Source organism: Streptomyces sp. NPDC057939 (genome assembly GCF_042887545.1).
Classification (GTDB): Bacteria; Actinomycetota; Actinomycetes; order Streptomycetales; family Streptomycetaceae; genus Streptomyces.
Genome location: NZ_JBHVPG010000045.1, coordinates 1 through 57671, shown reverse-complemented (window position 1 = coordinate 57671; position 57671 = coordinate 1). Strand labels below are relative to the sequence as shown.

The following is a 57671-nucleotide window of genomic DNA, read 5'->3' as shown; positions in this document are numbered from 1 at the left end:
GACCAGCGGGCGATGAGCTCGCTCGGCACGGCCTCGGTGCCGACCACGAGGACGGCGCCCTCGGGGAGCTCGCAGTCCTGCGGCATCGCCGACACCAGTGAGGGCGGCAGGATCATGTGGGTGGCCCGGTGCTCCGCGATGTACTCGGTGAGCGCGGGACCCGCGACGCGGCGTTCGGTGGGGACGACGATGATCCGTCCACCGACGCACAGCGACATGATCAGGTCCCAGACCGTCACGTCGAAGCCGACGGAGGCGAACTGCACGACCCGGCTGTCGGCGGTGATGCCGATCCGCTCGGTGGCGGTGGCGATGAGGCTGCCGACGCCGTCGTGGGGCACGACGACGCCCTTGGGGCGGCCGGTGGAGCCGGAGGTGTAGATGACGTACGCGGCGCGGTCGAGCGGGACGTCCAGGCCGAGCGGGGCCGGGTCCTGCGCGGCGAGCGCGGCGGCCGTTTCCGGGTCGTCGAGCCGGAGCGGGTCCAGTCCCGGGAGTTCGGGCAGGCCCGCGGCCTGTTCGCGCGCGGTGACGACGGAACGGGCCCCGGCGTCCTGGAGCATGTAGGCGAGGCGGTCCTGCGGGTGGTCGGAGTCCAGCGGCAGGTAGGCCGCGCCGGCCTTCATCACGGCGAGCAGGGCGGTGACGAGCTCGGGCGAGCGGGGCAGGGCCACGCCGACGACGTCCTCGGCGCCCACGCCGCGGGCGGCGAGCAGGCGGGCGAGCCGGTTGGCGGCGGCGTCCAGTTCGGCGTAGGTCAGCTCGCGGTCCTCGCAGACCAGGGCGACGGCCTGCGGTCTGCGGCGGACCTGTGCCTCGAAGGCGGCGGGCCAGGACAGTTCGGGGGACTCGCTCGGGGAGACCCCGAAGTCCTCCAGCAGCAGCGCGCGTTCGGCGGGGGTGGTGAGTTCGAGGTGGCCGATGGGCCGGGCGGCGTCCTCGGCGAAGGCGTCGAGGAGGGTGCCGAAGCGCTCCTGGTGGGCGACGAGTTCCTCTTCCGAGCACTGGTCGGCGTCGGCGTCGAAGAGGACGCGGACGGCGCCGCGGACGGACTCGCCGACGCTGACCGCGAGGTCGCTGACCGCGCCGAGCCACTGGGGGCGCAGGTCGGACTGGTGGTCGCGGAAGCGCAGCCAGTCGGTGCCCGGCAGGATGTTGATGGTGGGGCCGACGAGCTCGGGCACGCCCTCGACGAGGCCGAGCTCCTTGGCCAGGTCCTCGGCGCGGTAGCGGCCGTGGGTGACGGCCTCGCCGATCCGCTCGTCGGTCTGGGCCAGCAGTTCGGCGACGGTGGTCCCGGGGCGTACGGACAGCCGCAGCGGCACGATGTTGGAGACCATGCCCGGGACGCCCAGGACGGAGCGGTCCTGTCGGCTGGTGACGGGCAGGCCGAGGACGAGGTCCTGCTCGCCGGTGGTGCGGTGCAGGTAGGCGGCCACGGCGGCGACCAGCAGGCGGGACACCCGCACTCCGGAGACCTGGGCGGCGGCCTTGAGGCGGTCGGTGGCCGCCACGGAAAGTTCGGTGGTGCGCCGGTAGCGACGCGTGATGATCTTCTGGCCGGGCTCGACGAGGCGGACGGGCCGGGGCCGGTCGGCGAAGCGTTCCAACCAGTACGACCGGTCGGCGGTGTACGCCTCGGAGGCCCGGTAGGCGCGCTCGGAGGCCGCGAGACGGTTCACGTCCCAGGCGACGGGGGCGACGGGTCGGGCGCCGGTGTAGAGCTCACCGGCCCGGCGGGAGAGCAGGCCGATGCTCAGGCCGTCGATGACGAGGTGGTGGTAGCACTGGAACCACAGCACCCGGTCGTCGGCGAGGCGGAGCAGGACGTGGGAGAACAGCGGACCGGCCGCGAGGTCCAGGGGGCGGGCGCGGTGGGCGCGCATCCATTCCCAGGCGGCGTCCTCGGGGTCGGCTTCCGCGCGCAGGTCGACGACGGGGATGTCGACGGGGAAGCGGTGCGGGAGCTGGTGGGGGATGCCGTCCGCGTCCGTCCCGAAGACGACGTGGAGGCAGTCCGCCTCCTCGACCACCTGCCGCACGGAGGCGGCCAGGTGGTCGAGGTCGACGTCGCCGCGCAGTTCCAGGGTGAACGAGACGTTGAAGGCCGAGCTGTCGGGCTCGATCTGCTGGGCGAGCCAAATTCCTGACTGCCCACCGGTGACAGGAGTCCCGGTCGCGGGAATCCGGTCGGACGCGGCATCAAACATCGTTCAGAGGGCCTTTCCCTGGTCGCGCGTCGGTGGTGTTACTTGATGGCTTCGAGCTTCGCCACGACCTGGTCGATGGCGTACGGGATGCTCAGCACGGTGTTGAAGGAGAGCGCGGCACCGACGTCCGGGCCCTCGTAGGGCAGGAAGATGTCCCGCTTCTCCTGGTTGACCTTGGTCTTCGTGTACAGCGGGTCGGCCTTCAGCTGCGCCTCGGTCTCGGCGGTGCCGAGCCACACGGTGCGGTCGGCCTCCATGACGTCGAAGCGCTCGAAGCTGAGGTCGGCGATGACGTCGTTGCCCAGCGTGGTGCGGTAGAGGTCCGTGGTGGTGAAGCCCATCTCGGTCAGGAAGGCGACCTTCGGGTCCTTCGGCGAGAACGCGGAGAACTTGCCGGGCTCGTAGGGCTCGCCGGCCGCGACCGTCTTGCCCTTCCACTCCGGGTGCTTGTCACGGACGGCCTTGAAGCGGGCGTCGATGCCGGAGATGAGCTTGTCGGTCTCGGCGTCCTTGCCCAGCGCCTTGCCGATCTGCTTCGTCATGACCTGCCACGACGCCTGGTAGTCCTCGGCGCCCTTGGGCTGCGCGACGACCTTGGCGATCTTCGACAGGGTGTCGTACTGCTCCTTCTTCATGCCCGAGTACTGGGCGATGATCAGGTCCGGCTTGAGGGCCGCGATCTTCTCCATGTTGTACTCGTCGCGCTCACCGACGAGCTGCGGCGGCGTGGAGCCCCACTGGTCCTTCACCCACGGCCACTTGCCGAACGGCTCTTCCTTGAACCAGGCGACGGCGCCGACCGGCTTCACGCCGAGGGCGAGCACGGCGTCCTGGTCCGACAGACCGAGGGTGATGACCTTCTTCGGCTCGGCCTCGATGGTCGTGCTGCCGTACTTGTGGTCGACCGTGACCGGGAAGGCCCCGGACTTCGCGGTCGCCTCGCCGGACGGCTTCGACTCGGTCTTCTCGGCGCCACCACCGCACGCGCTCAGGACGAGGGCGGCGGCGGCGGCAACGGCCACGCGGGGGAAGTTTCTGACGATTCTCGTCAGCGCGGGGCTGGTCCCAACGGACACGGGTTTTCCTTTCACGGGGTTTGCACGATGCATGCCTCGCCCGCCCGGCCGGACGGCGTGGCCAGGCGGGAGGGGAGTGGTGGGGAGGGTCGGTCGGGATCCCTAGCGGGACGTACCGACCCCGTCGACGACGCGCTCGGCCTCACCGACGGCGGCCTTCGGGGTGCGCTCGATCACCGAGTCCAGGATCTCGCCGACCCGGATCGCGGTGTTCGACAGCAGGGACGAGGTGATGCCGTGCGTGTGCTCGGTACCGCCCTGCAGGTAGATGCCGCAGCGGAGCGCGGGGTCCGTCGTGATGCGGTAGTCGCGCTCGACGCTGACGCGGCCCTCGTCGTCGCGGTGGCAGTAGCCCTCGACGTCGCCGAGGAGCCCCAGGGCGTCGGCGGGGCGGTAGCCCGTCGCGTAGACCACGACGTCGGCCTCCAGCGGGGTCTTCTCGCCGGAGACGAGCGACTCGACGGTGGTGAGCACCTTGTCCTCGGTCTCGACGACGTCCGAGAGGCGGGACACGTTGAGGAAGCGCAGGCGCTCCTCGCCCAGCACCTTCTCCTGGTACGACTGGCGGTACAGGTCGTCGATCAGGTCGATGTCCACCACGGAGTAGTTCGTGTTGCCGTGGTAGTCCATCAGCTTGTTCTTGATCTCGCCCGGGGCGGTGAAGTACTCGTCCACGGCGGCGGGGTCGAAGATGCGGTTGGCGAACTTGCTGTCGTCGGCGGGGCTGTAGCCGTAGCGGGCGAACACCGCGCAGACCTCGGCCTCGGGGAACCGGCGGTGCAGGAAGGCCACGTTCTCGGCGGCGCTCTGACCGGCGCCGACCACGACGAACCGGGTCGGGTCGGTGCCGTCCAGTTCGTCGACGCGGCGCAGCAGGTCCGAGTTGTGCCAGACGCGGTCGGTACGGTCGACGCCCTCCGGCATGTACGGGCGCAGGCCGGTGCCGATGACGAGGTTGCGGGCGCGGTGGGTGACGAGCTCGTCCCCCGAACGGGCCGTCACGTCGACGTACTCGATGACGCCGTCACGCACGACCGGCTGCACGGCGACCACTTCGTGCCCGTAGGACACCATGTCGTCGACCTTCTCCGCCGCCCACTCGAAGTAGTCGTGGAACTCGACCCGCAGCGGGAAGAGGTTCTTGTGGTTGACGAAGTCGATCAGGCGGCCCCGGCTCTGCAGGTAGCAGAGGAAGCTGTATTCGCTCGACGGGTTCCGGAGCGTCACCAGGTCCTTGAGGAAGGAGACCTGCATGGTCGCGTCCTCGAACAGCATTCCCCGGTGCCAGCCGAAACGCGGCTGCTGCTCGAAGAAGTGAGCAGTGACCGCCTCCTGCCGCCCGACGCGTGCGTTGTGCTCGGTGAGAGCAATCGCCATGGCCACATTGGACGGGCCGAAGCCGATGCCTATGAGGTCGTGGATCACCGGTGCGTCAGCAGGAAGAGCCTGTGACATGTCACTCCGATCGTGCGGGACAGCCGCCCGTGAGGCGTCGATGAAGAATGTGGAGCAGGGCACGCCGACGAGCGACGGCCGAGCGAACTTAGGTAAAGCTAACCTGATCTCGCCACCCTGTCGACCAGACAAACCGGACAAATAGCGGATTGCAGCCCCAAACGACGCCTAAAATCAGGCACGTTGCATCCTTAGGTAAGGCTTGCTTTACTTCTTTGAGATCTATCGCTCTTCAGAGGAGGAACCTCCATGCGGGTCGTCATGTTCGGTTATCAGACCTGGGGCCATCGCACCCTTCAAGCGCTCCTGGACTCCGAGCACGATGTGGTGATGGTCGTCACCCACCCCAAGAGCGAGCACGCCTACGAGAAGATCTGGAGCGACTCGGTCGCGGACCTGGCCGAGGAGCACGGCGTCCCCGTGGTCATCCGCAACCGCCCCGACGACGAAGAGCTGTTCGCGCGGCTCAAGGAGGCCGACGCCGACATCATCGTCGCCAACAACTGGCGCACGTACATACCGTCGCGCATCTACGACCTCCCCCGGCACGGCACGCTCAACGTGCACGACTCGCTGCTGCCGAAGTACGCCGGCTTCTCCCCCCTGATCTGGGCGCTCATCAACGGCGAGACCGAAGTGGGCGTCACCGCGCACATGATGGACGAGGTCCTGGACGCCGGGGACATCGTGCTCCAGCAGTCCGTCGCCGTCGGCCCCACCGACACGGCCACCGACCTGTTCCACAAGACCGTCGACCTCATCGCCCCGGTCACCGTCGGCGCGCTGGACCGCATCGCCGCCGGCGAGACCGAGTTCACGAAGCAGGACCGGTCGCAGGCGAGCTTCTTCCACAAGCGCGCCGAGGAGGACATCCGGATCGACTGGAGTTGGCCGGCCGAGGTCCTGGAGCGCCTCGTCCGCGCCCAGTCGGCCCCCTACCCGAGCGCCTTCACCTTCCACAAGGGCAAGCGCCTGGAGATCGTCTCCGCGGTCGTCTCCGAGGGCCTCTACGGCGGCACCCCCGGCCGCGTCTTCTACCGCGAGGGCGAGGGCGTGGCGATCGTCGCCGGTGCCGACGCCCGCACCGGCCGCAACCACGGCCTGGCCATCACCCGCGTACGCACCGAGGACGGCCGGGAACTGCCCGCCACCGAGTACTTCACCTCCATGGGCGGGTACCTCACCAGCCGTCCCTGACGGCCCTCCCGAAGCCGGCGGACCCGCTCCGTCGGCCCTTTGTCGTGTCGGTCGCCCGCCCATGGCCCCGGGCAGACCGGCCGTCGCCGCCGCCGTACGGAACACACCGTTCCGTACGGCGGCGGCGTCATGTGGGGGACGTGCGGCGGCGTCCCACGGGGTGTCACGCGCGGGCCGACGCGCCGCACCCACCGCGTCCAAGCCCTGTCGGGAGTCGTCGCGGTGTGATCCTGGACCCTGCCCGACGGGCGCCCGCGCACGCCGGTGCCCGCACCCCGCCTCCCCCCGAGGAGACCCGTGTCGAACCGGCCCGACCAGCCGAACCAGCCCGTGCTCGAAGCCGCCGCCCAGGCCTTCGCCGACGCCACCGCCAAGCCGCCGTTCCTGTACCGGATCCCCGTCCCGGAGGGCCGCGCGGCCGTCGACGACGTCCAGAGCGGCGAGGGCGTCACCCTGCCCGACGTCGACGAGGAATGGGTCACCGTCCGGGGCGGACCCACCGGCGAGGTCCGGGCCAGGATCGTCCGCCCGCGCTCGGCGACGGGGCCCCTCCCCGTCGTCCTCTACATCCACGGCGCCGGCTGGGTCTTCGGCAACGCCCACACCCACGACCGGCTCGTCCGCGAACTGGCCGTCGGCACCGGGGCGGCCGTCGTCTTCCCCGAGTACGACCTCTCCCCCGAGGCCCGCTACCCCGTGGCCATCGAGCAGAACTACGCCGTCGCCCGGTGGGTGGTCGCCGAAGGGGGCGCCAAGGGCCTCGACGGAACCCGCGTCGCCGTCGCCGGCGACTCCGTCGGCGGCAACATGAGCGCCGCCCTCACCCTGATGGCCAAGGAGCGCGGCGACGTCCGCATCGCCCACCAGGTCCTCTTCTACCCGGTGACGGACGCCGCCTTCGACACCGAGTCCTACCACCTCTTCGCCGAGGGCTACTTCCTGCGCCGCGATGCCATGCGCTGGTTCTGGGACCAGTACACGACCGACCCGGCGGAACGCGCCCTGAGCACCGCCTCCCCGCTGCGCGCCGGCGCCGACGAGCTGACCGGCCTGCCGCCCGCCCTGGTGATCACCGCCGAGGCCGACGTCCTGCGCGACGAGGGCGAGGCCTACGCCGCCCGGCTCCGCGCCGCGGGCGTCCCGGTCACCGCGCTGCGCGTCCAGGGGGTCATCCACGACTTCGTCATGCTGAACGCGCTCCGCGGCACCCGGGGCGCCGAGCTCGCCATCGGCCTCGCCGTCGACACCCTGCGCAAGGCCCTGGCCCAGGGCCCGTCGTAGGCCCGGCCCCCTCCGGAGCCCCGGGTGCGTCCGTCGCCGCGCCCGGGGCGGGGCACCGCCCGCCGACCGCGGGGCGGGGCAATTTACTTGCCCTTTACCATCGGTTCGCGGATACTGTCCGTTACCACAACCGTCCGGGCCGATCGAGGCCCGTCGAGTAGCGAATGGAGCGCAGGACCCGCAATGGGTGAACCTCCCAGTCCAAGCCGTGCCACGCCCAGCCCGCAGCAGCAGAGTCGGGAAGCGGGGGTGGCACGGTGACCGAAGTCCTGCTGCTCCTCCTCGCCCTGGCACTGACCCTGGCGTGCGCGGTGTTCGTAGCCGCCGAATTCTCCCTCACCACCGTCGAACGCAGCGAGCTCGAACGCGCCGTCGCGGCGGGTGAGCGCGGCGCCGAGAGCGCCCTGAAGGCCGCCAAGCGGCTCACCTTCCAGCTCTCCGGCGCCCAGCTGGGCATCACGGTGACCTCGCTGGTCATCGGCATGCTCGCCGAGCCGTCCGTGTCCGCCATGCTGCGCGGCCCGCTGGAGGCCGTCGGCGTGCCCGCCGGCGCCGTCCCGACCACCGCGACCCTGCTGGGCGTCGCCCTGTCGACCGTCGTCCTGATGGTGATCGGCGAGCTGGTCCCGAAGAACTGGGCGATCTCCCGGCCGCTGGCCGTGGCCAAGGTCGTCGCGGGCCCGCAGCGCGGCTTCACCGCCGCCTTCGCACCGCTGATCCGCCACCTGAACAACACCGCGAACCGGCTCGTACGCCGCTTCGGGCTGGAGCCGGCCGAGGAACTGGCCTCCGCGCGGACGCCGGAGGAGCTGGTGGCGCTCGCCCGGCACTCCGCCCGCGAGGGCGCGATCGAGGCGGACTCGGCCGAGCTGTTCGTGCGCACCCTGCACCTGGCCGAGCTGACCTCCGAGAACGTCATGACCCCGCGCATCGACGTCCAGGCGCTGGAGCTCCATGCCACGGCGGCCGACGCCGCGAACCTGACGCTCGCCACCGGCCTGTCCCGCTTCCCCGTCTACCGCGACTCCCTGGACGAGGTCGTCGGCACCGTCCACATCCGCGACGTCCTCGACCTGGACGAGGACAAGCGGCCGCTGACCCCGGTGTCGGACCTGATGACCTCGGCGCTCCTCGTACCGCACTCCCTGCCCGTGGACACCCTGCTCGGACGCCTGCGCAAGGCCCGCACCATGGCCGTGGTGATCGACGAGTACGGCGGCACCGCCGGCGTCGTCACGGTCGAGGACATCGTCGAGGAGGTCGTGGGCGAGGTCCGCGACGAGCACGACCCCGTCGAGGTCCCCGACCTCATCGAGGGCCCCGAGCACGCGGGCCGCAAGGTGTGGGAGGCCGACGGCAGCGTCCGCGTCGACGAACTGGAGGAGATCGGCTTCGCCGTCCCCGAAGGCCCGTACGAGACGCTGGCCGGACTCGTCGCCACCCGCCTGACCCGGATCCCCGTAGAGGGCGACACCGTCACCGTCGACGGCTGGGAACTCACCGTCCTCGACATAGACCACCACCGCGCCGACCGGGTCACGGTCACCGCGCCCGCCGCATCCGATGAGGAAGCCGACTCCGGGGAGGAGAACCGATGACCGCGGTCCAGCTGCTGATCGGCGCGCTGACGCTGCTCACCAACGCCTTCTTCGTCGGTGCCGAGTTCGCCCTGATCTCGGTGCGCCGCAGCCAGATCGAACCGGCCGCCCTCAAGGGCAGCAGGCGCGCCCGCACCACGCTGTGGGCGCTGGAGCACCTCTCCGCGATGATGGCCACCGCCCAGCTCGGCATCACCGTGTCCTCCCTGGTCCTCGGAGCGGTCGCCGAACCGGCCATCGCGCACCTCCTCGAACCGCCCTTCGCGGCCGTCGGGGTCCCCGACGCGCTCGTCCACCCGATCGCGTTCGTCATCGCGCTGGCCGCGGCGACCTACCTGCACATGCTGATCGGCGAGATGGTCCCGAAGAACATCGCGCTCGCCGCGCCCGCGCCGACCGCCCTGCTGCTGGCGCCGCCGCTGGTGGCCCTCACCCAGGCGCTGCGCCCGTTCGTGTTCGGCATCAACGCCTTCGCGAACACGCTGCTGCGGCTGCTGAAGGTCGAGCCGAAGGACGAGGTGGGCGCGGTCTTCACGGACGAGGAGCTCGCCCGCCTGGTCAAGGACTCCAGCGCCGCCGGGCTCCTCGGCCCCGAGGACGGCGAGCGGCTCCGGGACGCCCTCGAACTCGGCAAGCGACCCGTCGGCGAGATCACGATCCCGCGCGCCGAGTTCGTCAGCGTCCCCTTCGGGACGACCCCGCGCGGCCTGGAACGCACCGCGGCGGACCACGGCTTCTCCCGGCTGGTCGTCGCCGGCCCGGAGGGCGAGATCATGGGCTTCCTGCACATCAAGGACGCCCTGGGCGTCGCCGACCGGACCGCCCCGTTCCCGCGATCGGCGCTGCACACCGTCACCCGGGTCGGCAGCGGCACCCCGCTGGACGACACGATGAACGCCATGCGCGCCGCCGGCACCCACCTGGCCGCCGTCACCGACGACGACGGGGCGGTCATCGGCTTCGTCACGATGGAGGACGTGCTGGAGGAACTCGTCGGCGAGGCCGCCTGACCCGGGCCCTGATCGGACCCTGATCGGATCCTGATCGGCCCCCGAGGCTCAGGGTTCGATCAGGCCGACGCGGATCGCGTAGCGGGTGAGTTCCAGGCGGTCGCGCATGCCGAGCTTCTGGAGCAGGTTCGCCCGGTGGCGTTCCACCGTCTTGGCGCTGATGACGAGCAGGTCGCCGATCTCCTTCGAGGAGTGCCCCTCGGCGACCAGCTTGAGGATCTCCTCCTCCCGCTCGGTGATCGCCCGGGCGGGCAGCGGGTGCCCCTGACGGGCCCGGTCCAGGTAGTTGCGGATCAAGGTGGTCTCGGCGCCGGGGTAGATGAACGGCTCGTCCCGGATGGCGGCCCGGCAGGCCTCGACGAGGTCCCGGTCGGCGACGGACTTCGGGACGTAGCCGGCCGCCCCGGCCTTGAGGGCCTCGAAGAAGTACTGCTCGTTGTCGTACATGGTCAGGATGAGGATGCGCAGCCCCGGCCGGAGTCGGGAGAGCTCGCGGGCGGCCTGGAGCCCGGTCATCCGCGGCATGGCGACGTCCAGGACGGCGAGGTCCACGTCCTGCGAGCGGGCCAGGGCGACGGCCTCGGCGCCGTCCCCTGCCTCGGCGACCACCGTGAGATCGGGTTCGGAGTCGAGGATGAGGCGGACGCCGCGCCGGACGAGGGCGTGGTCGTCGGCCAGCAGGACCCGGGTCGGGGCCGGTCGCGGTGCGGTCATCGGTGGGTCTCCTCGGTCCCGCTGCCCGCGGGTACGTCCAGCCGTACGTCGGTGCCGCCGTGCGGCGCCGGGTCGAGCGCGAGACCGGCCCCGATGAGCAGGGCCCGTTCCCGCATGCCCTGGATGCCGGCGCCCTCGGCGGCCATCCGGAGGCCCGCGCCGTTGTCGCGGACCAGGAGCCGGACGGCTCCGGCCGGTCGGTGGGACAGCCGTACCTCCACCTCGGTCGCCCGCGCGTGGCGGGCCGCGTTGGTGAGGGCCTCCTGCGCGACCCGGTAGACGACCAGTTCGCAGGCCTCGTCCAGGGTCGGCAGGCCGGGCGCGATGTGGTGCCGCACGATCAGCGAGGGAGTGGTGAACTCGGCGGCGAGGGCCCGCAGGGCGCTGTGCAGGCCGAGTTCCTCAAGGACCCCGGGCCGTAGCCGGCGGGCGATGCGCCGGATCTCGTCGAGGCTCGCACGGGTGGTCTCCTGGACCTGGTGGAGGTCCTCGCGCAGCGGGCCGGGGGCCCGGTCGGCGGTGTGCTTGAGCTGGAGGAGGACCGCGGTGAGGGTCTGGCCGACCTCGTCGTGGAGTTCCTGGGCGATGCGGCGCCGTTCGGCCTCCTGGGCGGAGAGCGCGCGGGCGCTGCTGGTGGCGCGTTCCGCTTCGAGGCGGGCCAGCATGGCGTTGAACGAGGTGGTGAGTTCGGCCATCTCCCCCGGCCCCTCGACCGGGGCGCGGCTGCCGGGGCGCAGCAGGTCGACGGAGGCCATGGCGCGGGCGAGCCGGGCCAGCGGGGCGAGGGCGACGCGCAGGAGGACGGCGTTGGCGACGAGCATGGCGGCGAGCCCGAGACCGAGGACGATCGCCTCGCCCAGCAGGACGGGGGTGGAGACGGTGACCGGGCCGAGGAGGAGCAGGACGGCCACCGCGAAGACGGCCGCGTTGAGGACGAAGATGCGCCAGTACAAGGACACGACCGCGCTCTCCCCTCGTTCCGCCTGCCGGACCCCTCGACGCTACCCCGGCCGTCGCCGTCCGCGCCGCACCACACCCGCCGTGACCTGCTGCGGGGCCTGACCTGCGGCCCAGCCTGACCGGGTGCGGGGCCGTTGTCCATCCGTGGTGACACCCATGGCGGCCGTGGGGCCGACCACGGCCACCACCGAGGGTTCCAGGTGGAGGGTTCCGTCAGACCCCGGGGGCGGGCGGGAGGCTCGCGTTCGTCGGCAGGTGGCTGGGTCTGGCCGGTATCGGCGGGGCGGGCAGCGGCGGGAGCGCCGGCGCGTACAGCCAGGCCGCGAACAGGTCGTCGACGGGCCCGTCCGCGTAGCGGGCGACGTGGGCGGCGAACGCCGCGGTGGTCACCACGCCGTGGCGGTGGGCGGCCGTCCAGTCGCGAAGCATGCGGAAGAAGGCGGTGTCGCCGAGGGCGCAGCGGACCGCGTGGACGGTGAGTCCGCCGCGCTCGTAGAGCCGGTCGTCGAACATCAGCTTGCGACCGGGGTCGGCGAGCTTGAGGTCCTGGGCCCGCCCGGCGAGGACCCGGTGGGCGACGGCCGCGCGTTCGTGGGCGGTGTGACCGCCGGAGCGTTCCGACCACAGCCATTCCGCGTACTTGGCGAGGCCCTCGTTCAACCAGATGTGCCGCCAGTCGGCGATGGTCACGCTGTTCCCGAACCACTGGTGGGCGAGTTCGTGGGCGATGAGCCGCTCCGAACCGCGCACGCCGTCCACGTGGTTGGCGCCGAACAGGGACAGCCCCTGCGCCTCGACCGGAACGTCCAGTTCCTCGTCGGCGACGACCACCGCGTACTCGCCGAACGGGTAGGGCCCGAACAGTTCCTCGAAGAGCCGCATCATCGCGGGCTGGCGGGCGAAGTCCCGGGAGAACCGGGCCAGCAGGTGCGCCGGGACGTACGCGCTCTGCGGGACGCCGTCGAGGCCGGGGTCGCCGAGGAGCACCGTCTGGTAGAGGCCGATGGACAGGCCGACGAGGTAGCTGGAGGTGGGGGCGGACTGCTCGTACACCCAGGTGGTGGTGCTGGCCCTGGTCGTACGGGTCAGCAGCCGGCCGCCGGCCACGACCGTGTAGGCGGAGGGCGTGTTGACGGACAGGTGGTACGAGGCCTTGTCCGCCGGCCGGTCGTTGCACGGGTACCAGGACGGAGCCCCGACGGGCTGGCTGGCCACCAGCGCCCCGTCCGTCAGTTCCTCCCAGCCGAGGCCGCCCCAGGGGCTGCGCACGGGCTTGGGGTTGCCCGCCCACTGCACCTCCACGGTGAAGGCGGAGCCGGCGGGCAGCGGCTTGGCGGGCCGCAGGCGTAGCTTGCCGTTGCGGTGGGTCCAGTGCGGGGCCCGGCCGTTCACCTGGATCCGGCCGACCTTGAAGTCGGCGAGGTCCAGGGCGAACTCGGTGAGCGGCGCCCGCCCGGCGATCGCGCTGATCCTGGCGGTGCCTGCCAGTCGGTTGGGACCGGGCCGGTATTCCAGAGCGAGTTCGTACCGGTGCACGCGGTAACGGGGATCGCCGTTGGCCGGAAAGTACGGGTCGGTTGCCGCTGTCCTCTGGCCGTTCACTGACGCTTCCGCTCCCTGCGCTGTGCTCGTGCGACGTGCTCGTACGACGTGCTCGTGTGCCGTGCCGGAGCCCGCCGGGCCCGGCCGGCGCACGGGCCGCCGTACGGACTCAGGACCGCCACGCCTCGATCGGATTGCCCAGCCAGCGGGTGTCGGCGGGGACGGATTCCCCGGCCATCACGAGGGAGGCGGGTCCCAGGGTGCTACGGGCTCCGACCGTGCTCCCGGGCAGGACGATTCCGCCCGGGCCCAGGGTGGCGCCCTCGCGGAGGACCACAGTATCCGTCCTCAAGATCCGGTCGTGGAAGAGGTGGGTCTGCAACACACAGCCCCGGTTCACGCCGACCGCGTCACCCAGGGTTACCAGGTCGGTCTCGGGCAGCCAGTAGCTCTCGCACCACACGCCCCGTCCGATCCGCGCCCCGAGGCCGCGCAGCCACAGGGTCATCAGGGGCGTGCCGGGTACGGATCCGGCCAGCCAGGGCACGGCCAGGACCTCGACGAAGGTGTCGGCCAGTTCGTTGCGCCACACGAAGCCGCTCCACAGCGGGTGCTCCCCCGTCCGGTGCCGGCCCACGAGCAGCCACTTGGCGGCCACGGAGACGAGGCAGGCGGCCGCGCCCGCGAGGAGCAGGACGACTCCGGACAGCAGCGCGGCCGCCCAGGCCCCCGACCCGCTCGCGGTCATCAGCGCGCACAGCCCGGCCGCGGTCAGGACGGCCAGGGCGGCCGAGCAGAACACGGGGACGAGGCGGCACAGCTCGACCAGGCCGCGCGCCCACAGCAGGCGGGCGGGCGGGTCGTAGGTCCGGCTCCGGTCGGCCGCCGCGGCGGACCGCGGCAGCTTGACCGGGGGCAGGCCGAGGTAGGAGCTGCCCTTCTTGGCCTTCTTCGGGGTGGCGGACAGGACGCCGACGAGACCGTCGTCCGGGACCGTGCGGCCGGGCGCGGTCATCCCGGAGTTGCCGAGGAACGCCCGGCGGCCGATCTCGGAGGGGCCGATCCGCATCCAGCCGCCGCCCAGCTCGTAGGGGGCGGTCAGCGTGTCGTCGGCGAGGAACGCGCCCTCGCCGACGGTGGTCAGGCTGGGCAGGGCGAGCACGGTGGACACCTCGGCGCCCCGGCCGATCTTCATGCCGAGCAGCCGCAGCCACACCGGGGTGATCAATCCGGCGTACAGCGGGAAGAGGGTTTCCCGGGACAGGTCCATCAGCTGGGTGACGGTCCAGGCCTGCCAGCCGATCCGGCTGTGCGTCGGATGGTTGCCGGTGCGCAGGCCGAGGCTGAGCAGGCGCACGGAGACCAGCAGCAACAGCGCGTACGCCAGCCCGAAGGCGAGCGCCCCCGGCACCACGGCGAGCAGCGCCGCCCGCAGCGCCTGTCCGAGCCCGGCGCCGGCCGGCACGAACCGGCTGACGACGAGCAGGGCCGGGAGGGCCGCCAGTACGGGCAGGACGGTCAGGCACACGCCACTGGCCCCGTACATGGCGCGCCAGCGCAGGGTCCGCGGCGGGCGGTGGCCGGGCCAGTTGCGCTTGGCCTTGCCGAGCTTGTGGGCGGGTGCCCCGGCCCAGCGCTGACCGGTCGGAACCTGTCCGACGACGGCGGAGCCGGGGGCCACCTCGGCCCGCTTGCCGACGCGGGCGCCGGGGAAGAGCAGGCTGCGCGTGCCGACGACCGCTCCGGCCCCGACCTTCACGGGGCCGATCTCCAGCCGGTCCCCGTCGAGCCAGTGCCCGGAGAGGTCCACCTCGGACTCGACGGCGCAGCCGCGGCCGAGTTTGAGCATGCCGGTGACCGGGGGCAGGGAGTGCAGGTCGACCTCGGGGCCGATCTTGGCGCCGAGGGCCCGTGCGTAGCGCTCCAGCCAGGATCCGCTGAGCGAGGTCGCGCCCGCGCATTCGGCGAGCCGCTCGGCCGTCCACAGCCTCAGGTGCACGCTGCCGCCGCGCGGGTACCGTCCGGGCCTGACCCCGCGCAGCAGCAGCCGGGCTCCGCCCGCGGCGATGGCGAGCCGGCCCGGCGGGCTGAACAGGAGGAGGGCGCCCGCGCCGACGAGCCACCACGAGGCCGTCGGCGCCCACGGGTAGGCGCCGAACCGGTGCAGGACGTTGCCGAGGGCCAGCAGCGCCACGGTCCAGCGCAGCCCGACCAGCGTGAACAGCGGCAGGAGCAGCAGGCTCTGGACGACCTGGGTGCGGAGCCCGACGGGTGCGACGGTCCGGGCGGCCCCGTCGTCCTGTACGGACTTCTCCAGGCGGCGGGCCAGCTTGCGCAGGGTGGGCTGCTGGTAGATGTCGAGGACGGCCGCGCTCGGGTAGCGGGTGCGCAGCCGGGTGGTGAGCCGGGCGGCGGCCAGACTGTTGCCGCCGATCGCGAAGAAGTCGTCGCCGGCGCCCGCGACGGCCACGCCGAGGGTTTCGGTCCACTGCTCGGCGAGCCAGGCCTCGGTGCCGTACAGCTGCTCGGTGGGTCCGGTGGGCTGGGCGTCGGGCAGCGGCCAGGGCAGGGCGTCGCGGTCCACCTTGCCGGAGGTGCGGGTCGGCAGCGCCTCGACGGGCGCGAGGAGCGGTACGAGGGCGGCGGGCAGTTCCGCTCGGAGCCGTTCGACGGCCGCGGCGTGGTCCCAGCCGTCCTGGGTGACGAGGTAGCCGACGAGGAGCTGGTTGCCGCTGCGCGCGGTGCGGACGGCGGCGGCCGCGCCGGCGACGCCGGGCAGTGCCTGGAGCGCGGCGTCCACCTCGCCGAGTTCGATGCGCCGGCCGCCGAGCTTGATCTGCTCGTCGCCGCGGCCGAGGAAGACCAGCCCTTCCGGTTCGGCGCGGACGAGGTCGCCGCTGCGGTAGGCGCGGTCCCATCCGAGGGATCGCAGCGGGGCGTACTTCTCGGCGTCCTTGGCCGGGTCGAGGTAGCGGGCGAGGCCGACGCCGCCGATCACGAGCTGGCCGCTGCCGCCCATGGGCACCGGTTCCCCGGATTCGTCGATGACGGCCAGTTCCCAGCCGTTCAGCGGGAGGCCGATGCGGATGGGTTCCTCGCCGGTCAGGAGGGAGGCGCAGGCGACGACGGTGGCCTCGGTGGGCCCGTACGTGTTCCAGACCTCGCGGCCCTCGGTGACCAGCCGCTGGGTCAGCTCGGGCGGGCAGGCCTCGCCGCCGAAGATCAGCAGCCGGACCTCGTTGAGGCTCTCGGACTCCCAGAGCGCGGCGAGGGTCGGCACGGTGGAGACGACGGTGATCTCCTGTTCCACCAGCCAGGGCCCGAGGTCGGCGCCGCTGCGGACCTGGGCGCGGGGTACGGGCACCAGGCAGGCGCCGTAGCGCCAGGCGAGCCACATCTCCTCGCAGGAGGCGTCGAAGGCGACGGACAGTCCGGCCATGACGCGGTCGCCGGGCCCGATCGGTTCCTCGGTGAGGAACAGCGCGGCCTCGGCGTCGACGAAGGCGGCGGCGCTGCGGTGGCTGACGGCGACGCCCTTGGGCTTGCCGGTGGATCCGGAGGTGAAGATGATCCACGCGTCGTGCTCGGGGCCCGGGCGGCCGGTGGGGGCCCGTTCCCCGGCGGTCCCGGCGACGTCGATGCGCTGCCCGGCGCCCAGGACCGCGCGCACGCCGGCCTCGCCGAAGACCAGCTCGGCGCGTTCGTCGGGGTCCTCGGCGTCGACGGGGACGTAGGCGGCGCCCGCGGCGAGGACCGCGAGGACGGACGCGTACAGCTCGTTGGTGCCGGACGGGACGCGGACGCCCACCCGGTCGCCGAGTCCGACGCCGGCCGCGGCCAGGGCGCGCCTGCGGCGCTCGACGTCGGCGGCCAGGGCCCGGTAGGTGAGCCGGGAGGTGCCGTCGTCCAGCGCGAGCTCGTCGGGGTGGGCCCGGACGGAGGCCTCGAAGACGTCGACGAGGGTGCGGACGGGGGCAGCGGGTCCGGCCGTGAAGCGGGCGGACTTGCCGGGCTCGCCGGGGCGGTCGTCCCCTGCGCTCCCGCCGTCGAGCAGAGTGATTTCACCGTGCTCAGGTGTGGCTGCCATCGGCCCTCGCGTCTTCGCTCCCCGGATGTGTCCGGGTCGCCGGCGGAGCCCGGGTCTGCCCGGGTTGTTCCGGTCCGGCGCCAAACAACCTGCCATTCTAGTGCGACATCAAGGATTTTCTCGTTGAACCCTCGGTGGCGTGTCCGGGAACGGACGGTGCGGCGGCGGTGCCGGCGGGGTCAGAGCGGGTCCACGTCGAGGAACGCGGCCAGGGCCGGTTCCGGGGCGCCGGGGGTGCCCGCGGTGCCGGGGAGGGTCTGTTCGGCCCAGATGACCTTGCCCTCGGGGGTGTAGCGGGTGCCCCAGTGTTCGCTGAGCTGCGCGACCAGGAACAGGCCGCGTCCGCCCTCGTCGGTGGTGGCCGCGTACCGCAGGTGGGGGGCGGTGCTGCTGCCGTCCCAGACCTCGCAGGTCAGGGTCTGGTCGTGGAGCAGTCGCACGCGGACGGGGGCGGTGCCGTGCCGCAGGGCGTTGGTGATCAGTTCGCTGAGGATCAGTTCGGTGGCGAAGGAGAGTTCTTCGAGTCCCCACTCGTCGAGCTTGCGGGCCGCCGCGCTCCGCAGGACGCCGACCGCGCTCGGCTCGAACGGCACCTCCCACTGGGCGACCCGGTCCGGGCCGAGGGTCCGGGTCCGGGCGATGAGCAGGGCCACGTCGTCGGTGGGCCGGTCGGGCAGCAGCAGGTCGAGGACGGCCCGACAGCTCTCGTGCGGGTCGCGGTCGGGGTGGCTGAGCGCCCGGCGCAGCAGTTCCAGGCCCTCGGCGATGTCCCGGGTGCGTTCCTCGACCAGTCCGTCCGTGTAGAGGACGAGCTGGCTGCCCTCGGCCAGCACGAGCTCCGCGGTCTCGAAGGGCATGCCGCCCAGGCCCAGCGGTGGTCCGGCCGGGAGTTCCACGATCTCCGTCGAGCCGTCGGGGGCGACGAGCAGGGGCGGCAGGTGCCCGGCGCGGGCCATGGTGCAGTTCCGCGACACCGGGTCGTAGACGGCGTACAGGCAGGTCGCGCCGAGGACCCCGCCGTTGCCGTCGCCGCCGTCCCCGTCGTGGTCGATGCGTTGGACGAGGTCGTCCAGGCGGGCGAGGATCTCGTCGGGCGGCAGGTCGAGGGAGGAGAAGTTGTGCACGGCGGTGCGCAGCCGTCCCATGGTGGCGGCGGCGTGCAGGCCGTGCCCGACGACGTCCCCGACGACCAGGGCGACGCGGCTGCCGGGCAACGGGATCACGTCGAACCAGTCGCCGCCGACCCCGGACTGCGCGGGCAGGTAGAAGTGGGCCACGTCCACGGCGCTCTGTTCGGGCAGGGCGCGGGGCAGCAGGCTGCGCTGGAGGGTCTCGGCGAGGGCGTGTTCCCGGGTGTAGCGGCGGGCGTTGTCCATGCTGACGGCCGCGCGGGCGACGAGTTCCTCGGCGAAGGACAGCTCGTCCTCGTCGAACGGCTCGGGTTTCTGCGAGCGCCAGAAGTTGACCACGCCGAGGACGACACCCCGGGCCCGCAGCGGCGCGGCGATCAGGGAGTGGATGCCGTAGTCGATGATGGCCTGCGCGCGCGGGGGGTCCTGGGCGTGCCAGCCGGGCGCGTCGACCAGGTCGGGGACGAGCTCCGCCCGTCCGGTGCCGTAGCCGCGCGCCTGGGGGGTGGACGGGAGGAAGTCGATCAGCCGGCCGCGCGGGTAGAGGGGGTGGTCGGAGCGGATGCCGTTGACGGCGGTGCGCCGCATGTCGGCGTCGGGGCCGGGTTCGTCGCCGACGAGGACGGGATCGGCCAGGTCGACGGTGACGTAGTCCGCGAACCGGGGGACGGCGACAGAGGCGAGTTCCTCGGCCGTCCGGACGACGTCGAGGCTGGTGCCGATGTCGCCGCCCGCGTCGTACAGCAGTTTCAGGCGCCGCCGGGCCGTCTCGGCGCGGGTGGTCAGGATCTGCATCTCGGTGGAGTCCCGGATGGTGACGGCGGTCCCCTCTGGCCGGCCGCCGGGGTGGGTGAGCCGCTGGTTGACGACGAGCAGCCGGTCGCCGCTCTCGATCACCTCGTCGGTGGCGACCCGGGCGGACAGCAGCAGGTCGGCCATCCGCCGGTCCAGGCCCGGTACCTCGCCCAGGTGGCGGCCGTCGGCGTCGTCCGGGAGCCCGAGGAGACGTTTGGCCTCGTCGTTGGCCAGGAGCAGCCGCCCGTCGCCGTCGGTGATGAGCACCCCTTCGCGGACGGCGTGGAGCACCGCGTCGTGGTGCTCGTACATCCGCGTCATCTCCTGCGTGCCGAGCCCGTGGGTCTGGCGGCGCAGCCTTCGGCTGATCAGCCAGGTGCCGACGGTGGCCAGGGCCAGGCCGGTGGCGATGGCCAGCAGGATGACGGGGAGCTGACGGTCGACGACCCCGCTGACGTTCTTCACGGTCAGGCCCGCCGACACCAGGCCGATGACCCGACCGTCGGGCGCGGTGACCGGGACGATCGCCTGGATCTCCTTGCCGAGCGGGCCCTGCACGCTCTCGGTGTGGACCTGCCCGGCCAGTGAGGGTTCGATCGTGCCGACGAACCGTTTCCCGATGCGGTCGGGCTGGGGATGGCTGTAGCGGATGCCGTTGGTGTCCATCACGACGATGAAGTCGACACCGGCGGCCTTGCGGGTGGCCTCGGCGAGCGGCTGCAGCAGGGCGGACGGGTTCCGGGACTCCAGGGCCGCCTGGAGTCCGATGGAGTGCGCGAAGGTCTCCGCCACGGAGACCGACCTGTTGCGCGCCTCGCGGTCGATGTCGTGGCGCGACTGGAGGACGAGCGCCAGCAGCGATCCGGCGGCGAGCAACACCACGATCGCCACCTGGAGGATGAATACCTGTCCGGCGACGCTCCTGAACCGGTTGCCTAGCAGTGACCGCACCGACGTGCCCGGCACGGGTGGCAGAGAAAGGTCACGAACCCAGTTGTAGCACTTCCGGCCGCCCGGGGCGCCCGAACGGCGCGATCCGCGCCGGACCGGTCACCCCGCGGACCGCCCCGCCGCGGCCGTCGTCGTCAGTGCGGTGCCCGCCGGGGTCGTCACGGGCGGCACCGGGTCCGGCGACACCGGCGCGGCCGGCGGCTGCGGGACCTGTCCCGCGGGCGGGGTGCAGGTGACCTCGTCGCGCGGGGTGTAGTGGGTCCTGGTCTCCTCGCGCTTGACCTCCTGCCCGCCCTGGACGAACACGCGGCCGACGGAGACGTCGAAGCCTTCGAGCGGGGTCTGCACCTCGCAGGTGGGACCGCTGCCCTCGATCTTCGCCGGCGGGGTGACCTGGGTGCGGGGCCCCTTGGTGGCGCGGATCTCGTCGTACTTCTTCGTGCCGAGGAGGCTGATGGTCAGCGAGGTGTCGGTGGACCGCGCCTGCACGTACAGGGCGTGCCCGGTGTCGTTGATCCAGCGCAGGTCGAGGGTGCCCCAGGCGACCGTGGCCTCGCGGCCCTCGGGGTAGCGCTCGATGTAGAAGGAGTGGGCGCCGTGCTCGACGGTCTTGACCCCGGCGAAGAAGGCGGCGTTGTACATGGTGGTGGCCACGGCGGAGACGCCGCCGCCCGGGGACTTCACGTACCGGCCGTCGTTGATCATGATTCCGTCGACGAAGCCGTTCTCGGGGGTGCGCTCGCCGACCGTGCGGTTGAAGCTCCACTCCTCGCCCGGGAGGACGACGGAGCCGTTGATGAGCTCGACGGCGCGGCCGATGTTCGTGGTGCGGTACGGGGCGGCCGGGAACTCGACGGTGAAGGAGGAGAGCTTCTCCTTGATCCCGAGACGCTGCGCCTCGGCGCTCGTCAGGTCCGGCGGGACGGCGACGGTGTCGACCTCGGCGCTGCGGGCCGCGCCCGCCCGGGTCAGGAGGGGCAGCACGGCCTTGCCGAGCGCCGCGTCCGTGACCTTCTGTCCGGTGCGGCCCTGGTCGGCGACGACGACGCGGCCGTCGGCGCCGGTGGTGAGCGAGGCGTCGCGGGGGGTCGGGGTGGCCGCCCGGACGGGACGGGCCACGGCGGGGTCGGCGAGCAGGCCCTTGGAGTCGAGGGCCGGGACGAGGCGACCGGTGTCGTCGGGGTTCATCCGGAGGTGGGCGCCGAGCACGGCCGTGCTGATCGGTATGCGGGTACCGGCGACCGTGAGCGTGACGGGGCCCGACATCGCGGGCTGCGCGAACTCGCGCAGGGCCCGTCCCGTCTCCTCGTCCCCGACCTTCGGGTGGGTGCGCTCGACCGGCATCACGACGGGGCCGGACCCCGGCCGCAGATAGGCGTCGCGGAGTGTGTCGAGGGCCCGGTCCTCGACGAGGTCGACGCCCTGGGCCGGGGCGACGGCCTTGACCTCGCCCTTCTCGAAGGCGATCGTCCCCTCGCGGACCTGCTGCCGGGTCTTCTCGTCCATGCGTTCGAGTGCCGCCCGGGCGGTGCCCTCGTCCATCCTGGTCACCGGTTCCAGCTCACGGTGCTCGCCGGAGTCGAAGAGCCGGCCGATGACGGCGGTGGGGGCGTAGCCGCCGCGGACGGCGGCGTCCACGGTGGCCCGGGTGTCCAGGGACAGCCCGAGGCCGGCGGGTGCGGACTCCTCGACGCGGTCGCCGATCCTCATCGCGACGGGGGCGGCGGCCAGGGGGCCCAGCTCCCGGTCCAGGGTCCGCTGCGCCTGCTCACGGCTCATGCCGCCGATGTCCACGCCGCGGACGAAGGTGCCCCGGTCGACGTCCGAGCCGGTCACGAGTCCGGTGACGTAGAGGCCGCCGAGCCCGAGCACGGCTGCGCCGCCCGCCACCGACAGGGCGATCCGCCAGTTGACCGTCCTGTTGCCCGCGCGTCCCATGTGTCTCCCTGCTGCGCCGCCGGTCGAAGGGCGGGCGTGGGCCGCGACAGCAGCCCATAGATGACTATTCCGGACATCCAGGATCACCCGAAAGGGTCATTAATGGGGCAGATGTAATTGTTGTCACGTGATCCGGGACCCCTCCCCCTGCGGCGCTGCCGCCGACCCGGGCGCCGCCCGGGCGGCCGGGGCCCTGCCTTCGAGGCGGTCGCCGGTCCTCAGTTCGTCGGGAGGGGCGTCAGCAGGCGCTCGCGCAGGCGGGCGATGGTGGCCGGGGTGATGCCGACGGGGCCGGTGAGGTACGCGGAGGGGGAGCCGTGGCGGGCCTTCAGGTCGGCGAGGACCAGGGCCATGACGGTGGCCGGGGCCCGCCCGTACGAGGGCCAGCGCAGGGTGCGTCCGGGGTGGGCGGCCCGCCAGTCGGCGACGAGGCGCTCGGTGGCCAGCTCGGTGAGCGCGAAGTCGGCGAGGATCTCCTCCTCCGGGACGTCGAGGAGGGTCAGCACCAGCGCGGCGATGAGCCCCGTGCGGTCCTTGCCGGAGGCGCAGTGGAACACGGTGGGGCCGGGGCCGTCGGCGATGAGCTCGATGGCCTCCCGGATCTCGACGACCCCGTCCTCGGCCACCTCCGCGAACCGGTCGGCGAGGTAGCGCCAGGGGTCCGTGTCCGGGTCGATCTCGGCCTGGTCGTAGGGCCTGTGCTCGATGCTGTGGTTGGCGTACGTGAACAGGTGCGCCTGCGGTACCCGACCGCGGCGCTCGATCTCCCAGGGGTAGCGCAGGTCGATGACGGTCCGCACGCCCAGCCCGAGGAACCGCTCCCAGTCGTCGCCTTCGAGCTTGGCGAGGTTGTCGGACCGGTACAGCACCCCCCGCACGACGGTACGGCCGTCCGCCGAGCGATAGCCGCCCAGGTCACGGAGGTTGTGCAGGCGGTCGAACGCGACGTGGCGGGACGGCACGGTGTCGTGCGGACGGGACAACCGGGGCTCCTGGGTGTGGTGCGGTACGCGGCGCGGCGCCGGGGCTTCGGCGGTGGCCGGTGGTGCTCGGTGCGTTGCTTCGGTGGTGCTTCGGTGTCGCCCAGGATGCCGGCCGGCGCCGACGGGCCGCCTGTCGGGTCAGCGGTAGTACCGCCGGCAGGCACGCAGCATGCCCTCGGCGGAGAGGGTGAACACGTCGACGAACTCGCTCTGTTGGGGGGAGAGGCAGCCCATCACGACCACGCAGTCCCCGTCGGCGACGATCCGGTCGATGTGGTGGCGGACCCCGTCGGGGCGCGGACACTCAAGGTCGGTGCCGAGGGTGCCGGCGTGCAGGAGCGAGCCGTAGCCGTCGAGGTCGCCCGCGTCCAAGTAGTCGTAGGCGAGCCGCACGTGGTCGACCCCGGAGTCGGTGATGACGCGGCTGGGCGGCACCCGCCCGGCGTGCCGACTGGTCATGGTCAGTCCTTTCGTACGGCCGCACCCCCTCCGGGTGCCGACGGCTCCACGTTCCTCCAGGTCCGCAACTCGGGGCTATCCCTTGCCTATCACGCTTCATCACCACGCAATCTCCACACCATGGACAACCGGAGAGGTGTTCGGAGAGACTGACCCCGCGCTCCACCCGTTCACTGGCGTGCCTCCAGCTGGGAGTCTCATGACCGTTTCGCCCGGCGGGGTTCCGCACACCCCGGACACGGTGGTGTTCCGCATCCTCGGACCGTTACAGGTGACCGGCCTCGGCGGGCCGGTCAGGATTCCACCGGGGCGGCAGGAGGTCATTCTGGCCGCCCTGCTGCTTGAGGCGAACCGGGTCGTCAGCACCGACTACCTGGTCGATCTGATCTGGGACGACGAGCCGCCGGACACCGCGCGGACGCAGGTGCAGATCTGCGTGTCGCGGCTGCGCAAGCTGTTCTCCGCGGCTCGGATCGCCGCCGCCATCACCACCCGGCCGCCGGGCTACGCCCTCAAGACGGAGGGCGAGCTCGTCGACGCGGCGATCTTCGCCCGCCGGGTCGCGGAAGCGCGGGCCCTCGGCAAGCGGGGGGAGCCCGCCGGGGCCGTGGAGCTGCTGCTCGCGGCGGCCGACCTGTGGCAGGGCGACTGCCTGAGCGGGGTGTCGAGCGAGACGCTGCGCAGCAAGGCCCTCCAGTTGGACGAGGAGCGGCTGACGGCCGCCGAGACCCGGATCGACCTCGAACTCGACCTGGGCCGCCACCACCAACTCGTCGGCGAGATCCAATTGTTGGTGCGGGTCCACCCGCTGCGGGAGCGGCTGCGCGGGCAGCTGATGCTGGCCCTGTACCGCTCGGGCCGGCAGGCCGAGGCGCTGGAGAGCTACCGCGTCGGGCGCGAGCTCCTGGTGGAGGAACTCGGTCTGGAGCCCGGCGGCGAACTGCGACAACTGGAGCGGGCCATCCTCTCGGGCGCCGTCCCGCCCGCCGCCTTCGCGGGGACGAGCCCCGGGAGGACCACCGGCCCGGACGGCACCGACGGCACCGAGGACGCCCGTCGGGCGTCGGGCGGTCCGGTCGGCACGGGCTCACCCGGCGGGTCGGGAAGCCGTGGCGGGGCGGACGGCTCCGGGGCACCGCGCTTCCCGGACCGCCCGGCAGCGTCGACCCCGGGTGGTGACGGCCTGCGGACGCCGGGCAACGGGGACCCGGCGGGCGTACGGCCGGGCGCGGACGCGCCCCGCGACGGAACCTCCCGGCTCCCGGCCCTGCCCGGCCGGGCCGGCGGGTCCGGCGGGGCCGACGCCCTCGGCGGCGCGTTGGTCGGCGCGCTCCTCGCGGGTCCCGCGGAACCCCTCGGCGGTGGCCGGACCCCGGCGGGCGGTGCGACGGGGGCGGCCCGGCCGGGCGGCCCGGCCGGCGGCGACGGGTACCGGGAGGGCGGGACCTTCACCGGTGGCGCACCCGCGCCCGGAACGGACGTCGGGTGGCGGGCCCCCGGAGGCGCGGGCACGGAGCCGGGCGCCCCGGGCGCGGGCGGCGCCGCGGCGGGTACGCCCACCGACCACCGGGGCGTTCCCGCCGGTCAGGACGCGTTCACGGGCGACGGAGGAGCGGAGCTCGCAACCGCCGCCCTGTTCCGGGACGCCCTCGCGGGACCGGGCGGAGCGGGAGGGGCGCCCGCCGACGGTCGGACGGCCGACGGGTTCGGCCCGGGCGGGGGAACGGGCGCGGCCCGAGCGGTGGCCGGCGCCCCGGCCGGGCCCTGGGGGGTCGCCCCCGGCGCGGGCGGCGCTCCCGGCGGCGGCGCGGAGAGACCCGGCGGGGCGTACGGCGGCGGCCCCGCGCAGTCGGGCCCGTACCGTGAGGAGACGCCCCGCCAACTCCCCGCGGACACATCCGACTTCGTCGGCGACGAGGATCAGATCCGGCACATCGAGGGGGCACTGCTCGGGGACGGCACCCGGCGTGCCGTGGGACTCGCCGTGATCGTCGGCAAGCCGGGCACGGGCAAGTCGACCCTGGCCACCCACATCGCGCACCGGCTCGGCGACGCCGCCTTCCCCGGCGGCCAGTTGTACTGCGACCTGCGCGGCACCGGCACCCCGGCGACCTCCGGCGAGGTCCTGGGCCGGTTCCTGCGCGCGCTCGGGATCCCCGGACCGGTGATCCCCGAATCGCAGGACGAGCGCGCCGAGATGTACCGGACGCTGCTCGCCTCCCGACGGGTCCTGGTGGTGCTCGACGACGCCGGGTCGGAGAGTCAGATCCGGCCGCTGCTGCCGGGGAGCAACAGCTGCGCCGTCCTGGTGACCAGCCGGGTCCGGCTCACGGGGCTGCCCGGGGCGCACCGGGTGGAGCTCGACGTGATGGACACCGTTCGGGCCGTGGAGCTGCTGGTCCGGGTGATCGGGGCGGAGCGGGTCGCCCGCGAGGGGGTCGCCGTCGAGGCGTTGATCCGCACGGTGGGCGGGCTGCCGCTCGCGCTGCGGATCGTCGCGGCCCGCCTGGCGGCGCGCCCGCACTGGACGATCGCGTCGATGGTGCACCGCCTGGCGAACGAACGGCACCGTCTGGACGAGCTGACCCACGGCGAGATGACGATGCGGGCGAGTCTCTCCCTCACCCACGACGGGCTCGCCTCCGAGGACCGCCGGCTGTTTCGGCTGCTGAGCCTCGCGAAGGGCCCCACGCTGCCGGGCTGGCTGGCGGGGCCGCTGCTGGACGATCCGCGGCCCTTCGCCTCCGACCTGCTGGAGCCGCTGGTCGACGTGCAGATGTTGGACGTCGTCGGCATGGAGTCCACGGGCGGGTTCCGCTACCGCTTCCACGAGATCATCCGGGTCTTCGCCCGGGAACAGCTCGCCGCGCACCACGAGCCGGCCGACCAGCGGGCGGCGACGGGTCGGATGCTCGGCGGCTGGATGTCCCTGGCCGAACAGGCCCACCGGCGCATCTACGGCGGGGACTTCACCGTCCTGCACGGCGACGCGCCGCGCTGGGAACCGCCGCGGGGCTGCGTGGAGGAGCTGCTCGTCGATCCGCTGGAGTGGCTCGACAGCGAACACGCCAACCTGGTGCAGGCGGTGGAGCACGCCGCCGGGGAGGGGATGGACGAGCTGTGCTGGGACCTGGCGACGACGCTGGCCACCCTGTTCGAGGGACGCGGCTACTTCGACGACTGGGAACGCACGCACCAACTCGCCCTGGAATGCGTACGGTCGACCGGGAACACCCGGGGTACGGCGGCGTTGCTCAGCTCGCTCGGGGTGCTCCACCTCGGGCGCAGTCAGGCCGGGGAGTCGCGGGCCGCCCTGACGGAGGCGCTCGGACTGTTCGAGGAGTTGGGCGACCGGCAGGGGCTGGCGCTGTGCCACCGCGACCTGGCGCTGCTGGAGCGCATGCGGGGGAACGAGGACCACGCGCTGACCCTGTACGACCGGGCGTTGCGGGATTTCGACCGGGCCGGTGACGTGGTGGGTCGGGCCATCGTCCTCACGCAGAGCGCGCACATCTGGATGCGGCGCGGGCAGACGTCGGCAGCGCAGAGCCGTCTCGACGAAGCACTCGGCATCTACCGGTCGGTGGGGTACACCGGTGGTCAGGCGCGGACCCTGCGGCGGGCGGGGCAGCTGCTCCAGGGGCAGGGCGAGCACGAGCGGGCGGTGCTGACCTTCACCGAGGTGCTGGAACTGTGCCGCGACAGCGGGGACGTCATCGGCGAGGGGCACCTGCTGCGGGACCTGGGACACGCGCACGCCGAGATGGGCCGGTGCGAGGCGGCGCGCGGGTTCTACGCGCAGGCGCTTTCGGTGCGGGAGCAGATCATGGACCAGGGCGGGGCGGCGCTGGTGCGCCTGGACCTGGCCCGGCTGCTCGCCGCGAGCGGGGGTGCCGGGGAGCGGTCGCGGTCCCGGGAGCTGTTGGAGAGTGCCGTACGGGCGTTCCGCGACAGGCGGATGGAGCCCGAACTGGCGGAGGCCGAGCGGATGCTGGGCGTCACGCCGGGGACGGGTGTGGCGCCGGCGGCGGGTGGAGGCGCGGTCGTGGCCGCTCCCGGATCGGTGGGCGCCGCTCCCGGGGTCCTGTCCGGAGCGCTTCCCGCGGCACCGGGGGCCGCGGTGGCCGTGGTGCGTGCGCCGGCGGCGGGTTCCGCGGCCGGGGTCTGACCGTACGCCGGATCCCGCGGCGTGCGGGGCCTGCTCGTCCCGACGTCCTCGTGCGGGGCGCCGGGCGGGTTCGGGGTCAGTCCCACGGGTTGGTGTTGGTGGAGGCGCCGGCGGCCGGGACGGCCTGCGGGCCGGCGCCGAGGGTGGTGGCCGAGCCCGCGCCGTCGGCGTGGGCGGCCTGGGTGCCGAGGACGGCCGCCCCGGCGATGGCGACGGTGACGAAAGCGGCGCGGAGGGTGCGGGAGACGGTCATGTCGGGTCCTTTCGTCGGTGCGCTCCGGGGGCTTCCGGGGCGCTTCCTTCTTTCTGGACACCAACGTAGGAACGGCCGGAATCCCCGGACCGGCCGTGCTCCTATCCCCGCGCTATCACGGGCCGCTCGTGTTTGCCCGGAGTGGCGATAGGGCCGGCGGGGCGGGCGCTGTTCGTCGGGTGATGCCGACGGGATAGCGCCCTGCTGAGGATGGGGAACAGGAACCGGGCCGTCACCCCTGGCCCCGCCGTTCTCCCTCACCGTCCCCGGGAGCGCCCATGAACACGGATACGAACAAGGACACGAGCACGGACCGGCATCACGACGCCCCCACGGGTCCCGCCGCGCAGGAAACCTCTCGGGTGGGAGCCCTGATACGGGCCCACAGGCTGCGGATAGGTCTCACCCAGCGGGAGTTGGCCGACCTGTCGACGATCAGCGTGCGGGCCATCCGCGACCTGGAGCAGGGCAAGGCCAGACGGCCCCGGCCCGACACCGTGCGACTGATGGCCGACGCCTTACGGCTGGGTCAGCGGGCGCGGGCCGCGCTGGAGGCCGCCGCCCAGCAGGGACGTGGCGGCGGGGCGTGCTGGGCGCAGCCCCCGGCGCCGCCGACCGCGTTGCACGCGATGCCCGGACGTGACGCCGAAACCGCTCTGCTGGTGCGGGAGTTGACATCGGGCGCCGAACGGCTGACGCATCTGGTGGGGCTCGGCGGGGTGGGCAAGACGCGGGTGGCGCTGGAGGTCGCCGAACGGGTGCACGACGCCGGGATGCCGGTTCTCTGGTACGGGTTCCCGGGCGCGTCGGCGGACTATCTGGCGCACGGCGAGGGCGAGTTGTCGGACCGGGTGGCGGGGGCCGTCGCCGAGTTGTGCGCCACGGCTGCGGTGGACGCCCCGCTCGTCGAGGGACCGCAGGGACCGATCCTGCCGGGGGTCGGCGCGGCCGGCTTCGGAGTGGCCGCGCTCGCCGAACTCGTGGGCGAGCAGAGGGTTCTGCTCGTCCTGGACGGGGCGCCGGCGACGGGCCCGCGGTGCGACCGGCTGACCGGGCTGCTGCGGGCCTGCCCGGGGCTGCGGCTGCTGGTCACCTCGGAGCAGCCGTGGGAGGTGCCCGGTGAGCGGATCTTCCTGCTCGCTCCGCTGGAGGTGCCGGCGGAGGGTGCGGTGGATGCCGGGTCCCCCGCGGTGCGGGTGTTCCTGGACCACGTACGGCGGGTGCGGCCCGAGTTCACCCCCGGGCCCGTCGACATGGAGCAGGTCGCCTGGTTGTGCCGGCGGCTCGACGGGCACCCGGGGGCCCTCGCCTCGGCGGCCTCCTGGCTGGTGGTGTGCGATCTGACGACCCTGTGCCACGGCCTGGACGCCGATCCCGTGGCGCTCCTCGACCACCTCGGCGGGGGCGCGGGCGCGGACCGCTTCCGGGTGGCCCTGCGGAGCCGGTTGGACCGGCTGTCGGCCGGGGCCCGGGAACTGCTGGACGCCCTCTGCGCGCAGGGGCCCGACGTCGGGCCGGGTCGGGACGGGGCCGAGTTCGACCTGCCCGGCATCACCGCGCTGACCGGCCGCGGTCTGCCCGAGTCGGGCCGGATGCTGCGGGAACTGCTGATCGCGGGCGCCGTGCGGGCCGCGCACGAGAGCGGCGGCTCCCGGTTCAGGGTGCTGGGCCTGGTCCGGGCCTCGGTGCGCTCCGGATCCCGGGTGGCGGCAGCGGTCGGGCCCTGAGCCCGGTACGGCGGCCCGAACCCGGATTCCCGTGGGTGGCGGCCCCCGCCGTGAGCGCCGGCAGCGCGATGACCACCGACGCGGAGCACCGCGTCGGGCCCCGCGGGCCGGCTGATCGACCCGTCACCGCTCGGGTCGGCCCGCCGCGGTGGCCGCCCCCGGTCCGTCCTGCCGCTCAACTGCTGCCGGAGTGCCGGAGCAACTGCCGCCCCCGGCGCCCACCGCCGGTTGGATGAAGTACGGCCGGACCACCGCCGCGGGCGACCGGCCTCCCGCACCACCCACCACCCCCTCGCGAGGAGCATCCGCATGTCCCCCACCGCGTCCGAACGCAGCAGCGCGCACGGGCCGGCCGCTGTGCGGCTGCCCCTGTCGGCGGCGCAGCGCGACATCTGGATGGCCCACGGGCTCGACGCCTCGGGCTGCCGCTACAACATCGGGGAGTACCGGGAACTGGTCGGGCCGCTGGACGCGGAGCTGCTGGCCCGCGCCTGGCAGCAACTGGCCCGCGAGGCGGACGTCCTGCGCATCAGGGGCACCGGTTCGGACGAGGACGGCGGGCTGTGGCAGTCGCTGCACCCCGAACCGCACGATCGTCGGCTGGAGTTCCTCGACTTCGGTGGCGCCGCGGATCCCGTGGGCGCGGCCGGGGCCTGGATGACCGAGGAGCTGGCCCGGCCCTTCGACCTGGCCGGCGACTGGCTGACCCGGCACGCCCTGCTCAAGGCGGGGACGACCGGGGGCGGCGAGGACCGGTGGTTCTACTTCCACGCCTTCCACCACCTGGTGGTCGACGGCATGGGTGTGGCGCTGCTGGACCGGCGGCTGGTCGAGCTCTACGAGCGGGGGGCCGCGGGTGAGCCCTGGGGGCCGAGCCCGTTCGGGACGCTGGCGGACGTGCTGGAGGAGGACGCCGCCCACCGCGCCTCGCCGGAGGCGGCCGCGGACCGCGCCCACTGGGCGGGGCACCTCGCGGAGCTGCCGCAGACCCCGCGCCTCGGGGAGGGCCGCTCGGGCCGTACGGCGCCGGGCGCGCTGCCCTTCGTACGGCGGACCGTGCTGCTGTCGCCGGACCGGGCGGAGCGGCTGCGGCAGGTGGCCCGGGCTCACCGGGCGCCGTGGACGATGCTGGTGATCGCGCTGGTCGGGGCGTACGTGCACCGGGTCTCGGGGAGCCCGGAGCCGGTGCTGGGGCTCCCGGTGACCGGCCGGCGCACCGATCTGGCGCGGCGCACGCCGGCCATGCTGTCGAACGTCATCCCGTTGCGGGTGCCCGTACGGGCGGGCGGGACACCGGGCGAGCTGCTGGCGACGGTGGTCACCGAGGCGCGGCAGGGGCTGGCGCGGCAGCGCACCCGGTACGAGGACATGTGCCGCGACCTGGGGCTGGGCGAGACGGACCGGCGGATCACGGCGCCGCTGGTGAACATCATGGCGTTCACCCCGGGGATGCGGTTCTGCGGTCTGCCGACGACGCAGCACAACCTGAGCAACGGCCCGGTCGAGGACCTGGCGGTGGGGGTGTACGACCTCGGGCCGGAGGGCGGACTGCGGATCGACTTCGACGCGGCGCCCGAGGTGTGCGACCTGGAGGCGGTGGCGGGGCACCAGGACCGGTTCCTGCGTTTCGTGGAGTCGGTGCTCGCCGAGCCCGGGCGTCCGCTGGCCGAGGTCGAGTTGCTGGGTGCGGTGGAGCGGCGGCGGGTGCTGGAGGAGTGGACGGGGATCCGGGCGGAGACCGGCGAGGCCACCCTGACGGACCGTTTCGAGGAGCAGGCCCGGTTGCGGCCCGATGCCCGCGCGGTCGTCTTCGGCGGCCAGGAACTCTCCTACGGCGAGCTCAACACCCGAGCCAACCGCCTCGCCCACCACCTGATCTCCCGAGGACTCGGCCGGGGCGACCTCGCCGGCATCCTCCTCGACCGCGGCACCGACCTCGCCGTCACCCTCCTCGCCGTCACCAAGACCGGAGCCGGCTACGCACTCCTCGACCCCGAATTCCCCGACGAACGCCTCACCCGCACCGCCCACGACGCCGACCTGCGCCTCCTGGTCACCGACACCGGCCACCACGCACGACTCACCGGCCCCTGGCAGGTGGTGCGGGTGGACGCCGACGGGGCTGCGATCTCGGCGGCGGGGGTGGGGAATCCCGGCGTGGGGTTGTCGTGGGAGGACGTGGCGTGCGTGATGTTCACGTCCGGGTCGACGGGCCGGCCCAAGGGCATCCTGTCCTCGCACCGCAACCTGGTCTCCACCCTCACCGCCCAGACCTACGCGAGCTTCGGCCCCGACGAGACCTTCCTCCAGTGCTCCCCCGTCTCCTGGGACGCCTTCAGCCTCGAATTCTGGGGAGCACTGCTCCACGGCGGAACCACCGTCCTCCAACCCGGACAACGCCCCGAACCGGCGGTGCTGTCGAAGTTGGCCCAGGAGTACGGGGTGACGATGCTCCAGTTGTCGTCGAGCCTGTTCAACTACCTGACCGACGAACACCCGGAGACCTTCGCCACCACCCGGATCGTCTACACCGGCGGCGAACCCGCCTCCCCCGCCCACGTCCACCGCCTCCACCAACTCCACCCCCACCTCACCATCACCAACGGCTACGGCCCCGCCGAATCCATGGGCTTCACCACCACCCACACCGTCGAACCCACCCCCGACGTCCAAGGCCCCCTGCCCATCGGCCGACCCCTCACCAACAAACACGCCTACGTACTGGACGCGAGGCTGCGGCCCTCCCCTCCCGGGACCACCGGCGAGCTGTACCTCTCCGGTGACGGCATCGCCCACGGATACCTCGCCCAACCCACCACCACAGCCACCCACTTCATCCCCAACCCCTACGGACCCCCCGGCAGCCGCCTCTACCGCACCGGCGACCAGGCCCACTGGGACACCCACGGCAACCTCCACTACACCGGCCGCACCGACACCCAGATCAAAATCCGCGGCTTCCGCATCGAACCCACCGAAATCGAAACCACCCTCACCACCCACCCCCACATCACCCAAGCCACCCTGGTCCACTCCGACGGGCAGCTGACCGCCTACGTGACGGCGGTTCCGGGGAGCCCGGCGCCGGCGCCGGAGGGGTTGCGCGCCTGGTTGCGGGAGCGACTGCCCGAGCACATGGTCCCCGCCCGGTTCGTGCTCCTGGACCGGCTGCCGCTGACCCGCAACGGGAAGATCGACAAGGCCGCACTGCCGGATGTCGCACCCGCCCCGACCGAAGGGGGCCGCGGGCCGCGGAACGGTACCGAGGAACTGGTGCGGGGCCTCGTCGGCGAGGTGCTGGGGATCCGTGCCCCCCTGTCCATGGACGACGACTTCTTCGAGCTCGGCGGCCACTCGCTGCTCGCAGCCCGCCTCACCCACCGCCTCGGCAGCACCCTGGGCGTCACCCTCACCCTCCGCGACGTCTTCCAGCACCCCACCCCCGCCGCGCTGACGCGGCGCATCGAGGCGGTCTCGTCCCGACCCGCACTGCCCCCGCTCGCCGCCCACGGCCCGCGCCCCGAGCGGCTCCCGTTGTCCTTCGCCCAGCAGCGTCTGTGGCTCGTCGACGGGGCGGCGGGGAGCGACGGGAGGAGCGCCGCCTACAACGTCCCGATGGCGGTCCGGCTGGAGGGCGAGCCGGACGTCGCCGCGCTGCGGGCCGCCTTCGAGGACCTCGCCGCCCGGCACGAGCCGCTGCGCACCCGCTTCGCCACAGCGGACGGGGACCCGTACCAGGTCGTCGACCCGGACCCCCGTCACTCCTTCGTGTCGCGCACGGTCCCCGCCGACGCGCTCGACTCCGAGCTCCTGGACGCCGCACGGCACACCTTCGACCTGGCCGCCGAACACCCCCTGCGCGTGAGCTTGTTGAACAGCGGACCGGGCCGGTACACGCTGCTGATCCTGCTGCACCACATCGCCACCGACGGCCGTTCCCTGCTGCCCCTGTTCGAGGACCTGTCCCTGGCCTACGCCGCTCGCCTGGCCGGACGGGCGCCCGACTGGGCGCCGCTGCCGGCCGGGTACGCCGACTTCGCGCTCTGGCAGCGCACGGCACTGACGGGCCCGGACGGCGGGGCGGCGCTGGACGCCCAGATCGCCCACTGGCGGACGGCGCTGGCGGGGCTCCCCGAGGAGTTGGGGCTGCTCCACGACCGGCCGCGTCCGCCGGTGGCCGGACAGCGCGGCGGGGTCGTGCGGGTCGACTTCGGCGCCGAGTCGTACCGGGGGGTCGTGGAGCTGGCGCGGGCCGAGCGGTGCACGCCGTTCATGGTGGTGCAGGCCGCGCTGGCGGCGACGCTGACCCGGCTCGGGGCGGGCACGGACGTACCGCTCGGCGCTCCGGTCGCGGGCCGGCCGCAGGAGTCGCTGGATCCGCTGGTCGGGTTCTTCGTCAACACCCTGGTGCTACGGACCGACACCTCCGGGAACCCGGCCTTCCGGGAGCTGCTGGCCCGGGTGCGCGCCGCGGACCTGGATGCGTTCGCCCATCAGGAGGCCCCGTTCGACCTGGTCCTGGAGGCGGTGAACCCGGCGCGCTCGGCGGCCAGGCATCCACTGTTCCAGGTGTGCCTGGCCGTCGAGTCGGGTCCCCGGGCCGCACCGGAGTTCCCCGGCCTGCGGGCCGGGGCGGCCGAGCCGCTGGCGACGGGGGCGGTCAAGTTCGACCTGGAGTTCCTGCTGCACGCCGAGGAGGAGTCGGGGCTGACGGGCGCGGTGCTCTACAGCTCCGACCTGTACGACCACGCCACGGTGGAACGGATGGCGGGCATGCTGCGGCGCACGCTGGAACAGGTGGCCCGGGAGCCGCGGGTGCGGCTGTCGGAGCTGGAGCTGCTGGGTGCGGTGGAGCGGCGGCGCGTGCTGGAGGAGTGGAGCGGGGTCCGCGGCGGGTCCGGGGAGGCCCGGGGGCCCGGCACCTTGACGGACCGTTTCGAGGAGCAGGCCCGGTTGCGGCCCGATGCCCGCGCGGTCGTCTTCGGCGGCCAGGAACTCTCCTACGGCGAGCTCAACACCCGGGCCAACCGCCTCGCCCACCACCTGATCTCCCGAGGACTCGGCCGGGGCGACCTCGCCGGCATCCTCCTCGACCGCGGCACCGACCTCGCCGTCACCCTCCTCGCCGTCACCAAGACCGGGGCCGGCTACGCACTCCTCGACCCCGAATTCCCCGACGAACGCCTCACCCGCACCGCCCACGACGCCCACATCCGGCTCCTCGTCACCAACACCGGCCACCACGCACGACTCACCGGCCCCTGGCAGGTGGTACGGGTGGACGCCGAGGCGGATCCGATCGCCGACCGGGATCCGGCCGACCCCGGGGTCGCGCTGACCGCGGACGACGTGGCGTGCGTGATGTTCACGTCCGGGTCGACGGGCCGGCCCAAGGGCATCCTGTCCTCGCACCGCAACCTGGTCTCCACCCTCACCGCCCAGACCTACGCGAGCTTCGGCCCCGACGAGACCTTCCTCCAGTGCTCCCCCGTCTCCTGGGACGCCTTCAGCCTCGAATTCTGGGGAGCACTGCTCCACGGCGGAACCACCGTCCTCCAACCCGGACAACGCCCCGAACCCGCGCTGATCGCGGCCCTCACCCAGCAGCACCGCGTCACGATGCTCCAGCTGTCCTCCAGCCTGTTCAACTACCTCACCGACGAACACCCGGAGACCTTCACCACCACCCGGATCGTCTACACCGGCGGCGAACCCGCCTCCCCCGCCCACGTCCACCGCCTCCACCAACTCCACCCCCACCTCACCATCACCAACGGCTACGGCCCCGCCGAATCCATGGGCTTCACCACCACCCACACCGTCGAACCCACCCCCGACGTCCAAGGCCCCCTGCCCATCGGCCGCCCCCTCACCAACAAACACGCCTACGTGCTCGACGCCCACCTGGTCCCCGTACCCGCCGGAACCACCGGCGAGCTGTACCTCTCCGGTGACGGCATCGCCCACGGATACCTCGCCCAACCCACCACCACAGCGACCCACTTCATCCCCAACCCCTACGGACCCCCCGGCAGCCGCCTCTACCGCACCGGCGACCAGGCCCACTGGGACACCCACGGCAACCTCCACTACACCGGCCGCACCGACACCCAGATCAAAATCCGCGGCTTCCGCATCGAACCCACCGAAATCGAAACCACCCTCACCACCCACCCCCACATCACCCAAGCCACCCTCGCCACGCACCCGGACCACCACAACACCCCGCAGTTGACGGCCTACCTGGTCACCACCGAGCCCGCGCCGGCCCCGCAGGACGTCCGCCTCTGGCTGCGGACCCTGCTGCCCGACCACATGGTCCCGGCGTTCGTGGTCGTGCTCGACCGGCTGCCGCTGACGCCCAACGGCAAGATCGACCGGAGCGCCCTGCCGTCGCCCCGCGCGGAGACCACGCCCGGCGGGCGGGAACCGCGCACCCCCCTGGAGGAGACCGTGCGCACCTCCTTCAGCGAGGCCCTGGGCACGCCCTCGCCGCTGTCGATCGACGACGACTTCTTCGACCACGGCGGCCACTCGCTGCTCGCCGCCCGCCTCACCCACCGTCTGGGCGCCGCGCTCGGCGTCACCCTCACCCTCCGCGACGTCTTCCAGCACCCCACCCCCGCCACGCTCTCCCAGCACATCGGGACCCGGCTGCTGACCGCGCCTCCCGCACCCCGGCGCGCCAGGCCCGCCCTGCGCCGCCGCACCCCCGACCAGGAACGGAGTTCCTCATGAGCCACGACCAGCAGCCGGCCTTCCGACCGGCACCCGACGACGTCGTCTGGGACCTGCCGGGCGAAGGCCCGCAACGCACCTCACTGCTGGTGCTGCCGCACGCCGGCGGCAACGCCCACGCGTACGCGCAGTGGCGCGACCACCTCCCCCCGGACGTGCGGCTCCTGATCGGCCAGTACCCGGGCCGCGGCGCCCGCTTCGCGGAGGACCTGCCCCGGGACATCGACGACCTGGCCGGCCCGGTGGTCGCGTCCCTGCCCGCCGGGGTCACCGACGACCTGGTGGTGCTGGGGCACAGCATGGGCTCGCTCGTCGCGTTCGAGGTCGTACGCAGCCTCCAGGCGGCGGGCCGTACGCCGCGGGCCCTGGTGGTGTCGGCCTGCCGGGCTCCGTTCCTCGCCAACCCGTGCGCCGTCCACCCCGAACTGCTGGACGACGACGCCCTGGTGGCAGCGATCAAGGAGCGCGGGGGCACCGACGACGGCATCCTCGACGAGCCGGAACTCCGCGAGATCATCCTGCCCTCGATCCGGGCCGACTTCGCCATCGACGACGTCTACCGGTGCGAGGAGTCCGCGGCGCGCGTGGCGTGCCCGGTGACGGTGATCGGCGGGGACGTCGACCCCGTCGCTCCCGCCGCGTCCCTGGACCGGTGGGCGCGGATCACCGAGCAGGGGTTCTCCTCCCACGTGCTGCCGGGCGGCCACTTCTACTTCCAGGAGCGGCTCCCCGAGTTCTTCGCCGTGCTGGCCCCCGTGGTCGGCGGACACGCCCCGGCGACCGCCTGACCCCCGACCGGCCCCGGCACCCCGCCCGCGGCGCCGGTCATCCCGTACACCCCTCGTTGCTCCCATCCCGCTCCCATCCCTCCGCATCCCAAGGGACGCCCCATGACCACCACGCACACCGAAGCACCCACGGCCCCCGCGCCCTCCGACACCGGTATCAGTCCGGTCCGTGAGCCCGGCAAGCCCGTCGTCGTGCACACCCCGGCCGGACTCGGCCTCGCCGCTTCCGTCGCCTGGCTGACCGAGCACCGCGTCGCCATCCAGGCGGAGTTGCTCCGCAGCGGGGCGGTCCTGCTGCGCGGACTGCCCGTCGAGGACGCGGCCTCGTTCGCCGCCGCCCGGGACGCCCTGATCGAACGGCGCGCCGGCTACAAGGAGAAGGCCACCCCGCGCACCGACTTCGGCGAGGGCGTGTTCTCCTCCACCGATCTGCCCGCCGTGCAACCGATCCGACTGCACAACGAGAACAGCTACACCCTCGACTTCCCGGGCGTGCTGCTGTTCGGCTGCGTGACCGCCCCCGAGGAGGGCGGCGCCACCACCGTCGGCGACATGCGCGAAGCACTGAGGCTGCTCCCGCCCGAGTTGGTCCGGCGGTTCGAGCGGGCCGGCTGGCTCCTCGTACGGAACTACTCGGAGCTGGCCGGGCTGCCCTGGTACAAGACCTTCGCGACCGAGGACAAGGCCGTGGCGCAGGCGTACTGCGAGGAGAACACGATCGGCTACGAGTGGACCGACGAGGGCGACTCGATGATCACCCGGCAGCGCCGGTCCGCGATCGTCACCCACCCGGTGACGGGCGAGCGGACCTGGTTCAACCACTTCGCCTTCTGGAACAGCCGCACGCTGGACCCCGACGTCCGCGAGGTGCTGCTGGACACCTACGGGGAGGACGGTCTGCCGTTCAACACCTACCTGGGTGACGGTTCCCGCCTCACCGATGCCGAGGTCGACGCGGTCAACGCGGTCTACGACCGGGTCACCGTGCGGGAGACCTGGCGGACGGGCGACCTGATGATCGTCGACAACATCCTCTGCGCGCACGGCCGCGAGGCCTACCGCGGCGACCGGAAGATCCTCGTCGCCATGGGCGAGCCGGTCGCGCTGGCCGACTGCGCGCCCGCCACCCAGCCGTCCACCACCGTCCACACCGGGGAGTGAGCACCGTGACCGCCGTACTTCCCGAGCGTTCCCGCCTCCGCGCGGCCCCCGGATCCGTACCGGACCTGCTGGACCGACTCGCCCAGGCCCCCGCCGGCCGGACCGCCGTCGTGGCCGGCGGGGACGAGCTGACCTTCGGCGCGCTGCGCACGCGGGCGATGCGGTTCGCCGACCGGCTGACCGCGCGCGGCATCGGTCCCGAGAGCGTGGTCGCGCTGTGCCTGCCGCGCGGCGCGGACCTCGTGGTCGCGCTCGTCGGAACCCTGACCGCGGGGGCCGCGTACCTGCCCGTCGATCCCAAGCTGCCCGCGGAGCGGCGGAGTTACCTGATCGAGGACGCGGGCGCCGACCTGGTCGTCACGGTCGGGGAGGGTGCCGGGCCGGCGGCCGGGGGTGCGCCGCACCTGCCGGTGGCCGACCTGTCGGCGCCGGGCCCGGAGCTGCCCTACGTCCCCGTCGCCGTCGGCGCCGACACCCTGGCCTACGTCATCTACACCTCCGGCTCCACCGGCCGCCCCAAGGGTGTCGAGATCGGTCGGGCGGCCGTCTCCGCGCTGCTGGCCGAGCTGGAGGGGGCGGGCATCGCGGTGACGGACGGCGGCCGGGTCGGCTGGAACGCCTCGCCGTCCTTCGACGCCTCCGTCCAGCAGTGGGTGCGGCTGTGCCGGGGCGACACCCTGGTGATGATCGACGAGGAGACCCGCGCGGACCCGGCGCTGCTGGCCCGGTTCGTCGACGAACAGGCCCTGACCGACCTGGACATCACCCCGTCGCACGCCGAACCGCTGCTGGACCTCCTCGACGCGGACGGCGGGCCGCGCCCGCTGACCCTGCTGGTCGGCGGGGAGGCCGTCAGCCCCGCGTTGTGGCGGCGCCTGGGTGCCCTGGGGGCGCGCGGGGTACTGCGCACGGTGAACCTGTACGGGCCGACCGAGTGCACGGTGGACGCCACCGCCGGCTGGATCGGACCCGACGGCGAACCGCACATCGGGCGGGTGCTGCCGGGACTGCGGATGCGGGTCCTGGACGCGGCGCTGAACCCGGTCCCGGAAGGCGGCAGCGGCGAACTGTACCTGGCGGGACCGCGCGTGGGCCGCGGCTACCGCGGCCGGCCGGCGCTGACGGCGGAACGGTTCCTCCCCGACCTGGCGGGCCCGTCCGACGCCGATGGCGACGGGGCGGGCGGCGCGGGCGGGGCCCGCATGTACCGGACGGGTGACCTCGTCCGGTTGCTGCCCGAGGGCCGGCTGGCCTACCTGGGCCGCGCCGACGGGCAGGTCAAGCTGCGCGGCCACCGGATCGAGCTCCGCGAGGTCGAGGCGGCGCTCGCCGGGGCCCCGGGAGTCGCCGAGGCCGTCGTCGTGCTGCACCCGGAGGTGCACGGGGCGCCCGGCCTGGTGGCCTACCACCGGGGCTCCGGGCCGGCCGTCGCCGAGGCGGAGCTGCGGGCCCACCTGGAGTCCGCCCTCCCGGCCTACATGGTTCCGGCGCTGTTCGTGGCCCTGGACCGGTTCCCGACCACCGTCAACGGCAAGGTCGACCGGGCGGCGCTGCCCGCCCCCGTCACCACCGGGCCCGCCTCCCCGGCCGGGGAGGACGCGGCCCCCGACGGGCTGAGCGCCTCGCAGCAGCTGATCGCGAAGGTATGGGCCACCGTGCTCGGCGCCCCTCGCATCGGCCCCGACGACAACTTCTTCAAGCTCGGGGGCCACTCCCTGCTCGCGATCAAACTGGTCTCGCGGGTCCGCGCCGAACTCGGCGTCGCCCTGCCCGTGAAGGCCGTCTACGCCAACCCGCGCCTGCGGGACCTGGCCGCCCACATCGACACGCTCGTCGCGGCCACCGCGAGCCAGGACCGTTGAGGACGCCGAGGACATGACCGTGATCCCGTTGTCGTACGCGCAGCGCCGGCTGTGGTTCCTGGGCCGGCTGCACGGCCCGTCCGCCGCCTACAACGCGCCGGTCGTCCTGCACCTGGACGCCGGCCCGGCCGCCGGCGCGCCGCTCGACGCGCTCGCCGACGCGCTGGCCGACGTCGTGGAGCGGCACGAGGTGCTCCGCACCGTGCTGCCCGCCGGCGCGGACGCCGAACCCCACCAGCGGGTGCTGGCGGCGGCCGACGTGCCCCGGCTGACCGTCGAGGACTGCACGGACGGCACACGGGACGCGCGGGTCGCCGCACTCGTCCGGGAGACGTTCGACGTCACCCGCCAACCACCGCTGCGCGCACGCCTGTTCCGCTCCGGTGACGGCAGCGCGGTCCTGGTCCTGCTGATCCACCACGTCGCGACCGACGGCTGGTCGGTGCGGCCGCTGCTGCGGGACCTCGCGCGGGCCCACCGAGCCCGGCTGGCCGGGCGTGCCCCCGACTGGGAGCCGCTGCCCGTGCAGTACGCCGACTACGCGCTGTGGCAGCACGAGGCGCTCGGCGACCCCGATGACCCCGACGGCGCGGCCGGGGAGCAGCTGGCGTACTGGCGGGATGCCCTGAAGGGCGCTCCGCCGGTCCTCACCCTGCCCGCGGACCGGCCCCGGCCGGCCGAGCCCTCGGGGCGCGGCGGCGCGGTGACCGGCCGGCTCGACGCGGCGGCGCACGGCGCGCTCCTCGCGCTGGCCCGTGCCCGGCGCGCGACGGCGACGATGGTGGTGCGGGCCGCGCTCGCGGCGGCCCTGTCGGCGGCGGGGGCGGGTGAGGACGTGGTGATCGGCGCGCCCGTCGCGGGCCGCCCGGAGGAGGACCTGCACGAACTCGTCGGCTTCTTCGTCAACTCGCTGGCGCTGCGCGCCGATCTGTCGGGCGACCCGTCCGTCGCGGAGCTGGTGGACCGGGTCCGGGACGCGGACCTGGCCGCCTACGAGCACCAGGAACTGCCCTTCGACCTGCTGGTGGAGAAGCTGAGCCCGGAACGGGCGCTGGGCCACCACCCGTTCTTCCAGACGATGCTGACCGTGGAGGCGGACGGGGCCGGCGCGGCGCCGGTGGACCTGGGCGGGGGTCTCGTCGGGCGGCTCGCCGATGTCGGCCTGGGCACCGCGAAGTTCGACCTGACCTGGTACTGCGCCCAACGGCACACGCCGGACGGGCGGCCGGACGGCATGGACGTCGCCCTGCAGTACGCGGGTGACCTCTTCGACGAGGACACGGCCCGGCTGCTGCTGGACCTGTTCGTGCGGACGCTCGGCGCGTTCGGCCTCGCTCCCGGGGCGCGACTCGGCGAGCTGGGTCCCTCGGCGTCCGCGCAGGCGCGGGCGTTGGCCGGGCGGCCGCACACCACCGCGGCGGTGACCGCCCCGGTGGCCGCCGCCGGGGTGCGGCGCGAGGGACTGGCGCCCCGGGAGGAGATCCTGTGCGGGCTGTTCGCCGAGGTGCTCGGCCCCGGGCTCGACGTCGACGCCAACTTCTTCCGCAGCGGTGGCCATTCGCTGCTCGCGAGCAAGCTCGTCAACCGGATCCGGGGCGCGCTGGGCGTCGAGGCGGGCATCCGCGACCTGTTCCTCGCCCCGACGCCGGCCGCACTGCACCGGCGGCTGGCCGGGCGCGTGGGCGCGGCCGCCTCCCGGCCCCCGCTGGTGGCCGTGCCGGTCGGGGAGCGGCCGGAGCGGCTCCCGCTGTCCGCGGCGCAACGTGCGCTGTGGCTGCTGGGCCGCATCGAGGGGCCGTCGGCGACGTACAACGCGCCGCTGGTGCTGCGCCTGGACGGGGTTCCCGCGGCGGCCGCGCTGGAGGCCGCGCTGGGCGACGTACTGGCGCGGCACGAGGTGCTGCGCACCGTGTACGGGGAGGAGGGCGGGCAGCCCTACCAGCGGGTGCTGGAGGTGCCCGCGGGGCTGCTGGAGGTGGCCGACTGCGCGCCGGAGGCGTTGGAGGACCTCGTCGCCGGCTTCGGCCGGGAGACCTTCGACCTGGCGGCGCGCGTTCCCGTACGGGCCCGACTGCTGCGGCCCGGGGACGGCACCTCGGTGCTGGTGCTGCTGCTCCACCACATCGCCACCGACGGTTGGTCCCTCGCCCCGCTGCTGCGGGACCTGGCCGAGGCCTACGGGGCGCGCGGCGCGGGACGGGCCCCGACCTGGCGGGCCCTGCCGGTGCAGTACGCCGACTACGCCCTGTGGCAACGGGAGTTGTTGGCGGAGCCGACGGCCCTGCTGGCGCACTGGCGGGCGGCCCTGGAGGGAATGCCCGCGCGGACCGCGCTGCCCGCCGACCGGCCGCGGCCGGCGGAACCGTCGGGGCGGGCCGCCACGGTGTCGGCGGCGCTGGAGGAGGACGCGCACCGGGCGCTGGCCGCACTGGCCCGGGAGCGGCGGGCCAGCCTGTTCATGGTGGTCCGCTCGGCCCTGGCCGCGGCGCTTTCCGCGGCGGGCGCGGGTGAGGACCTGGCGATCGGGACCCCGGCGGCGGGCCGTTCCGACGAGGACCTCCACGATCTCGTGGGCTGCTTCGTGAACTCCCTGGTGCTGCGCACCGACCTGTCGGGCGATCCGTCGGCGTCGGAGCTGGTCGATCGGGTCCGGGACGCGGACCTGGCGGCCTTCGACCACCAGGACCTGCCCTTCGACGTGCTGGTGGAGCGGTTGGCCGGACCGCGGCGGGCGTTGGGCGAGCACCCGTTCTTCCAGGTGATGCTGACCGTCGGACAGGCCGATGCGGGCCGGGTGCGGCTCGGCGGGATCCCCGGCCGGGCCGGCAGCACCGATCTGGGTGCGGCCCGGTTCGACCTGTCCTTCCACTGCGCGGAACGGCGCGCCCCCGACGGCGGGCCGGGCGGCCTGGACGTGCTGGTGCAGTACGCGGGCGACCTGTACGAGGAGGACACGGCCCGACTGCTGCTGGACCTGTTCGTGCGGGCCCTGCGCGCCTTCGGGCGGGCCCCCGGGACGCGGCTCGGCGCGCTGGAACTGCTGTCGGAGCCGGAGCGGCAGGCCCTTCAGGAGCGGCGGGCGGCGCTGGAGCGACACGCACGGGACCTGCGGGAGGCCGGAGCCGGAGCCCGCCGCGGGGGCGGCCCGGGTCGGGTGTCGTCCCCCCGGGAGGAGATCCTGTGCGGGCTGTTCGCGCAGGCGCTCGGCCGTGAACGGATGGCGGCGGACGCCAACTTCTTCAAGGCCGGCGGGCATTCGCTGCTGGCGAGCCGGCTGATGAACCGGATCCGGGCCGTCCTCGGCGTCGAGGCCGGGATCCGCGACCTGTTCCTCGCGCCGACGCCGGCGGCCCTGCACCGCCGCCTCGGCGACGCCACCGGTGGCGGCCCGGCCCGACTCGTGCCCGTCGCCGTCGCGGACCGGCCGGAGCGGCTGCCGCTTTCGTACGCGCAGCGACGCCTGTGGTTCGTGGACCAGCTGGAGGGCCCGTCCGCGACCTACAACATCGCACTGGTGCGGGAGTTGGAGCGACCCCTGGACCCGGCGGCGCTCGCCGGGGCGCTGGCGGACGTCGTCGCGCGGCACGAGGTGCTGCGCACGGTGTACGGGGCCGAGGGCGGTGAGCCGTACCAGCGCGTCCTGGAGGGGGCGCGGCCCCAGCTGGAGCTCGCCCGTCCGGCGGACCTCGCGGCGGCCGTGGACGAGGTGGCGGCGGAGGTCTTCGACCTGACCCGGGACCTGCCGCTGCGGGCCCGACTGTTCCTCCCCGACGGCGACGGACCGCAGACGCTGGTGCTGCTCCTGCACCACATCGCGGCCGACGGCTGGTCCACCGGACCGCTCCTCGCGGACCTCGCCGCCGCCTACGAGGCCCGGCTGGTCGGAGCGGCGCCCGACTGGGAGCCGCTGCCGGTGCAGTACGCCGACTACACGCTGTGGGAGCGGGCCGGCCTCGACGCCGCGACCGCGACCGGGCACTGGCGTACGGCGCTGGCGGGGCTGCCGCCGCTGATCGACCTGCCGACGCAGCTGCACAGGCCGGCCGTCCCCTCGGGGCACGGCGCGGTCACCGGGGTCACCGTGGACGCCGACACGCACCGACGGCTGCTGCGGATCGCGCACGCCCGGGGCGCCACCCTCTTCATGGTGGTGCAGGCGGCGCTGGCGGCCGCGCTGGCCCGCACCGGCGCGGGCGACGACCTCGCGATCGGCACGACGGTCGCGGGCCGCGGCGACGACGCCCTGTCGGGCCTGGTCGGCTTCTTCGTGAACACCCTGGTGCTGCGGACCGACGTGTCGGGCGATCCGGTGTTCGGGGAACTGGTGGACCGGGTCCGGGAGGCGGACCTGGCGGCGTACGCGCACCAGGACCTGCCCTTCGACCTGCTGGTGGAGGCCCTCAACCCGCACCGCTCCTCGGCGCACCACCCGCTGGTCCAGGTGATGCTCCAGGTGAACCCGGCGCCCGCCGGTCCGCCGACGGGCCCGCTCGCGGGCACGGAACGGTCGTTCGCCGCGCGGACCGCGAAGTCGGACCTCACCTTCGCCCTGACGGAACGGGACGGGGGCGGGCTGTCCGGGGTGCTGGAGTACGCCACCGACCTGTACGAGCCGTCGGGCGCGGGCCGGCTCGCGGCGCTGCTGGTGTCGGCGCTGGAGCTGTTCGCGGCCGATCCGGACCGGCGGGTGTCGGGCCTCGCGGCCCCGGCGGACCGGCGGGCCCCGCGTCCGCTCGTCGGGGGCTACCCGATCGACCTGGCCCTGGTCGAAGCGGTCCTCACGGAGCATCCGGAGGTCGGCGGGGCGCGGGCCCGGGTGGCGGACGGCCGGCTCCTCGCCGAGGTCACCCCGGTCGGCGGGACCGTGTCGGAGGCCGAGCTCCAGTCGTGGGCGGCGCAGCGCCTGCCGGAGTACGCGGTCCCGGCGGCGGTACGGGTCCCCGGCGAGCCGGCCGACCCGGCGGGCCCCGGCACCACCGGCTCGACGGGCTCGACGGGCACGGCCGGCGCGGCGGGCACCGCCGAGGACCCGGCCGGTGGCGCGCGGGCCGCCGCGCTGCTGCGGCTCTTCGCGGAGGTCCTGGAACGGCAGGTCGGACCGGACGACAACTTCTTCAAGTCGGGCGGCCACTCCCTGCTCGCCGTCCGCCTGGTGAACCGGGTCCGTGCGGAACTGGGCCATGAGATCACCCTCCGCGACGTCTTCCGCCACCCCACCCCGGGCCGTCTCGCGGCGCTCCTGGCCGCGGCCTCCCCCGCCGCGGCCCCCGCCCCCGCCCTGCGCCGCCGTACGCACGCGGGGAGCCGGGTGCGGGGCTGAGCGACCGGGCCCGGTCCGGCCCGGCCGGACCGTCGGCCCTGCGCGACCCGTGTCGTGGCCGCCCGTGAACGCGGGCGGCCACGAGGCGTTCCCGGGTCGGGAGCGCACCGGAGCGGCTGCCGCCCCGGCCGGTGCGCGGCGGCAGTCGGGGGCGGCAGCCGGCGGTGGTGGGAGCTGCCGGAGGGACTGCCTTCCGGGGAGGTGGGGGGTGCCTAGCGTGGGGGCACGGAGTCGCAACCGCTCCCGATCCCCTCGCCTGGAGGCCCCGCGATGCCCTCGACCGCCCCCACCGCCTCCGCCGTCCTGGACGGCGGCCCGGCGATCAGCCCGGCACCCGGCGTACTCGACCGGATCGCCGCTCAGGACCCCGGGCGGACCGCGCTGGTGCACGGCGAGCGGCACATGACCTACGGGCAGTTGGCTCTGGCGGTGGCCGTGCGGGCCGATGAGCTCGCCGCCGGCGGGGCCGGTCCGGGTCGCCTGGTGGCCGTCCACCGGCCCCGGGGCGTCGAGGCGGTCGTGGGACTGCTCGCGGCCCTGCGGACCGGCGCCGGATACCTGCCGCTGGACCCCGCGGCGCCCGCCGCCCGGAACGCGGCGATCCTCGCCGACTGCTCGGGCCGGGAAGTGGAGCTCGCCGAAGGGGAGTTCACGCTTCCCGGGGCCCGGGTCCCCGAGGGGACCGCCTACGTGATCTACACCTCCGGGTCGACGGGCACCCCGAACGGCGTGGTCGTCGGGCACGGGGCACTGGCCCGGTTCGTGGCGGGAGCGGGCGTCCGGTACGGGATCGGCCCCGAGGACCGGGTGCTGCAGTTCGCCCCGCTGCACTTCGACGCGAGCGTGGAGGAGGTCTTCCTGGCCCTGGGCTCGGGCGCCGCGCTCGTGCTCCGCGACGAGGACATGCTCGACGTCCCCGGGCTCCTCTCCGGCTGCGCCGCGCACGGGGTGACGGTGCTCGACCTGCCGACCGCGTACTGGCACGAGCTGGCCCACGCCCTGTCCACCGGGATCGTCGAACTGCCGCGGAGCCTGCGGACGGTGGTCATCGGCGGCGAGGCCGCGCTCCCCGAACGGGTCGCGCAGTGGTGCGCGGCGGTGGATCCGGAGCGGGTCCGGCTGTTGAACACGTACGGCCCGACCGAGGCGACCGTCGTGGCGACCGTCGCCGACCTGTCCCGGTACGCGGGCGGTCCGGTGCCGATCGGGACGCCGCTGCCGGGGGTCCGCGCGGCCGTCGTCGACGGGGAGCTGTGGCTGCTGGGCGGTGGCCTCGCCGACGGCTACCTGGGCCGGCCGGAATTGACCCGGGCCCGGTTCACGACGCTCGGCACGGAACGCGCCTACCGCACCGGGGACCTGGTCCACGTACGGCCGGACGGCCTGCTGGGGTTCCGGGGGCGGGCCGACGACGAGGTGAAGATCAACGGGCACCGGGTGGACCCGGCGTCCGTGGAGTCGGTGCTGACCGCGCACCCCGGGGTCCGCGAGGCTGCCGTGGTGGCCCGGGAGACGACGGACGGGGTGCGCCTGCTGGTGGCGTACGTGGTCGCCGACGACGGGGTGGAGGCGCGGGAGCTGCGCGAGCGGGTCCGGGCGCAGCTGCCGGCCGCTGCCGTGCCGGGCACGGTGACGCTGGTGGAGGCGCTGCCCCGAACCTCCTCCGGGAAGATCGACCGCAAGGCGCTTCGGGGTGCTTCGGGCCCGGAACCGGACGCCCCCGGGGCGGTGTTCGACGGGGTGGTGCTGCCCGCCGAGGAGCGGGTACCGCTGTCGTACGCGCAACGCCGCCTGTGGTTCCTCGCCTCGCTGGAGGGACCCTCGGCGACCTACAACCTGCCGGTCGTGCTGCGTCTGGACGCGGTCCCGGACCGGACGGCCCTCGCCGCGGCCCTCGCCGACGTGGTGGAACGGCACGAGGTGCTGCGGACGGTGTACCCGGCGGTGGACTCGGAGCCGTACCAGCACGTACTGCCCGCGCCGCCGGTGGAGCTGACCGTCCGGCCGTGCGAGTCGGGCGAACTGGACATCCTGGTGGCCGGGTTCACCGCGACCACCTTCGACCTGGGGATGCAGCTCCCGTTGCGCGCGGCCCTGTTCGTCCCGGGTGACGGATCCGCGACCCTGGCGTTGCTGACCCATCACATCGCCACCGACGGCTGGTCGGTGGGCCCGCTGCTGCGGGACCTGGGCGAGGCGTACGCGGCCCGGCTGGCCGGGTCCGCGCCCGACCGGGAGCCGCTCCCCGTGCAGTACGCCGATTACACTTTGTGGCAGCGGGAGTTGCTGGAGGATCCCGGCGCCCTGGTCGAGCACTGGCGGGCCGCCCTGGCCGGCATGCCGGGCGTCCTGGACCTGCCGACGGACCGGCCCCGGCCCGCCGAGCCCGGCGGCGGGGGCGCGACGCTCGTCGCCCGGCTGGACGCGGACGCGCACCGGCGGCTGGTCGCGCTGGCCGGGGAACGCGGCGCGAGCCTGCTCATGGTGGTGCAGCCGGCCCTCGCGCTGGCCCTGGCGTCGGCCGGCGCCGGAACCGACGTCGCCATCGGCACCCCGGTGGCGGGTCGGGCCGACGAGGCCCTGAACGACCTGGTCGGCTTCTTCGTGAACACCCTGGTCCTGCGCACCGACGTCTCGGGCGACGCCTCGTACGCGGAGCTGGTGGACCGGGCGCGGGAGGCGGACCTGGCCGCGTACGCGCACCAGGAGCTGCCCTTCGACCTGCTGGTGGAGCACCTGCGGCCGGAGCGGACCTCGGCCGTCAACCCGTTCTTCCAGGTGATGCTGACCGCGCAGGAGGCCACCGGCGCGGAAGGCACCGGAACCACCGGGTCGGCGGACGGCGGACCGCTGTCGGGCCGGTTCGTCGAACCGGGCCTGGAAGTCGCGAAGTTCGACCTCAGCGCATCCTGCGTGCAGGACGCGGACGGCGGGCTGGAGGTGTGGTGGCAGTACGCCGAGGACCTGTTCGACCCGGGGACCGCGCAACTGCTGCTGGACCTGTTCGTACGGGCCCTCGCGCGGGCCGCCGCCGACCCCGACGCCCGGCCGGGCGCCCTGCCACTGCCGACGCCCGAGGAGGAGGCGGTACTGGCCGGGCTCCGGGAACGCGCTCCCGCGGAGCCGACCGCTCGAACCGCCCCCGCCACCGACTCCCCCGCCGAGCAACTGCTGTGCGCGATGTTCGGCGAGGTCATCGGGCTCCCCGGACCGGTCGCCCCGGACGCCAACTTCTTCTCGGAGGGCGGCCATTCGATGATGGGGATCCGCCTGGTGAACCGCATCCGCGCGACGCTCGGGGTGCAGGCGCGGATCCGCGACCTGTTCCTCGACCCCACGCCGGCCGGTCTGGCGCGACGACTCCTCGCCGAGCCGGACGCGCAGGCCGGGCCCCCGGACGGGACGGACCCGGCGGACGGGAGCGGGCTCGCCGCGCACGCCGCCGGGCAGGTCCGGCCCGCCGGCCGGCCCGCGCCGACCGCGGTGCCGCCCGAGCTGCGTCCCGAGCGGATCCCGCTGTCGTACGCGCAACGCCGGCTGTGGTTCGTGGACCAGTTGGAGGGGCCGAGCCGCTCGTACAACATCCCCTTCGTGCTGCGTCCGGACCGGCCGCTGGACCCGGCGGCCCTCGCCGAGGCGTTGGCGGACGTCGCGGAGCGGCACGAGGTGCTGCGGACCGTGTACCCGGAGGTGGACGGGCAGCCGTACCAGCGGGTGCGCCCGGGGGCCCGGCCGGTGCTGGAGCGGGTGACCGTACCGCGGGACGCTCCGGCGCCCGGACCGCTGGTCCCGCCGCAGGACGCGCTGGAGGCGGCCGTCGACGCGGCGGCCGGTCACGTCTTCGACCTGGCGGCCGAACTGCCCTTCCGGGCCACGCTGATCGACTGCGGGACCGGGCAGGTCCTGGTGGTACTGGTCCACCACATCGCCGCCGACGGCTGGTCCTCCGGACCGCTGCTCGACGACCTGACCGCGGCCTACGAGGCCCGACTGGCCGGGGCCGCGCCCGACTGGGAGCCACTGCCGGTGCAGTACGCCGACTACACCCTGTGGGAGCGGGCCGCACTGGACGGCGAAGCCGCCGCCGAACACATCGCCTTCTGGCGGGAGACCCTCGCCGACGCACCGCCCGTACTGGAGCTCACCGGCGCCCGGACCCGCCAGGCCGAAGCCTCGCACCGGGGCGCGGCGGCCCCGCTGGCCGTGGACGCCGCCACGCACGCCCGGCTGGAACGCCTGGCCCTGGAACACGGCGCCACCCTGTTCACGGTGGTGCAGGCGGCCTTCGCGGCCACCCTCACCCGACACGGCGCCGGCACCGACCTGCCGCTGGGCACGGTCGTGGCGGGTCGCGACGACGAGGCCCTCGACGACCTGGTCGGCTTCTTCGTCAACACGCTCGCCCTGCGCTGCGACACCTCCGGCGACCCCCGGTTCAGCGAGCTGCTCGGCCGGGTCCGGGACACCGCGTACGCGGCGTACGCCCACCAGGAGCTGCCCTTCGACCTGGTCGTCGAGCAGCTGAACCCGGTACGGTCCACCGCGCACCATCCCCTGGTGCAGGCGGTCGTCCAGGTCCAGCCGGCCGAGGCGGGACCGCCCCGTGCGACGGCCCTGGCCGGGACGGCCGTGGGCACGGCCTCCGGGTTCACCAAGTTCGACCTCACGCTGTCGCTGCGCGAGACGCGGGACGCCGACGGCGCCGCGGGCGGGCTGGAGGGCGTACTGGAGTACGCGACGGACCTGTACGACGCCCCCACGGCGGCCGTGCTGGCCGGGCACGTGGCGCGGACGCTGCGGGCCGTGGCCCTGGACCCCGAGCAGCGGATCGGGGACGTACGGCTGCTGTCCGAGGAGGAGGAGCACCGGCTGGTCGTCGAGTACAACGACACGGCCGCGCCCCGGGCGGTGTGCGGGCTGGTGCACGAGCGGTTCGCGGAGCAGGCCCGGCGCACGCCGCGGCGGACCGCGGTCACGTACGGCGAGGAGAGCCTTCGGTACGAGGAGCTCGACGCCCGCGCCAACGCGCTGGCGCACCGGCTCATCGAGGCGGGCGTGGGCCGGGACGGCGCGGTGGGGTTGCTCCTGGAGCGCACCCCGCACCTGCTGGTCGCGGCGCTGGCGGTGCTCAAGTGCGGTGCCGCGTACGTGCCGCTGGACCCGCGGCTGCCCGAGGCGCGGGTGGACATGGTCATGGAGGACGTCGGCGCGCGCGTGCTGCTCGTCGGCGAGGCCCAGGCCGGCCTACCGGCCGTCCGCGCACAACTGGCGTCCGGTGTGCGGGTGTTGTCGGTGGACACTCCGGTGTCGGGGCATCCGGTGACCGATCCGGGCGTGCCGGTCGGCGAGGACGCGTTGATGTACGTCATGTTCACCTCGGGCTCCACGGGCCGCCCCAAGGGCGTCGGGGTCACCCACCGCAACGTGGTGGACCTGGTCACCGACCGTTGCTGGGACCTGCCCAACCACCGTCGGATGCTGGTCCACTCGGCGATCGGCTTCGACGCCTCGACGTACGAGCTGTGGGTGCCGCTGCTGAACGGCGGTCAGTTGGTGATCGCCCCCGGGGACGGCACCGACGTCGCGGAGCTGGACCGGGCGATCCGCGGCAACGAGGTCACCGCCGCCTACTTCACGATGGGCCTGTTCCACATCATGGCGGACGAGGGCCTGGACACCCTCAAGCTCCTCGACGAGGTGTGGACCGGCGGGGACGTCGCCTCCCCGAGCGCGATCCGGCGGGTGCTGGAGAACTGCCCCGACACCGTGCTCGTCCACTCGTACGGGCCGACCGAGACCACCTTCGCCTCGCACCAACAACGGTTCCCGCTCACCGAGCGGGAGGTCCGCGGCGTGTACCTGGGCGCGGCCCTCGACAACACCCGCGCCCACGTCCTGGACGGTCGGCTGCGTCCGGTGCCCCTCGGGGTGCCCGGCGAGCTGTACCTGTCCGGCACCCAGGTGGCGCGCGGCTACGTCGGCCGGCCCGGGCTGACGGCCGAACGGTTCCTGCCGGACCCGTTCGCGGCGGACGGCAGCCGCATGTACCGCACCGGCGACCTGGCGCACTGGACGCCCGACGGCGAACTGCGCTTCCTCGGTCGGGCCGACGGCCAGGTCAAACTGCGCGGGTTCCGGATCGAGCCCGGCGAGATCGAGGAGACCCTCGCCCGGCATCCGGGCGTCGGTCAGGTCGCCGTCGCCGTCCGCGAGGACGGTCCCGGTGGAAAGCGGCTCGTGGCGTACGCCGTGGCCCGCGCCGGGCACACCCTGACCGGGCCGGGACTGCTGCGCTGGGCGGCCGACGAGCTCCCCGAACACATGGTGCCCTCGGCGGCGGTGCTGCTGGACGCGATCCCGCTCACCGTCAACGGCAAGCCCGACCGGGCAGCCCTGCCGGCGCCCGCGCCGGCCGTACGGGGCGGCGGGCGGGCGGCCCGCACCCCGCGCGAGGAGGTGTTGTGCTCCCTGTTCGCCGAGGTGCTGGGTCTGGAGCGGGTCGGCATCGACGACAACTTCTTCGCCCTGGGCGGTCATTCGCTGCTCGGGGTGCGGCTGGTGAGCCGGATGCGGACCGTCCTCGGCCTGGAGCTCGGAGTCCGCGACCTGTTCCGTACGCCGACGGTCGCCGGCCTCCTCGGCGACGAACCCTCCGGTTTCGACCCGATGGGGGTGCTGCTCCCGCTGAACACCCGGGGTGCGCAGCGGCCGCTGTTCTGCATCCACCCGGGGACGGGCGTCGGCTGGCCGTACGCCGGGCTGGCCCGCCACCTCGGACCCGATCAGCCGCTGTACGCCGTCCAGGCGCGGGCACTGAGCGAACTGGGGCACTCCCCCGGGTCCGTCGAGGAGATGGTGGACGACTACCTGCCGCTGATCCGCGGGATCCAGCCGCACGGGCCGTACCGCTTCCTCGGCTGGTCCTTCGGCGGCACCGTCGCCCACGCGCTCGCGGTGCGCCTCGCCGAGCTGGGCGAACGCACCGACCTGCTGGCCATGATGGACGTGCACCTGCTGCCGACGGAGCCCGAGCGGCGCCGGATGACGCCGGCGCAGAAGCGGGACATGCTCGTCGGCGACGCCACCGACGAGCCCGAGGACGCCCCCTTCGACGTGGACGCCCTCATCGGGCTGGTCCGGCTGAAGGACCCGGTGCTCGGCGCCTTCTCCGACGCGGAGATCCGCTCGGTGATCGGCGCCTCCATCAACCACGCCGAAATCATGAACCTGTACGCCCCGCGCCCGGTCGCCACCGACATGCTGTTCCTGGCAGCCCTGGAGGACGGGGAAACGGAAAACACCCTCGCCCAGCATTGGATTCCCTACGTGGAAGGCCTGGTGGAGAACCACCTGATCGGCGTTCCACACACCAGGATGGGCGAACCGGAACCACTTGCGATGATCGGCCGTATTCTTTCCGAGAAATTGAGGAGTCTGTCATGACCAATCCTTTCGACGACACCGAGGGCACCTTCCGCGTCGTGGTCAACGCCGAGGGGCAGCACGCCCTGTGGCCGGTGTTCGCCGAGGTCCCGGGCGGCTGGGAGGTCGTGTGGGGCGAGGGCTCCCGGGCGGACGCACTCGCCTGGGTGGAGCGGAGCTGGACCGACATCCGCCCCCGGAGCCTGGTCGCCCAGTACTCCTGACCGGAACCACGAAATCCCGCACCGACACCGGAAGCGAAATGGTCGTACCCCGCACCGCGGGGTGCGACCATTTCGCTTTGCCCCACCGGCCGGCGCCCGCGCCGGCGGCCCGCCCGAATTCCCCGATACTGCCGCCGCAACTTCCCCTCGGCGGGCCGACCGCTTTCTATATTCTCGGTATGCGACGACGGAATATGGACATCCTGCTGAGCGGCACGGCATCGGATTCCCACACTTGGAACCTGGTCTACCTCCAGCTGTTCCTGGAGGAGCTCGGGCACCGGGTCCACAACCTCGGCCCCTGCGTGCCGGACGACCTGCTGACCGGAGCCTGCGCCGCCGACGGGCCGGCCCGGCCGGACCTGCTGGTGATCAGCAGCGTGAACGGTCACGGCTACCGCGACGGGCTGGGCGCCGTACGGGCCGTGCGCAGGTCCGGCCTGACCCTGCCGGTCGTCATCGGCGGCAAACTGGGCGTCGCCGGGGTCGCCGACCCCGAGCAGCGCGGTCGCCTCCTCGACGCCGGTTGTGACGCCGTCTTCGACGACGGGAACGTGGCCGCGCTGCGGGACTACCTCTCCACGCTCGCCGTCGGCCGGTCCGTCCCGCGGGCCGTGGCATGACCGGCGGCGCCGCCCTGCTGGCCCCCGGGGCGCTGCGGGAGCCGGGCGCCCCGGAACCCGACGCCTCCTTCGGGGGCTTCGTGGCCCGCGCCGCCGCCGCCGGGCAGCTCGTCGTGCAGCCCCGCATGGGGTTCGGCGACCCGCGCCGGATGCGGGCCGGGCTGGAACGCACGAAGGGGGCCGTCGCCACCACCGTCGGCACCCTGACCATCGACAGCTACACCCGGGTCGGGGACGTCGCCGCGGCCCGGGCCGCCGTGGCCGAGGGCACCGCCCTCAACGGCTACCCGATCACCACCCACCCCGTCGAACTGACCCGGTCCCTGCTGGACGGGCTGGCCGGTCCGGGCTTTCCCGTGCAGGTCCGGCACGGCTCCTCCCGGCCCGAGGCGATCGTGCGGGCGCTGGCCGCCGCCGGCCTCGACGCCACCGAAGGGGGGCCGGTCTCGTACTGCCTGCCCTACGGCCGCACCCCGCTCGCCGAGTCCGTGGAGAACTGGGCCCGTTGCTGCGAACTCCTGGCCGCACTGGTACCCGCGCCCCGGATCCCGCACCTGGAGAGCTTCGGCGGTTGCATGCTCGGCCAGCTCTGCCCGCCGGGCCTGCTGGTGGCGCTGAGCCTGCTGGAGGGGATGTTCTTCGTCCGCCACGGCATCCGCAGCGTCTCCCTCAGCTACGCCCAACAGACCGACCCCGCCCAGGACGCGGAGGCCGTCCGGGCGCTGCGCCGCCTCGCCGGGGAGTTCCTGCCCGCCGGGGTGGACCGGCACGTGGTGCTCTACACGTACATGGGGGTCTTCCCGCGGACCGCCGGGGGAGCCACCCGGCTGCTGGAGGCGTCGGCGCGGCTCGCCGTACGGTCCGGGGCGCAGCGGCTGATCGTGAAGACGGCCGCCGAGGCCCACCGGATCCCGACGGTGCTGGAGAACGTACGGGCGCTGGAGACGGCCGCCGCGACGGCGGCGCTGCAGGAACGCCCCGGCTCCCCGGGCGGTGCGCCGTCGACCCACGGGGACGGCGGCGCCGACGACGCCGGCGCCGACAGCGAGGTGTACCGGGAGGCCCGGGCCTTCGTGGAGGCGGTGCTGGAGCTGGACGAGGACCTCGGACGGGCCCTGCGGACCGCGTTCGCGCGGGGCGTGCTGGACGTCCCGTACTGCCTGCACCCGGACAACGCGGGCCGCTCGCGCAGTTTCGTCGACGCGGGCGGACGGCTGCGCTGGTCCGAGACGGGCTCGATGCCGGCGGCGGCCCGCGCGGCCCCCCGCTCGGGGTCCCGCGCACCGGCCATGACCTCGGACGGACTGCTGACGGCCCTGCACGGGGTGGCCCTGCGGTACGACGCACCGGACGACCGGGAGTGACCGGACCCCGACCGGCGGGCACGCCGGATCCGCACCGCCCGGCCGTCCCCGCACCCCACCCACCGACCAATGACCCACAGATCGACAGGAGTCGACATGGAGCTTCGCACCCCTCCCCCGCTCGGTGAGCACCTGCGTTCGCCGGGACTGCGCTCCGCGATGCTGGTGCAGCAGGAAGTCCTGCACGCGGCGCGCGAGTTCCTGCGCGGCGAGGACTTCGTGGAACTGTTGCCGCCGCTGATCGGCCCGGTGACCGATCCGGGCGGACGCGGCGCCAAGGCCATCGACGTGGACTACTACGGGCAGCCGTACAAGTTGATGACGAGCGCGATCCTCTACAAGCAGGCCTCGCTCAAGGGCTTCCCCCGACTGTTCTACATCGCCCCCAACGTCCGGGTGGAGCCGCCGGAAACCGCGTCGACGGGCCGGCACCTGGTGGAGTTCCACCAGATCGACGTGGAACTGGCGGGCGGCACCCGGCGCGACGTCCAGGAGCTCGCGGCCCGGCTGCTGACCCACGTGGTGCGCCACGTCTGGGCGACCCTCCCGCAGGTGCTGCGCGAACTCGGGCGCGACGAGCTGGAGTTCGCGGAACTGCGGCAGGGGAAGTTCGACTCCCTGACGCACGCGGAGGCCGTGGCGAGGCTGCTGGCCCGCGGCCACGCCCAGAGCCCGGACGCGGAGATCGACTGGGAGGGGGAACGGATCCTCTCCCTGGAGGCCGACCGGCCGTTCTTCGTCAACGACTACCCGAAGGGCTCGCGCGGGTTCTACGACCGCGAGGACCGCGAACACCCGGGCGTCCTGCGGAACTTCGACCTGATCGCGCACGGCGGTTTCGGGGAGCTGGTCAGCGGCAGCGAGCGGGAGAACGACTACGCCACGATCGTGACCCGGATGCGGGAGAGCGGCGAGAACCCGGCCAAGTACGCCTGGTACCTAGACCTGGCCCGCGAGGGCATCGAGGCGAGCGCCGGCTTCGGGATGGGCCTGCAGCGCCTCGTCCGGTTCCTGACGGGCCTGGACGCCCTGTGGCAGGTCAGCGCCTACCCGAAGCTGCCGGGGGTGATCGCCCCGTGAGCGGCGCCCTGCAAGCGGCCGGGTTCCCGGCGGACGCCGTACGGGCCCGGGCCCGTACGGGGACGGCCGAGGTGTTCCCCGCCGCCGACGGCTACGGGACGCGCCTGTTCGGCGCCGCGCCCGAACCCGACGGCCGGGACGGGACCGGCGGGCCCCACGCGGCCGACGGGCAGGGCGGCGACTGGCTGGACTCGCTGCGCCTCGCCCCGCCGGTGTTCATGCCGAGGCGGCTGGAGAAGCTGATCGACCTGGGCCGGGAGCCCTCGTACGAGGACGTCGACCTGCGCACCCCCGTGGGCGGCTTCGCCTCCCGACTGCCGCTCTACCTCTCGGCGTTCGGCTCCACCCGGGCCGGCAGCGGGGACCTCGGGGTCGCCGCCGCCCGGCAGGCCGCACGACTCGGCATCCCGATGGTGATCGGCGAGAACATGGTGCCGGTGCACGGCTACGGCAGCAGCTCGGCGCTGCTGGAACGGGTCGCGGCGTACGCGGAACACCTCGCGGACGGGGTCGGCGGGGTGGTGGTGCAGCAGTCCACCGAGGACGCCGACTCCGAGGTGTGGAACCTGCTCTACAGCGATCCGGGCTCCCGCCCCCTGCGGGACTCCGGCCGGCTCGGCTTCGAGCTGAAGACGGGCCAGGGCGCGAAGCCCGGACTCGGCGGGATGACGGTGGTCGACGCGACCGAGGCCGAGCGGCTCGCCGGGCGGTTCGCCGTACGGGACCTGCTGGGCGAGCCCGCCGGGCGCCGGCTGCGGTCGGCGACCCCGGGGACCTTCACCGAGGAGATCCTGCGCCAGCAGCTGCGGTTCATGCGGAACAACTTCCCGCTGGCCCGGACCTGGGTGAAGTTCCACCCGGGTCGTGACATCGCCCGGGCCGCCGCGACGGCCTGGGCGGCGGGCGCCGACGCGGTCACCGTCGACGGCGCCGAGGGCGGCACCGGCTGGGCGCCCCGGGTGTTCCTGGACCGGGCCGGCCTGCCCCTCGGCGAGTGCCTGCGCAGGATCGAACGCCCTGCGGGCGCGCACCTGTTGGCGTCGGGCCGGATCTGGGAGGGTGGTCGCGCCGTGCGGGCCCTGGCACTGGGCGCGACGGCGGTGGGGCTCGGCCGGGCGGCCCTGCTCGCGGTGGACGAGGACCCCGACGAGGGCCTGGTCCGGCTGGTGGAGGCCCTCGCCCTGGAGGCCCGGCTGCTGATCAGCGCCGTCGGTCAGTACCGGCCGGCCGACCTGACCCCCGAGGACCTGTGGTCGCCCCGCGACCCCGCGCCGGCGGCCCCGCTCCCCGTCGGCGGGCCGGTGTGAACGGCAGCCCGCCCCGGGGCCCGGCCGGCGTCGCGGGCCGCGCCGTCGCGCCCGGCCGCCGGGGTGGACTCGTACGGGCCCGCTTCCGGTTCGGTGAACTCCCCGGGGTCACCGTGCGCCCCGGGCCCGCCGGACGGGTGGCGGGCCCCGCCGCCCGCCGGGCCCTGACCGAGGCCGGGCTCGGCCACCTCGGCGGGCACCTGGAGCTGCGCACCCGCGGCCCCGCGCCCCGGGCCGCCGACCTGGCC

At 74.0% G+C, this 57671-nt stretch carries 29 protein-coding genes and 1 pseudogene (1 of these 30 running past the window's edge); 18 read left to right on the top strand and 12 right to left on the bottom strand.

Features of this window, described 5'->3' with window-relative positions; translation table 11 throughout:
* The 3 genes from ACFVS6_RS33385 to ACFVS6_RS33375 all read right to left on the bottom strand — a co-directional run.
* Nucleotides 1-2210, bottom strand: partial view of an amino acid adenylation domain-containing protein gene (locus ACFVS6_RS33385; RefSeq protein WP_389709876.1) — the beginning only. It extends 13327 nt beyond the left edge of the window; 2210 of the gene's 15537 nt are visible here — the first part of the coding sequence; the start codon lies at nucleotides 2208-2210; its stop codon lies off the left edge, out of view.
* A 38-nt stretch (nucleotides 2211-2248) separates the two neighbouring features.
* Complete coding sequence (locus tag ACFVS6_RS33380; RefSeq protein ID WP_389709874.1) at nucleotides 2249-3232, bottom strand: iron-siderophore ABC transporter substrate-binding protein; 984 nt, start codon at nucleotides 3230-3232, stop codon at nucleotides 2249-2251.
* Between the two features lie 156 nt (nucleotides 3233-3388).
* Nucleotides 3389-4741, bottom strand: coding sequence for a lysine N(6)-hydroxylase/L-ornithine N(5)-oxygenase family protein (locus ACFVS6_RS33375; RefSeq protein WP_389709872.1), 1353 nt, complete (start codon nucleotides 4739-4741; stop codon nucleotides 3389-3391).
* A 249-nt stretch (nucleotides 4742-4990) separates the two neighbouring features.
* Between ACFVS6_RS33375 and ACFVS6_RS33370 the strand changes: the two genes are divergently transcribed.
* The 4 genes from ACFVS6_RS33370 (at nucleotide 4991) to ACFVS6_RS33355 (ending at nucleotide 9827) form a co-directional block, all read left to right on the top strand.
* Entirely contained in the window at nucleotides 4991-5938 is a 948-nt protein-coding gene (locus ACFVS6_RS33370) for a methionyl-tRNA formyltransferase (protein WP_281205488.1), read from the top strand.
* Nucleotides 5939-6235: 297 nt separating this feature from the next.
* Nucleotides 6236-7219, top strand: coding sequence for an alpha/beta hydrolase (locus ACFVS6_RS33365; protein WP_389709869.1), 984 nt, complete (start codon nucleotides 6236-6238; stop codon nucleotides 7217-7219).
* 257 nt (nucleotides 7220-7476) lie between these two features.
* The gene (locus ACFVS6_RS33360; protein WP_389709867.1) at nucleotides 7477-8817 is read left to right on the top strand and encodes a hemolysin family protein; all 1341 of its coding nucleotides are present in this window, start codon (nucleotides 7477-7479) and stop codon (nucleotides 8815-8817) included.
* Nucleotides 8814-9827 (top strand): hemolysin family protein, encoded by a 1014-nt coding sequence (locus ACFVS6_RS33355; RefSeq protein WP_389709865.1) that lies wholly within the window; start codon nucleotides 8814-8816, stop codon nucleotides 9825-9827. The genes ACFVS6_RS33360 and ACFVS6_RS33355 overlap by 4 nt, the downstream gene beginning before the upstream one ends.
* Before the next feature lie 48 nt (nucleotides 9828-9875).
* Here the strand turns inward: ACFVS6_RS33355 and ACFVS6_RS33350 are convergent, their stop codons facing one another.
* The 8 genes from ACFVS6_RS33350 to ACFVS6_RS33315 all read right to left on the bottom strand — a co-directional run bounded on the left by ACFVS6_RS33350 (nucleotide 9876) and on the right by ACFVS6_RS33315 (nucleotide 23386).
* Nucleotides 9876-10541, bottom strand: coding sequence for a response regulator (locus ACFVS6_RS33350; protein ID WP_389709863.1), 666 nt, complete (start codon nucleotides 10539-10541; stop codon nucleotides 9876-9878).
* On the bottom strand, nucleotides 10538-11500 hold the full coding sequence (locus ACFVS6_RS33345; protein ID WP_389709861.1) for a HAMP domain-containing sensor histidine kinase: 963 nt from the start codon (nucleotides 11498-11500) through the stop codon (nucleotides 10538-10540). Before ACFVS6_RS33345 ends, ACFVS6_RS33350 begins: the two co-directional genes overlap by 4 nt.
* A 214-nt stretch (nucleotides 11501-11714) precedes the next feature.
* Nucleotides 11715-13103, bottom strand: coding sequence for a M1 family metallopeptidase (locus ACFVS6_RS33340; RefSeq protein ID WP_389709859.1), 1389 nt, complete (start codon nucleotides 13101-13103; stop codon nucleotides 11715-11717).
* A gap of 109 nt (nucleotides 13104-13212) precedes the next feature.
* Entirely contained in the window at nucleotides 13213-17130 is a 3918-nt protein-coding gene (locus tag ACFVS6_RS33335) for a Pls/PosA family non-ribosomal peptide synthetase (RefSeq protein ID WP_389709857.1), read from the bottom strand.
* Between the two features lie 179 nt (nucleotides 17131-17309).
* Entirely contained in the window at nucleotides 17310-19955 is a 2646-nt protein-coding gene (locus tag ACFVS6_RS33330) for a SpoIIE family protein phosphatase (protein WP_389709879.1), read from the bottom strand.
* 150 nt (nucleotides 19956-20105) lie between these two features.
* On the bottom strand, nucleotides 20106-21944 hold the full coding sequence (locus tag ACFVS6_RS33325; RefSeq protein WP_389709855.1) for a VanW family protein: 1839 nt from the start codon (nucleotides 21942-21944) through the stop codon (nucleotides 20106-20108).
* Nucleotides 21945-22162: 218 nt separating this feature from the next.
* Nucleotides 22163-22927 carry a tyrosine-protein phosphatase gene (locus ACFVS6_RS33320; protein WP_389709853.1) on the bottom strand — a complete coding sequence of 255 codons (765 nt, stop codon included), beginning with the start codon at nucleotides 22925-22927 and terminating at the stop codon, nucleotides 22163-22165.
* A 138-nt stretch (nucleotides 22928-23065) separates the two neighbouring features.
* Nucleotides 23066-23386 carry a hypothetical protein gene (locus ACFVS6_RS33315; protein ID WP_389709851.1) on the bottom strand — a complete coding sequence of 107 codons (321 nt, stop codon included), beginning with the start codon at nucleotides 23384-23386 and terminating at the stop codon, nucleotides 23066-23068.
* A 199-nt stretch (nucleotides 23387-23585) separates the two neighbouring features.
* Between ACFVS6_RS33315 and ACFVS6_RS33310 the strand changes: the two genes are divergently transcribed.
* A complete protein-coding gene (locus ACFVS6_RS33310) occupies nucleotides 23586-27554 on the top strand; it encodes a BTAD domain-containing putative transcriptional regulator (protein ID WP_389709850.1) in 3969 nt (1322 codons plus the stop codon).
* 76 nt (nucleotides 27555-27630) lie between these two features.
* Here ACFVS6_RS33310 and ACFVS6_RS33305 read toward each other — a convergent pair whose 3' ends face one another.
* On the bottom strand, nucleotides 27631-27807 hold the full coding sequence (locus tag ACFVS6_RS33305; protein ID WP_389709848.1) for a hypothetical protein: 177 nt from the start codon (nucleotides 27805-27807) through the stop codon (nucleotides 27631-27633).
* 278 nt (nucleotides 27808-28085) lie between these two features.
* Here ACFVS6_RS33305 and ACFVS6_RS33300 point away from each other — a divergent pair, with 278 nt between their 5' ends.
* From ACFVS6_RS33300 to ACFVS6_RS33240, 13 genes and pseudogenes are all read left to right on the top strand, one after another.
* Entirely contained in the window at nucleotides 28086-29534 is a 1449-nt protein-coding gene (locus ACFVS6_RS33300; RefSeq protein WP_389709846.1) for a helix-turn-helix domain-containing protein, read from the top strand.
* Between the two features lie 309 nt (nucleotides 29535-29843).
* Entirely contained in the window at nucleotides 29844-36272 is a 6429-nt protein-coding gene (locus ACFVS6_RS33295; protein ID WP_389709844.1) for an amino acid adenylation domain-containing protein, read from the top strand.
* Nucleotides 36269-37060: a thioesterase II family protein gene (locus ACFVS6_RS33290; RefSeq protein WP_389709842.1), complete on the top strand. Its 792-nt coding sequence runs from the start codon at nucleotides 36269-36271 to the stop codon at nucleotides 37058-37060. Before ACFVS6_RS33295 ends, ACFVS6_RS33290 begins: the two co-directional genes overlap by 4 nt.
* A 102-nt stretch (nucleotides 37061-37162) precedes the next feature.
* On the top strand, nucleotides 37163-38221 hold the full coding sequence (locus ACFVS6_RS33285) for a TauD/TfdA family dioxygenase (RefSeq protein WP_389709840.1): 1059 nt from the start codon (nucleotides 37163-37165) through the stop codon (nucleotides 38219-38221).
* Between the two features lie 5 nt (nucleotides 38222-38226).
* Nucleotides 38227-40083, top strand: coding sequence for an amino acid adenylation domain-containing protein (locus tag ACFVS6_RS33280; protein WP_389709838.1), 1857 nt, complete (start codon nucleotides 38227-38229; stop codon nucleotides 40081-40083).
* A gap of 13 nt (nucleotides 40084-40096) precedes the next feature.
* A complete protein-coding gene (locus tag ACFVS6_RS33275) occupies nucleotides 40097-45403 on the top strand; it encodes a condensation domain-containing protein (protein ID WP_389709836.1) in 5307 nt (1768 codons plus the stop codon).
* Nucleotides 45404-45673: 270 nt separating this feature from the next.
* Nucleotides 45674-52846: an amino acid adenylation domain-containing protein gene (locus ACFVS6_RS33270; RefSeq protein WP_389709834.1), complete on the top strand. Its 7173-nt coding sequence runs from the start codon at nucleotides 45674-45676 to the stop codon at nucleotides 52844-52846.
* Nucleotides 52843-53049 (top strand): MbtH family protein, encoded by a 207-nt coding sequence (locus ACFVS6_RS33265; RefSeq protein WP_389709832.1) that lies wholly within the window; start codon nucleotides 52843-52845, stop codon nucleotides 53047-53049. The genes ACFVS6_RS33270 and ACFVS6_RS33265 overlap by 4 nt, the downstream gene beginning before the upstream one ends.
* Nucleotides 53050-53243: 194 nt before the next feature.
* Nucleotides 53244-53672, top strand: coding sequence for a cobalamin B12-binding domain-containing protein (locus tag ACFVS6_RS33260; RefSeq protein ID WP_389709877.1), 429 nt, complete (start codon nucleotides 53244-53246; stop codon nucleotides 53670-53672).
* Nucleotides 53669-55036: a methylaspartate mutase gene (locus ACFVS6_RS33255; RefSeq protein WP_389709830.1), complete on the top strand. Its 1368-nt coding sequence runs from the start codon at nucleotides 53669-53671 to the stop codon at nucleotides 55034-55036. The genes ACFVS6_RS33260 and ACFVS6_RS33255 overlap by 4 nt, the downstream gene beginning before the upstream one ends.
* Nucleotides 55037-55132: 96 nt before the next feature.
* Nucleotides 55133-56116: an asparagine synthetase A gene (locus ACFVS6_RS33250; protein WP_389709828.1), complete on the top strand. Its 984-nt coding sequence runs from the start codon at nucleotides 55133-55135 to the stop codon at nucleotides 56114-56116.
* Entirely contained in the window at nucleotides 56113-57423 is a 1311-nt protein-coding gene (locus tag ACFVS6_RS33245) for a glutamate synthase-related protein (protein ID WP_389709826.1), read from the top strand. Before ACFVS6_RS33250 ends, ACFVS6_RS33245 begins: the two co-directional genes overlap by 4 nt.
* Nucleotides 57420-57671, top strand: a pseudogene (locus tag ACFVS6_RS33240) (hypothetical protein); the annotation flags it as partial. The gene ACFVS6_RS33245 and the pseudogene ACFVS6_RS33240, both read left to right, overlap by 4 nt.

Excerpts from the sequence above, each read along its gene's own strand:
- ACFVS6_RS33250 (WP_389709828.1), top strand. The coding sequence starts at position 55,133 with ATGGAGCTTCGCACCCCTCCCCCGCTCGGTGAGCACCTGCGTTCGCCG.
- ACFVS6_RS33305 (WP_389709848.1), bottom strand. The coding sequence starts at position 27,807 with ATGACCGTCTCCCGCACCCTCCGCGCCGCTTTCGTCACCGTCGCCATC.
- ACFVS6_RS33260 (WP_389709877.1), top strand. The coding sequence starts at position 53,244 with ATGGACATCCTGCTGAGCGGCACGGCATCGGATTCCCACACTTGGAAC.
- ACFVS6_RS33265 (WP_389709832.1), top strand. The coding sequence starts at position 52,843 with ATGACCAATCCTTTCGACGACACCGAGGGCACCTTCCGCGTCGTGGTC.
- ACFVS6_RS33355 (WP_389709865.1), top strand. The coding sequence starts at position 8,814 with ATGACCGCGGTCCAGCTGCTGATCGGCGCGCTGACGCTGCTCACCAAC.
- ACFVS6_RS33275 (WP_389709836.1), top strand. The coding sequence starts at position 40,097 with ATGACCGTGATCCCGTTGTCGTACGCGCAGCGCCGGCTGTGGTTCCTG.
- ACFVS6_RS33300 (WP_389709846.1), top strand. The coding sequence starts at position 28,086 with ATGAACACGGATACGAACAAGGACACGAGCACGGACCGGCATCACGAC.
- ACFVS6_RS33315 (WP_389709851.1), bottom strand. The coding sequence starts at position 23,386 with ATGACCAGTCGGCACGCCGGGCGGGTGCCGCCCAGCCGCGTCATCACC.
- ACFVS6_RS33290 (WP_389709842.1), top strand. The coding sequence starts at position 36,269 with ATGAGCCACGACCAGCAGCCGGCCTTCCGACCGGCACCCGACGACGTC.
- ACFVS6_RS33325 (WP_389709855.1), bottom strand. The coding sequence starts at position 21,944 with ATGGGACGCGCGGGCAACAGGACGGTCAACTGGCGGATCGCCCTGTCG.
- ACFVS6_RS33310 (WP_389709850.1), top strand. The coding sequence starts at position 23,586 with ATGACCGTTTCGCCCGGCGGGGTTCCGCACACCCCGGACACGGTGGTG.
- ACFVS6_RS33295 (WP_389709844.1), top strand. The coding sequence starts at position 29,844 with ATGTCCCCCACCGCGTCCGAACGCAGCAGCGCGCACGGGCCGGCCGCT.
- ACFVS6_RS33335 (WP_389709857.1), bottom strand. The coding sequence starts at position 17,130 with ATGGCAGCCACACCTGAGCACGGTGAAATCACTCTGCTCGACGGCGGG.
- ACFVS6_RS33270 (WP_389709834.1), top strand. The coding sequence starts at position 45,674 with ATGCCCTCGACCGCCCCCACCGCCTCCGCCGTCCTGGACGGCGGCCCG.
- ACFVS6_RS33255 (WP_389709830.1), top strand. The coding sequence starts at position 53,669 with ATGACCGGCGGCGCCGCCCTGCTGGCCCCCGGGGCGCTGCGGGAGCCG.
- ACFVS6_RS33285 (WP_389709840.1), top strand. The coding sequence starts at position 37,163 with ATGACCACCACGCACACCGAAGCACCCACGGCCCCCGCGCCCTCCGAC.
- ACFVS6_RS33350 (WP_389709863.1), bottom strand. The coding sequence starts at position 10,541 with ATGACCGCACCGCGACCGGCCCCGACCCGGGTCCTGCTGGCCGACGAC.
- ACFVS6_RS33370 (WP_281205488.1), top strand. The coding sequence starts at position 4,991 with ATGCGGGTCGTCATGTTCGGTTATCAGACCTGGGGCCATCGCACCCTT.
- ACFVS6_RS33375 (WP_389709872.1), bottom strand. The coding sequence starts at position 4,741 with ATGTCACAGGCTCTTCCTGCTGACGCACCGGTGATCCACGACCTCATA.